Consider the following 57,671-nt stretch of genomic DNA (forward strand, 5'->3'; position numbering starts at 1 on the left):
AGCCGGTGCCATCCACCGCGTCGCCTGCTTCGCGGGTGAACCCGCTCCCACAGGGACCCCACCAGCTGAAGGAATGCGCCGTACCTGTGGGAGCGGGCGCGCCCGCGAACACCGGCGCAGCCGGTGCCATCCACCGCGTCGCCTGCTTCGCGGGCATGCCCGCTCCCACAGGGACCCCACCAGCTGAAGGAATGCGCTGTACCTGTGGGAGCGGGTTTACCCGCGAACACCGGCGAAGCCGGTGCCATCCACCGCGTCGCCTGCTTCGCGGGCATGCCCGCTCCCACAGGGACCCCACCAGCTGAAGGAATGCCTCATATCTGTGGGAAAGGGTTTACCCACATGCACGGATCACATCAGGGCCTCAGGAAATCAGCTCATCGAGCTCTTCCATGCTCAGGCTATCGAGCAGCGCCAGGGATCTGGCCAACTGGTCCTGGGTGGAATCGACCATGGGCGCCCTGGTCTCCAGCTGGCGACTGAAGTCAGCCAGCACCGGGAACTCGAAGAGTTCTTTCAATTCGGCCACTACCCCCGCTTGCTCCCGGATGCGCACGATCACCGAGGTGGCCAGCAAGGAGTGCCCGCCAAGCTGGAAGAAGTTGTCACCCAGGCCAACCCTCTCCAGCTGCAGCACATCGGCCCAGATCGCCGCGATCTGCTGCTCCAGATCACTCTGCGGCGCGATGTACTCGCCCTGCAACTGGCTGGCATCCGGCTGCGGCAGGGCCTTGCGGTCCAGCTTGCCGTTCGGCGTCACCGGCAGCTTGCCGAGCAGCAGCAGGTGCGCCGGCACCATGTAATCCGGCAAACCGGCCTTGAGCGCCTCGCGCAGGCTGTCGCGCAATGCGCCTTCGTCTTGCGTGCTGTCGACGGGCACCACATAGCCCACCAGCTGCTTGCCGCTTGGCCCGTCCTGGGCCAGCACCACGGCTTCCTGCACACTCGGCAGCTCCAGCAAGCGCGCCTCGATCTCGCCCAGTTCGATGCGCAGGCCGCGGATCTTCACCTGGTGGTCGATGCGCCCGGCGTAGTCGATCACGCCATCGGCGCGGTAGCGCGCAAGGTCGCCGGTGCGGTACAGGCGCCCGCCGGTGCCGCTGAATGGGTCTGGCACGAAGCGTTCGGCGGTCAGCGCCGGGCGCTGGTGGTAACCACGGGCCAGGCCGACGCCGCCAAGGTACAGCTCGCCGGCACTGCCGCGCACCGCCGGTTGCAGGCTGCCTTCGAGGATGTGGGTCTTGAGGTTGTCGATCGGCTGGCCGATCGGCACGCTGATGCTTTCGTCCGGCTGGCAGGTCCAGTGGGTGACGTCGATCGCCGCTTCGGTCGGGCCGTACAGGTTGTACAGGCCCGCCGCCGGCAGGCGTTGCAGGGTCTGGCGGGCCAGTTCGGCCGGCAACGCTTCACCACTGCACACCACGCGCTTGAGGCTGATGCAGCTTTCGACCGCTTCGTGGGTCATGAACGCCTGCAGCATCGACGGCACGAAGTGCAGCGTGCTGATACCGTGGTGGTTGATGGTTTCGACCAGCAGCTGCGGGTCGCGGTGCGCGCCCGGCTGGGCCATGACCAAGCGCGCACCGGTCATCAGCGGCCAGAAGAACTCCCACACCGACACGTCGAAGCTGAACGGGGTTTTCTGCAACACGCTGTCGCTGGCGTCCAGGCCGTAGGCCTTCTGCATCCAGCACAGGCGGTTGACCAGCGCCTGATGGCTGTTGCCAGCGCCCTTCGGGCGACCGGTGGAACCGGAGGTGTAGATCACGTAGGCGAGGTTCAGCGGGGCCACGTCGACATTCGGGTTGGCATCGCTGTAGCCGCCGAGGTTCTCGGTGTCCAGGTCCAGGCTGCGCAGGCCGGCCGGGATCGGCAGGGTCTCGCGCAAGTGCGACTGGGTCAGCAGCAAGGCGATGCCGCTGTCCTGGAACATGTAGCTCAGACGGTCCTGGGGATATTCCGGGTCCAGCGGCACATACGCGCCACCGGCCTTCACGATACCCAGCAGGCCGACGACCATCTCCAGGCTGCGCTCCATGGCGATGCCCACCAGCACGTCCGGGCCCACGCCCTGCTCGCGCAGCTTGTGCGCCAGCTGGTTGCTACGGCGGTTGAGCTCGGCATAGCTCAGGGTCTGCTCGCCAAAGACCAGTGCCGGGGCATCCGGGGTGGCAAGTACCTGCGCCTCGATCAGCTGGTGAATGCTGCGCTCGTCCGGGTACGTCGCCTGGGTTTCGTTCCAGCCTTCGACCATCTGTCGCTGTTCTGGCAGGCCCAGCATTGGCAGCTCGCCAATCACCGCGTCAGCATTCTCCGTCAGCGCCTGCAGCAGGTTGGCAAAGTAGCCAGCCAGGCGGCCAATGCTCTCGTCGCTCCACAGCGCACGGTCATGGCTGTACTGCATCGACAGCGTGGTGCCCAGTTCCACCACCAGGGTCAGCGGGTAGTTGGTCTGCTCCTGCACGGCCACGTCGCCGAAGCGCAGACCACCGGGCGCGCCCTGTTGCAGCGCCTCGGCCACCGGGTAGTTCTCGAACACCAGGATGCTGTCGAACAAGGCGTCACCGCCCTGCCCCGCCCAGCGCTGAACATCGTACAGCGGGGTGTGCTCGAACTCGCGCACGGCCAGGTTGCCGGCCTGCACCAGGCCGATCCACTCGGCCACGGTCTGCTCGGCACGCGGGGCACCGATCACCGGCAAGGTGTTGATGAACAGGCCGATCTGTTCCTCTACCCCCGGCAGGTCTGCCGGGCGGCCGGCGACAGTGGCACCGAAGCACACGCTGGCCTGGCCGGTGCAGCGCTGCAGCAGCAGCAGCCAAGCCGATTGCACCAGGGTGTTGACCGTGACCCGGTTGGCCCGGGCGAAGGCTTCGATGCGTGCGGTCTGCTCAGGGTCGAAGGCCAGGCGGTGGTCGCCATGACCGCTACCGCTTGTGCCTGCACTGCCGGCGATGGCCTGGGCCAGGCGGATCGGCTCGTCCAGGGCGGCAAGCTGGGCTCTCCAGAAGGCTTCGGCAACGGCCGCGTCCTGGCCCTGCAGCCAGGCGATGTAGTCGCGGTAGTGCGTGGCCTGGGCCTGCGGCGCCAGGCCGGCATAGCGCTGCAGCACTTCGCCCAACAGGCGCGAGGTGCTCCAGCCGTCCATCAGGATGTGGTGGTTGGTGTAGATCAGGTGGTGGCGGGTATCGCCCGTGCGTACCAGTACCAGGCGCAGCAGCGGCGCGGCAGCAAGGTCGAAACCGCGCTGGCGCTCACCCTCGGCCAGAGCCTGCAATGCCTGCTCCAACGCCGGCTGGCCACGCCAGTCATGCTCGCTGCATGGCAGTTCGACGGCCTTGCGAACCACCTGTACGGCTTGCTCCAGTTCGCCTTGCAGGATGAAACCGCTGCGCAGGATGTCGTGGGCATCGAGCGTGGCCTGCCACGCCTGGTTGAAACGCTGCACATCCAGCCCATCCACATCCACGCGCAGCTGGTTGATGTAGTTGCCGGCCTGCTGGTCGTAAAGGGTGTGGAACAACATGCCCTGCTGCATGGGTGACAGCGGGTACACATCGGCGATCTGCCCGGCCTCCAGCGGCAAGCTGTCCAGTTGGTGCTGGGTCAGCGCGGCCAGCGGGAAGTCCGACGGCGTCACGCCCTGGTGCCGCGCATCGCAGCAGTGCTCGACCAGCTCTGCCAAGGCCTGCCCGTAGGCCTGGGCCAGCTTCTCGATGGTGGCCGGGTGATGAACGTCGGCGCTGTAGGTCCACTCCAGGAACAGCTCGCCGCCGTACACCTGGCCGGTGATGCTCAGCCAGTTGCCCAGTTGAGCACCGGCACATTGGGTACGGCCTGCGCTTTCCCCGCTCGGAGTGAACAGGGCGCCGGCCTCGGCATCGAAGCTGGCATCGAACTGGCCCAGGTAGTTGAAGGTGACACGAGCCTGGGCGGCACGCTCGAGCTGGTCACGCACTTCAGCATCGCCGAAGTAACGCAGCAGGCCGTAGCCGAGGCCTTTGTCCGGCACGCCGCGCAGTTGCTCCTTGATTGCCTTGATCGACTGGCCAAGGTCCTGGCCGGGTGTGAGGCGCACCGGGAACAGGCTGGTGAACCAGCCCACGGTGCGGCTGAGGTCGAGGTCGTCGAACAGGTCTTCCCGGCCATGGCCCTCCAGCAGTACCTGCACGTTGTCCTGTGCGCTCCACTGGCACAGGGTGCGCGCCAGCGCGGTCAGCAGCAGGTCGTTGATCTGCGTGCGGTAGGCCGCCGGGGCCTGTTTCAGCAGCTTGGCGGTGCGCTCGGCATCCAGCCGTGTGGCAGCGGTACGGGCATGGGTGTTGGCCAGGCTGCCCAGCGGGTTGTCACGCGGCAGTTCGGCGTGGTCGCCGGCCAGCGCCTGCAGCCAGTAGTCGCGCTGTGCTTGCAATGCGGGGCTGCCGGCATGGCTGGCCAGGCGCTCGGCCCAGGTCTTCACCGAGGTGGTCTTGGCGGGCAGGCTCACGGCCTGGCCGTTCAGCAATTGCCGGTAGGCCGCTTGCAGGTCTTCCAGCAACACCCGCCACGACACGCCGTCGACCACCAGGTGATGAACCACCAGCAGCAGGCGCTGCTGGCCATCGGCGAAGTCGAACAGTTCGGCACGCAGCAGCGGCCCGTGCTGCAGGTCCAGGCTGACCTGCACCTGGTTGCCGGCGGCGTCCAGTTCACTTAGTGCTGCCAGGTTGCGCTGGTGCAGCAGTGGCGCATTGTCCAGCGGCTGGAAGCGCGCCTGCCACTGGCTTTCGCCACGGCTGAAGCGCAGGCGCAGGGCATCATGCTGCTCGACCACGGCGCGCAGGGCTGCCTCCAGGTGTTGCACCTGCACCGAGCCGGCCGGCTTGAGCAGCACCGACTGATTCCAATGCGCCGGCTGGGCGATCTCCATCTCGAAGAAACGCGCCTGGGCCGGCAGCAATGCCACCTCGCCGCTGGTGGCAGTGTCCACGGCTGCGGCCGCAACCGCTTGCTTGGCCTCGATGCGCTTGGCTACCTGGGCCAGCTGGGCGATGGTTTGTTGTTCGAACAGCTGCTTGGGGGTGATCCGGATGCCCTGGCGTTTGGCCCGGGCGATGATCTGCAGGCTGAGGATCGAGTCGCCGCCCAGTTCGAAGAAGTTGTCGGTGCTGCCGACCTGCTCCAGCTTGAGCACATCGGCCCACACTGCAGCCAGCTTCTCCTCGATATCGCCTTGCGGCGCCACATAGCCACGGCTGACCGCGCCCGGTGCCAGCAAGGCGCGCTTGTCGAGCTTGCCATTGGCGGTCAGTGGCAGGCGCTCCAGCAGCAGTATGTGCGCCGGCACCATGTAGTCCGGCAGGCGTGCCTGCAATTGCGCCTGCAGTTGCTGCACGGTCACGCCTGCATCGGCCACCCCGTAGGCCACCAGCTGCAAGCGCTCGGCATCGCCCTCCAATGGCAAGGCCAGTACCACGGCCTCGTTGACACCAGGCAGGCCGGCCAGCACCCGGCCGACTTCACCTGGCTCCACGCGATAGCCGCGGATCTTCACCTGGTCGTCGGCACGGCCGATGAACTTGACCAGGCCATCGGCAGTCAGCCGCGCGCGGTCGCCGGTGCGGTACAGGCGGGCACCACCCTCGGTCGGCACGAAGCGTTCGGCGGTCAATGCGGGCTGGCCCAGGTAGCCCTGAGCGACACCCTGCCCGCCCAGGTAAAGCTCACCGGGCACCTGCGCCGCCAACGGGTTGAGGTAGCCATCCAGCACCTGGGCGCAGGCGTTGCCCAGCGGGCGCCCGACCGGCACCGTGCGGCAACCTGGCAGCGGCTGCCCCGGCTCGAAGGTGAGCACGCCGACAGTGGTTTCGGTCGGGCCGTAGTGGTTGATGACCCGGCAGGCCGGGCGCAGTTCGCGGATTTTTTCCAACAGGCCCCAGCTGCATGCCTCACCACCCAGGATCAATGCCTCGGCGGGCAGCACATCGGCGGCGCGGGCCGCTTGCAGCAAACCTTGCAGGTGGCTCGGCACCAGCTTGAGCACGCCAACCTGGTGCTGCGCCATGTAGCTGGCGAAGCCATCCGGGTCGAACGCCAGTTCCTGTGGCAACAAGTGCAGCAGGCGGCCCGAGGCCAAGGCACCGAACAGCACGGTGTGGCCCAGGTCGGCCGCGGTGGTGGACACCATCGCCATGCTCGCCGCGGCCGGCAGTTGCAGGCGCTCCAGCACCGCCTGGGTGTAGCTGGCCAGCGCCCCGTGGCTGACCACCACGCCTTTCGGCTGGCCGGTCGAGCCCGAGGTGTAGATCAGATAGGCCGGTTGCTCGGCGGCAATGGCCACCTCGACCGGGCTGTCGCTGCAGGTTGCCCAGGCGGTGTGATCGCAGGCAATCCGCTGCACGCCGTCCAGGCCGGCGAAGCGCTGGTCGGCCGGCTCATGCAGCAGTACGGCGGCGCCACTGTCGGCAATCAGTTGTTGCAGGCGCTCCTGCGGCTGCTGGGTGTCCAGCGGCAGGTAGGCGGCGCCGGTCTTGAGCACTGCGAGCAAGGCGCCGACCCACTCGATGGAGCGCGGCAGGCACAGGGCAACGATGCTGCCAGCACCGACGCCGTGCTGGCGCAGGTAGTCGGCCAGGCGGTTGGACGCCGCCTCCAGCCCGGCCTGGGTCATGAACCGGTCACCGGCACGCACACCGCCGTGGGCCTGGCCTTGCGCCATTGCCTGGCGCCACAAGGCGAGGAAGTCGCCGTGCGGGTAGGCCTGCGTGGCCGCCGGCAGCAGCGTCGCCAATTGCGGGCTGTCGACGATCGCCTGCTGCGGGTCACGGATCAGCGCATCCAGCACCTGGCGCAGCGAAGCGGCCATGCGTTCGATAGTGGCCTGCTCGAACAGGTCGGTGGCGTAGGTGAAATAGCCTTCGATGCCGTCGGCCTTGTCGGAGAAGTCGAACGCCAGGTCGAAGCGGGCATCGCCGCCGTCACGGGCAAAGCCTTCCACCTCCAGCGCGCCCAGGCGCTTGCGCCCTGCATCGCTGGCGGCCACGTGCTGGTTGATCTTGAACTGGAACAGCGGGTTGTGGGCCAGGTTGCGCTCGGGCAGCAAGGCATCGACCAGGTGCTCGAACGGCAGCTCCTGGTGCGACTGGGCGCCGCCGATCACGTCTTTGACCTGCTCCAGCAGTGCGGCGAAGGTGGCGCGCTCGTCCACCTGCACGCGCAGCACCTGGGTGTTGATGAAGAAGCCGATCAGGCCTTCCAGCTCCTTGCGGTTGCGCCCGGCGTTCGGGGCGCCGATGCGGATGTCGGCCTGGCCGCTGTAGCGCGACAGCACCACCGCCATGGCCGCCAGTACCAACACGAACAACGTGTGGCCACCCTTGCGCGCCTGGCTGCGCAGGGCCTCGGCCTGTTCGGCGCCGATGTCCACACGCACCACCGCGCCACGCTGGCTGGGCGTGGCCGGGCGCTCGAAGTCCAGCGGCAGGCTCAGCACCGGCTGCTCGCCGCCCAACTGGGCCTGCCAGTAGGCCAGTTGGCGCTGCGCTTCACCTGCCTCGAGCCAGGCGCGCTGCCAGATGGCGTAGTCGGCGTACTGGATCGGCAAGGCCGGCAACTCGGCCTGCCGGCCTTCGGCCAGGGCGCTGTACAGCTGGATGAATTCCTGCACCAGCACATCGCTGGACCAGCCGTCCGAGATGATGTGGTGCATGCTCAGCGCCAGCACGTGGTGATCGGCGGCCACGCGCAGCAGGGTCACCCGCAGCAGCGGGCCGCTCAGCAGGTCGAAGGGCTGCTTGAGGGCGGCGTCCACGGCCACGCTCAGCGCTGTCTCATCGACGGCACCGTCGAGCATCAGCAATTCCAGCGCCAGCGGGCAGTGCTCGAGGATTTCCTGGTAGAACTCGCCCTCCTCCGAGGCAAAGCGCGTGCGCAGCGATTCGTGGCGTTGCACCAGCGCATCCAGCGCCTGCTGCAGCACTGCCTGGTCCAGCGCGCCCTTCAGGCGTACCGCCATCGGCACGTTGTAGGCTGGGCTGTCGGGCTCCAGCTGCCAGAGAAACAGCAGGCGTTGCTGGGCGTACGACAGCGGAATACGCGCCAGGCCCTGGCGCGCGGGCACGATAGGCAGCAGGCGGAAGCTCTGGCCGGTGGCCTGCATCTTTTCCAGGATCTGCTGGCGTTGCTCCACAGGGAGGCCAACGAAACGTTGGGCGATACGTTGTGCGGCAGTGAGTTCCATGTCAGGCCTCTGTGAATGCATTCATCATGTGTTCGATATCGCTCAGGCCATCGTCGGAGAGCGACAGGCCCTGCTCGTCCAGTGCCTGGGCGAACGCGCGTAGTTCGGGGTGGCTGAAGATCAGCCGCAGGGGTATGTCCAGCCCAAGCTCGACGTTGATCCGCGACACTGCCTGGGCCGCCAGCAAGGAGTGGCCGCCCAGCTCGAAGAAGTTGTCGCTCAGGCCGACCCGGGCAACGTTAAGCAACTGCGCCCAGATGTTCGCGAGCTGCTGCTGCCGCTCGGTCTGCGGCGCCTGGTAGTCATGCTGTGGCTGGTTCGGGTCGGGCAGCGGCAGCGCCTTGCGGTCGAGTTTGCCGCTGGGGGTCAGCGGCATGCTCGGCAGGGTCACCAGGTAGGCCGGGATCATGTAGTCCGGCAGGCTGGCCTTCAGGTACTGCTTCAGGGCCTGGCGCAGATCGCCGCGGTAGCCTTCGGCCGGCACCGCATAGGCGCATAGCTGCTTGCCACCGGGCAGGTCGATGGCCAGCACGGTGGCTTCGCGAACGTCCGGGTGCGCCTGCAGGTACTGCTCGATCTCGCCCAGCTCAATACGGAAGCCGCGCACCTTCACCTGATGGTCGACCCGGCCGCGATAGGCCAGCTGGCCGTTTTCGTCGTAGCAGCCGAGGTCGCCGGTGCGGTACAGGCGGCCACCGCCAACCGGGTCGAACGGGTCGGGGATGAAACGCTCGGCGGTGAGTGACGGCCGCTGGTGATAACCGCGCGCCAGGCAACCTGCCCCGCCGATGAACAGCTCGCCGGGCACGCCCACCGGCGTCGGCGCCAGGCCATCGTCCAGAGCATGCAGGGTACGCCCCGGCAAGGCACGGCCGATCGGTACGCCGCCCAGGCTGATCTGCTCCACGGTCATCTGCGAACAATCGTAGGTGGTGGCGACCACGGTGGCTTCGGTCGGGCCGTAGGTGTTCAGCAGGCGCACTGCTGGCGGGCCATCGGCCAGCCAGGCGCGCAGGGCATCTTCCGGCACCGCCTCTCCCCCCACGTGAATCTGCTTCAGCCGGCCATAGGCCGCGGGGGCTCGGCGCTCCAGCGCCAGCAGGCGCCAGTAGGCCGCCGGCAGGTCGGCCACGGTCACGCCGTGGCGGTTGATCTCGTCCAGCAGGGTGGCGGTGTCCCACAGCCGCAGGTCGCGCAGGACCACACAGGCGCCCTGGGCCAGCGGCGGGAAGAACTGCTCGATGAAGCCATCGAAGCTGATGGTGGCGAACTGCAGCACGCGATCGCTCGGGGTGAGGCGCGAATAGTCGCCGGCCACCTGGCAGAACAGCGACAGGGCCTGGTGGTCGATGGCCACGCCCTTGGGCATGCCGGTGGAGCCGGAGGTGTAGATGACGTAGGCGAGGTTGTGCGGTGCCGCCAGGTTGGCCAGCGGTTCGGCGGGCCAGGCTTGCAGCCACTCGGTGCCCGGCTCCAGTACCACGCAGGGCAGTTGCTTGCCCAATTGCAGGCGCTCACGCGAGGGCGCATCGGCCAGCAGCAGGCCGATATTGCTGTCCTCGACCATGTAGGCCAGGCGTTCTTGCGGGTAGTCCGGGTCCAGCGGCACATAGGCGCCACCCGCCTTGTGAATGGCGATCAGCGCCAGGGCCATGCCCAGGCCGCGCTCGACAGCCACGCCAACCAGGCAGTCCGGCCCCACACCCAGCGCCCGAAGGCGGTGAGCCAGCTGGTTGCTGCTGCGGTCCAGTTCGGCGTAGGTCATCTGCTGGTCGTCGAAGATCAGCGCCAGCGCATCCGGCCGCTCGTGGGCCTGTCGCGCCAGCAGCTGGTGCGCACACAAGCCGCTGCCAGCCTGGGGCGCCGGGTTCCAGCCGTGGGTCAGCTGCTGGCGTTCGCAACTGCCAAGGAAGTCCAGCTCGGCAATGCAGCATTGTGGTTCGGCGCAGATGGCTTCCAGCAGTGCTTGCCAATGCCCGGCCATGCGCTCGATACGCGCGGCATCGAACAGGTCGGTGCAATAGTTGAACGAGGCCGTCACGCCATCGGAGCGCTCCAGGGTGTTGAGCGATATGTCGTACTGCGCGCCCGGCTCCAACAGGTCCACTTCCTTGACCTGCAGGCCGTGCAGGGCATCGCTGGACACCTGCTCGCCGAGGTCGCGCAGGTGGTTGTACAGCACCTGGAAGATCGGGTTCACACCCTGGTCACGCTCCGGATACAGCGCCTCGGCTACTTCGAGGAACGGCACATCCTTGTTGGCCTGGGCCTGCAGGGTGGTCTCCTTGATCGCCGCCAGCAGCTGCGAGAACGGCTGGCTGCCATCGACACGGATACGAGCCACGACCACGTTGATGAAGAAGCCGATCAGCCCCTCAAGCTCCAGGCGGTTGCGGTTGGTGACCGGCACGCCAATGTTGAGCGTGCCCTTGCGGCTGTAGCGCGACAGCACGATGGCATAGGCCGCCAGGAACACATGGAACAATGTGGCGTTGGATGCCACCGCCAGTGCCCGCAGGCGCTCGGTGAGGGCCTGTGGCAGGCGCACGTCGAAGCGGCTGCCCTGGTAGCTTTTGACCTGCGGGCGAATGCGGTCGGCAGGCAGTTCCAGCACTTCGAAGTCGTCTTCCAGGCGGGCCTTCCAGTAGTCGATCTGCGCCTGCATCTGCCCCTCGGCCAGCCACTTGCGCTGCCAGGCGGCGAAGTCGGCGTACTGCACCGGCAGCGGCTCGACGGCTTGCGCCTGGCCCGTGGCGGCGGCGTTGTAGGCGGCGGCGAACTCGCGCACCAGCAGGCTCATCGACCAGCCATCGGAGACGATATGGTGCAAGGTCAGCGACAGCAGGTGCTCCTGCGCATGCACCCTGAACAAGCGTGCGCGCAGCAGCGGGCCGTGCTCCAGGTCGAACGGGACGAAGGCTTCAGCTTCCAGCTTGCGCATCTGCGCGGCGTGGTCCTGGCCGCTGAGGTCTTCGAAACCGATCGGTACCGTGGCAGCCGGCAGGATGCGCTGCCAAGGCAGGCCGTCGGCCTCGACGAACACCGTGCGCAACGATTCGTGGCGGGCCACCAAGGCATCCAGCGCTGCCTCCACGGCGCAGTGGTCGAGGTGGCCCTGCATGCGCACGGCCATCGGCGTGTTGTAGGCCAGGCTTTCGGGGTTGAGCTTCCAGAACAGCCACTGGCGGTTCTGCGAGGGGGACACTGGCAGCGGTTGCTGGCGATCGAGGATTTCGATGTCCAGGCCTGCGCCCTGCTCGCCTTCGGCCACGGCCTGGGCGAAGGCCTGCAGGTCGACGGTGTCGAACAGGCTGCGCAGCGGAATATCCACGCCCAATTGCTTGCGTATCCGCGATACCGCCTGGGTGGCCAGCAGCGAATGGCCGCCAAGGGCAAAGAAGTTGTCGCCCAGGCCTACCTGCGGTACTTGCAGGACTTGCGCCCAAATCTGTGCCAATTGCGTTTGCAGCGGGGTCTGCGGCGCTTGATAGGCCACCTGGGTGGCGGCGGGTTCCGGCAGTGCCTTGACATCGACCTTACCGTTGACCGTGACCGGCAGGTGCTCCAGCACCATCAGGTGGGTCGGCACCATGTGCTCGGGCAGCAGGCTCTTGAGGCTGGCGCGGATCGATTCCTGCCAGGCCAGGCTGTCGGCCGGCATCTGAACGGGCACCAGCCAGGCAGCCAGTTGCAGTTGCGGCCCTTGGCCATGCACGCGCACCAGGGCATTGGCGACACCGCCCAGGGCACGCAGCTGGTTTTCGATTTCGGCCAGTTCCACGCGATAGCCACGGACCTTGACCTGGCCATCCATGCGACCGGCGAACTGCAGGTCGCTGCCTTGGCGAACCCAGTCACCGCTGCGGTACAGGCGCTGGCCGTGGCCGTTCGGGTCGGGAACGAAGCGCTCGGCGGTGAGTGCCGGGCGGTTCAGGTAGCCACGGGCCAGGCCGGCGCCACCGATGTACAGCTCGCCCTTGGCTTTGGCCGGCAGGGGTTGCAGGCAGCGGTCGAGCACCGCGACGCGGGTGTTGGCCAGTGGCTGGCCGAGGCTGGCCTGCCCGTTCAGTTCGGCGACCAGCACACCGACGGTGGTCTCGGTCGGGCCGTAGTGGTTGAACACCTTGAGCGCCGGGGCCAGGTTGCGGACGTTGCCCAGCAGGCTCGGGCTGATGGCCTCGCCGCCGAGCACCAGGCACTGGGCCGGCAGCGCCGAGCGGCCGGCCACCAACATGGCCTCCAGGTGCGACGGTACGATCTTCAGCGCGTCTACCTGGTGTTCGATCAGGTAGGCGGCGAAGCCTTCGGCATCCAGCACCTGCTCGCGTAGCAGTAAATGCAGGGTGTGGCCGCCGCACAAGGCGCCGAACAGCATGGTGTGGCCAAGGTCGGCAGCCGGGGTCGAGACCTGGGCCATGCTGCGGATACGCTCGAGCGGCAAACGTGCGGCGATGCCTTCGACGTAGTTGGCCAGGGCGCCGTGGCTGATCGCCACGCCCTTGGGCTGGCCGGTGGTGCCGGAGGTGTAGATCACGTAGGCCAGGTTGGCCGGCGTCGGGGCGATACGGGCGGCGCTGCCGTTGCCGGTTTGCGCCCAGTCCAGGCGCTGCACGCCCTCGGGCAGTTCGGCCTGCCAGTTACCGGGCGCCAGTACCAGGCGCGTACCGCTGTCGGCAAGCATGTAGGCCAAGCGTTCGGCCGGCTGCTCGGGCTCCAGTGGCAGGTAGGCGCCACCGGCCTTGAGCACGCCGAGGATGCTGGCGAGCATGCCGACACTGCGGTCGGCCAGCACGCCGACCAGTGTGTCCGGCCCTGCTCCGGCTTCCACCAGCCGGCCTGCAATGGCCTCGGCGCGGGCATCGAGTTCGGCGAAGCTGGCCTGCTCGTCCGCAGCCATCACCGCCGTGCGCTTGGGGTGGCGGCTGGCGGCGGCGGCAAAGCGCTGGTGAACCAGCAGCGTTGCGTCAGCCTGCGCAGGCGCGCCAATGGCAGGGGCCAGGCCTGGCAATGGCAACTCGCCAACTGCGCCACCCGCTTCGTCGGCCAATGCCTGCACCAGGGCTAGCCACTGCTCGCCAAGGGCTTCGACGGTGGCCGTATCGAACACGTCGGTCGCATAGGTGAACGCTGCATGCAACTGCCCCGCTCGCTCATGGGTATCCAGCGCCAGGTCGAAGCGGGCGCTGTGCTTTGCCAGCACGACTGGCGCCAGGCTCAGGCCGGAGCGGGTCTCGATGGCTTGCACATCCGCCACCTGCGCCTGGTGGTTGAACAGCACGCGGAACAGCGGGCTCTCGCTGCTGCGCGGCAGGTCCAGGGCTTCGACCAGTTGCTCGAACGGCAGGTCCTGGTGGCTTTGCGCGCCTAGGGCGGTTTCGCGCACGCGCTGGAGCAGGCCGGTGATATCCAGCAGCGGGTCGATTTCGGTGTGCAGTACCTGGGTATTGATGAAGCAGCCGATCAGCCCTTGGCTTTCGGCGCGGTTGCGGTTGGCGATGGGCACGCCGACACGGATCGCCGACTGGCCGCTGTAGCGCTGCAGTAGCAGCTTGAAGGCGGCCAGCAGGGCCATGAACAGGGTGACGTTATGCTTGCGTGCCAGGCCGCGCAGCCGTTCGACGACATCTGCGGCGATGGGGAACTCGTGACGCGCGCCACGATAGCTGGGGCGGCCCTGGCGGCTGCGGTCCAATGGCAGCTCCAGCGGCGAATGGTCATCGCCCAGGCGCGCCTGCCAGTAGGCCAGCTGGCGCTCCTGCTCACCGGCCTGGAGCCAGCTGCGCTGCCACAGGGCGTAGTCGCGGTACTGGATCGGCAGCGGTTCCAGGCGGGCTTCGCTGCCGGCCACGGCGGCGTCGTACAGGTGCAGGAATTCGTCGATCAGCACGTTCATCGACCAGCCGTCGGCGACGATGTGGTGCAGGGTGAGCAGCAGGATGTGCTCCTCTGCCGCCAGTTGCAGCAGGCGCACACGCAGCAGCGGGCCGCTGGCCAGGTCGAAGGGGGCCAAGGCTTCGGCTTCGGCGATGGTTTCGACGGCGGCCTGACGGGCGCCCTCGTCCAGGCCGGCCAGGGCATCCTGGTGCAGCTGCAACGGGGCGGCGCTGGCCTCGACCTGCTGGCGCACGTCATCGCCGTCGGCGACGAAGCGGGTGCGCAGGGTTTCGTGGCGGGCCACCAGGGCATCGAAGGCGTGCTGCAGGGCGGCCAGGTTCAGCGGGCCATTCAGGCGCACGGCCATGGGCAGGTTGTACGCCGCGCCTTGCGGGTCGAGCTGCCAGAGGAACCACATGCGCCGCTGGGCGTACGACAGCTGGTCACGCTCGGCCACCTCCACCCCGGGCGCAATCGGCAGCACGGAAAAATCCATGCCCTCGCCCTGCAGCGCCTTGAGGAACAGGCGGCGCTTGTCGGGGCTGAGTTCGATGAAGCGGCGGGCGAGCTTGAGCGTTTGGTCGGCATTCATGTCGAGCGGTGTCCTGGCAGTCGAGCGGTAACTGTCAGACGAAGGTGTGGGGGGTTGATTTAGGGGCGCCAACCTAAGGCCCAGCACCATCCCTGTGGGAGCGAGCGTGCCCGCGAATCAGGCGACGCGGTGTATGGCACCGGCTGCGCCGGTGATCGCCGGCAAGCCAGCCCCACACCGACCGCGCAGGGAGATTGCCCAGCCCTTCGGGTTGCGCAGTCGCATAGAGAACAAGGTTCGAGAGGGTGTCACATTCCCGGTGGGAGCGGGCATGCCCGCGAAACAGGCGACGCGGTGGCTGGCACCGGCTCCGCCGGTGTTCGCGGGCACGCCCGCTCCCACAGGAGTTGTGCACAGCCTGAGGCATTCAGCATAACCTGAGGCATGCACAATCCCTGTAGGAGCGGCTTTAGCCGCGAAAGGGCCAGCCCAGTCAATACAAGGATCAGCGCAGCAAACCCAACTCGGCATCATCCAGCAGCGCCTTGGCCATGGCTGCAAAGTAATGCGAAGCCCAGAGCATCTGCTGATCGCCATCCATCAAACCGGTCAGTGACAAGTCGCGTGCATAGCCCATCAGCTCCGAGGCTTGCTCCCGGGCGCTGCGGCAGGGGATGCCCTCAGCGATACGGAACAGCGGATGGGTTTGGCCTTCGCCTTGGTAGAAGTAGGTAACGCCGGGGGTGGTTTTGGTTTCGTCGGTCATTGGTTTTCCTGAATGCTCGGTGACCGCCTCTTCCGTTTCCACAGGAAGGGTGGCGGCTGTACACGGGGTGGAAACCCGAGTGCATTCAAGGAAAACTCGGTAGGCACGAGGCCTCCCGGGTACAGCCGCCATGAACGACATAACCTGAAATGCTTGCTGCAGGTTTCCACACCCGATCGCTGAACCGTCAGCGACAGGCAAAGCCTAGAGTGCGGGATTTGCAGGAACAATCAGACGCGTGTCGACAGAGGTTGTAGGGTATTTCGCAGGGGGTGGAGTTGCCAGTCCCGAGGCGTAGGAAGAGTCTGGAATATTTGTAGGCTGCAGGAGGCATGTCTGGGGAATGCATCTGGGCTGACAGGTGTTCGCCACAACCCTTTCAGTGCCTGTGAGATCGAGCGCCGCCCGCGCGGCGCTTCGCGGGACAAGCCCGCTCCCACATTTGTTGCAACGTGCCGAACCTGTCAGGCCATGGTTGCCAGCCTTGGTGGGTTGACTGGATTTCTGAGTTGGCATTGCTGCCGCATCACCTGTCTCAAGCCATGCACCTAGGCTGACAACGCCTCTCCCACAGGCATGGCCACGTTGCAACAAATGTGGGAGCGGGCTTGTCCCGCGAAGCGCCGCGCGGGCGGCGCTCGATCTCACAGACCCCACACCTCTCAAGGCAGGCACATGGCAAGCGCCACGCCTCTCAAGGCAGGCACATGGCAGCCCTCACTCCCGAATCAGCCCAACACCTCGCTATACCCCTGCGCCATCGCCACCACCACCTTGCGCTTGCCGGTAAACGGCGACCGCGCATGCGCCGCGAGCATGTTATCCAGCATCAGCACATCGTTCTCCAGCCAAGGGAAGCTAATGGTGCATTCATCCAGCACCCCGCGCACTTCCTCGAGCAGCGAATCCTCGATGGTCGTACCGTCGCCGTAGTACACGTTACGCGGCAGGTCCTCTTCCTCGACGATGTCCATCAACGACTCGCGCACTTCTGGCTGCAGGTTCGACACATGGAACAGGTGCGCCTGGTTGAACCACACATCCTCCCCGGTCACCGGGTGGCGCGCCACCACCTGGCAGCGCTGGCGGGTGCGCAATTCGCCGTCATCCTTCCAGATGCACTCGATGGCATGCGCCCGGCAATAGGCCTCGACCTGGCGCGGATCTTCAGTGTTGAACACCTGCGACCATTCCACATCAAGGTCGTTGCCGTAGTTACGCACGTACATCAGCCCCTTCTCCACCAGCCGCTCACGAATGCGCGCCGGCATGCGCCGGTACACCTCGCGGCTGTCGGCAATCGGCGTCTCGCCACCGGTCTCGGCGGGGATCACGCTGTAGAACCAGATCTTCATCGGCCATTCCAGGGTATAGGCCTGCTCGTTGTGCAGGGGGATGCTCTGGTGCGCCGGGTACTCGGTGGAGGTGTACACGCCCTTGGTCACGTTGCTGCGCGGGGTGGAGCCAAACTCGTAGTTGAGCAGCGGGTGACCGAAAGAAGCAGCGAACTGGCGGAAAGCTTCGGCACCACCCACCTCGAAGCCGCGAAACAGGATGCCGCCAGCCTGCAGCAGGTGCCGGTCCACCAGCGGCTGCAACTCGGCAAAGGCTTCCAGCAGGTCGATGCCCGGCTCCGGCGCGCGCACCAGCAGTGGCAGGTTGCCGCGTGCAGCGTCCAGGGGTTCGATCGCAAAGCTCAGCAGTTCACTCATGTCCGGTCACCTCAGGCCAGGGCCGCATAGGCGGCGAAATCGGGATGTGCGCCATGTCGGCACCTGACTGAATGAACGAGCGGGCGATGGGGAAATTCACCTGGGCCGCACACACAGGTAAAGCCGGCGCGCGCCGGTTCGTCTGAACGATGTGCACCCTTCTATCGCCCAGGAACCGTACATGACTCGCCAGCTTCTGCTCCTCGCCCTGCTCGCCGTGGCCCCTGCCGCCTGGTCGGCGCAGCCATGCGCCGTGGAAATCCATGGCACCGACCAGATGACCTTCGACAAGGCCGCCATCACCGTGCCCAAGGCCTGCGCCGTGTTCACCGTCACGCTCACCCACCCTGGCGACATGCCGAAGAACGTGATGGGCCACAACTGGGTGCTGAGTACCCAGGCCGACATGCAAGGCGTGCTCGACGACGGCCAGAAAGCCGGCGAGGCACTGGACTACGTGAAGCCCGGCGACACCCGGGTGATCGCCCACACCCGCCTGATCGGCGGCGGTGAAACAGACAGCGTCAGCCTCGACACCCGATCACTGAAAGCAGGTACCGCGTACAGCTTCTACTGCTCGTTCCCGTTCCACGGCACCTTGATGAAAGGCTCCCTGACCCTCGGCAGCTGACCCCGCCCCCACCTCACCAGCGAGATCACGCTTCATGAAAACCTCCTCCCCCGGGGCCATCCGCGAATTGCTGGGCCTGCTGAAACCCTACCGCCCGGCGGTAATCGTCTCGGTGCTGCTGGGCATGCTCGGCGGACTGGCCGTGACCGCCCTGCTGGCCACCGTCAACCAGGGCCTGCATGCCGCTGGCGGCATGAGCCAGGGCGTGATCCTGGCCTTCGCCGGCCTGTGCGTGCTGGCCCTGGTCAGCAGCGTGGCGGCCGACAGCGGCACCAACTACGTTGGGCAGAAAGTCATCGCCAGGCTGCGCAAGGACCTCGGCGCCAAGGTGCTGTCGGCGCCGATCGAGCAGATCGAGCGCTACCGCACCCACCGCCTGATCCCGGTGCTGACCCGCGACGTCGACACCATCAGCGACTTTGCCTTCGCCTTCGCCCCGCTGGCCATCTCGCTCACCACCGTGACAGGCTGCATGGCCTACCTGGCCTGGCTGTCGTGGCCGATATTCCTCATCACCCTGGCAGCCATCGGCATCGGCAGTGGCATTCAGTACGTGGCCAGGCAAAAAGGGGTGGCCGGCTTCAACGCCGCCCGCGATGCCGAAGACAACCTGCAGAAGCACTACTCGGCCATCGCCGAGGGCGCCAAGGAGCTGCGCATCGACCGCCGCCGCCGCCATGCCATGCTGACCCGCAACATCCAGGGCACCGCCGACTTCATCGCCAACACCCATATCCGTTCCATCAACATCTTCGTCGCGGCCAAGAGCCTGGGGTCGATGCTGTTCTTCGTGGTCATCGGCCTGACCCTGGCCCTGCAATCGCTATGGCCGAGCAACGACCCGGCGGTGATGAGCGGCTTCGTGCTGGTGCTGCTGTACATGAAAGGCCCGCTGGAAACCTTGATCGGCAACCTGCCTATCCTCGGCCGCGCCCAGGTGGCGTTCCGGCGCATTGCCGACCTGTCCGAGCGCTTCTCCTCGCCCGAGCCGCACCTGCTGCTGGAGCCGCCGGTCAAGCGCGCCGCCCCGGCCAGCGCGCATCTGGAGCTGCACAACGTCGAGTACGCCTACCCGCCGGTGGACGGCAACGAGCCGTTCCGCGTGGGGCCGGTGAACCTGAGCATCGAACCGGGCGAGATCCTGTTCATCGTCGGTGAGAACGGCTGCGGCAAGACTTCGCTGATCAAGCTGCTGCTGGGCCTGTACACCCCGCAACGCGGCGAAGTGCGCCTGAACGGCAAGGCCGTCGGCCCGGAGGGGCTGGATGACTATCGCCAGCTGTTCACCACGGTGTTCGCCGACTACTACCTGTTCGACGACCTGCCCGAGCATGAACACAGCCTGCCCAGTGATGCCACGCGCTACCTCGAGCGGCTGGAAATCGCCCACAAGGTGAGCGTGCGCGATGGTGCCTTTACCACCACCGACCTGTCGACCGGCCAGCGCAAGCGCCTGGCACTGGTCAATGCCTGGCTGGACGGGCGGCCGGTGCTGGTGTTCGACGAATGGGCGGCGGACCAGGACCCGACCTTCCGCCGGGTGTTCTACACCGAGCTGCTGCCGGACCTGAAGCGTTTGGGCAAGACCATCATCGTGATTTCGCATGATGACCGGTATTTCGATACGGCGGACAAGGTGGTGCACCTTAGCCGGGGGAAAGTGGTGGAGGCGTTGGAGCCGGCTTGAAGCAGCAAAGGGGGGCTGCGCGCCCCCTCATCAAACACGACCTATAATCGCTCTATAGTCTGTCTATAATTCCCTATAAACACCGCCCCTGTCAGATCTATAATGCCTCTATAATCAATCTATAATCGACTATAAATTGAAACGGAGGGGCCGAGATGCCTGAAACTGTCTATCACCGTCCGGCGCTTGCGTCCCGCCTGTCGAAATTGATCCTGCAAGTCGCCGTGGGCAGCGCAGCAAGCTCTGGTGTGTTTCTCGCTGCGCCACGACGTACCGGGAAATCCACCTTTGCCCGCGAAGACCTGCGCCCGGCCCTCGAAACAGCCGGGGCCATTGTGCTGTATGCCGATCTGTGGAAAGACCTGACCAAAGATCCCGGGCAAGTCATCGTAGAAGCGGTGCGTGATGCGGTCGGGCGTAACGAAGGCTTCATCACGCGGCTGGCAAAGTCATCTGGCATGGAGAAGGTCACTGTCGGCGGCCTGAATTTCAGCGTGGACAAGATCGGGCTGGGGCAAGATGTCGACCTGACCACCGCCCTGGCGGCGCTCTCCGATGAGTCCCGCAAGATCATCGTGCTGATCATCGACGAAGCACAGCATGCAATCACGACCGAGCAAGGAATAGCGGCGCTGTTCGCCCTCAAGGCAGCCAGAGACGAACTCAACAGTTCGAAGCACCATGGCTTGCGCATCGTCTGCACCGGTTCAAACCGGGACAAGCTGGCCATGCTGCGCAACAGCAAGGACCAGGCGTTCTTCGGCGCCTCCATGGTGCAGTTCCCGACCCTGGACCAAGACTTCATCGACTGGCTGTGCGCCAATATTGACCTGCCATGCGCACTCGATTCAACGGAGGTGTTTCAGCTCTTCAAGGAAAGCGGCTATCGCCCAGAGCTATTGGGTGCGGCCGCGGATGAAATCCGCTTCGACTTCGGCATTGAACCCGAGGCCATTCCGGCACGCTTCAGAGAGCTTGTTCAGGCACAAGCCAATGACTTGAACGCAAACCTGAAAAAGGTGATCCACAGCCTCACGCCTATCCAGGCTGCGGTTCTACGTGTCATGTGCGCAAAGGGGAACGACTACGCGCCGTTCGAGGCCCCGACCCTGGCACTGTACGCCAAAGCGATGGAACAGGCTGGCGTGGATGCGAGCGAAGTGAAGGCCGAGGTACCGGGGGTGCAGCAAGCGCTCATCGCCTTGCAGGACAAGAACCTGGTGTGGAAAGCATCGCGGGGGGTGTACGCGGTAGATGAACAGGTGATAGTCGATATCGTGCGAGCGGACGGTTTGCTGGAAGGTCTTGCCTGAGTGGTTTTCTGAGAGGACGCCGGGGGCGCTTTGCGCCCCTATCGCGACACAAGGCCGCTCCTACAGGAGTACTCGATCACCTGTAGGAGCGGCCTTGTGTCGCGATGGGCTGCAAGGCAGCCCCAACAGGCAGAAATCAGAACAGCCAGTGATACAACAGGTACACCACCACCGCCGCCAGCACCGGCCGCAGCACGCGGTAGGCCTTGGGGTTGGCGCGCTTGAACTGCTTGACCTGGCTACTGATCCGGTTGCTGAAGCGCTTGCTCCAGGCGTAGGCCTGGTTGATCCCGCCAACGCGCTCGTCATCAGTGTTCTGCGGCGCGGTGGCACGGCCGAGGAAGGCGCTGACCTTGCGGTTGATGCGAGTCATCAGCGGGCTGCTCAGCGGGCGTTCGATGTCGCAGAACAGGATCACCCGGGTAACGTCGGTCTCGTTCTTGACCCAGTGCACGTAGGTTTCATCGAACATCACATCCTCACCGTCACGCCAGGCATATTCCTCGCCATCGACGTAGATGCGGCAAGCATCGGAGTTGGGGGTGGACAGGCCCAGGTGGTAGCGCAGGGAGCCGGCGAACGGGTCGCGGTGCGGGTTCAGGTGGCTGCCGCCGGGCAGCAGGGCGAACATCGCACCCTTGACGTTGGGGATGCTGCTGACCAGCTCGACGGTGCGCGGGCACAGGGTTTCGGCAGAAGGCAACGGTTTGTCGTACCACTTCAGGTAAAAGCGCTTCCAGCCTTTCTTGAAGAACGAACCGAAGCCGGCGTCGTTATCCTTCTCCGCGGCGCGGATGTAACCCTCGTCGAACAGGCGCATGGCCTCTTCGCGGATTTCCTGCCAGTTGTCCTTCAGCACGTCCAGTTCGGGGAAGCGCTGACGGTCCAGGTAGGGTTTGGACGGTACGCCGGAAAACAGGTACATCAGGCTGTTATAAGGGGCGAACAGCGCCGAATGGTTGACGAACTGGCGCAACACCGGCAAGCGAGCCTTGCCGCGCAGGTGCACGAACAGCACGCTGCCAAAAAACACCAGCAAGACACCCGCCTTGGCTGCAAAGGAAAAGGTCATGCTTTCACTCCTTGAGGAAGAAACAGGGCCATTCGCCCTGCTCTCCGATAAATCATCCTGCCATCATAAACCGATGCCGCCGGGGTAAAAACAGCCTGGGCGGCAACTCAATCATGAAGATTTTGCAATAAACCAAGCCGCCAAACGTTGCGCCGGATCAGCGGCAAGGCCATTACTGCTGGTTTTCCTGCTCGCTGAACATGTCGCTGAACAGCATGCTCGACAGGTAGCGCTCGCCGGAGTCCGGCAAAATTACGACGATGGTCTTACCCTGCATTTCCGGCTTTTCGGCCAGGCGCACGGCCGCCGCCATCGCCGCACCACAGGAAATGCCACAGAGGATGCCCTCTTCCTGCATCAGGCGGATGGCCATGGCCTTGGACTCTTCGTCGGTCACCGTTTCCACCTGGTCGACGATCGACAGGTCGAGGTTTTTCGGTACGAAGCCGGCGCCGATGCCCTGGATCTTGTGCGGGCTGGGCTTGAGCTCTTCGCCGGCCAGGGTCTGGCTGATCAGCGGCGAGGCCACTGGCTCCACCGCCACCGACAGGATCGCCTTGCCCTGCGTATGCTTGATGTAGCGCGAAACACCGGTGATGGTACCGCCGGTGCCGACCCCTGCCACCAGCACGTCGACCGCGCCGTCGGTGTCGTTCCAGATTTCCGGGCCGGTGGTTTTTTCGTGGATCGCCGGGTTGGCCGGGTTTTCGAACTGGCCCGGCAGGAAGTACTGGGCCGGGTCGGAGGCGACGATTTCATTGGCCTTCTCGATGGCGCCCTTCATGCCCTTGGCCGGGTCGGTCAGCACCAGCTCGGCGCCCAGAGCCTTCAGCACCTTGCGGCGCTCCAGGCTCATGGATGCGGGCATGGTCAGCATCAGTTTGTAGCCACGGGCTGCGGCGACGAAGGCCAGGCCGATGCCGGTGTTGCCCGAGGTCGGTTCGACGATGGTCATGCCCGGCTTGAGCTTGCCGCTGCTTTCGGCGTCCCAGACCATGTTCGCGCCGATGCGGCATTTGACCGAATAGCCCGGGTTACGCCCTTCGATCTTGGCCAGGATGGTCACGCCGCGCGGGGCAATGCGGTTGATCTGCACCAGCGGCGTGTTACCGATGGAGTGGGCGTTGTCTGCAAAGATACGGCTCATGGCAGGGGTCCTTGGCATGAAAAAAAGCAGGGAAAGACCTCAAGGGTAAGCCCGCACCGGTGGCCCGTAAAGCCTGTTCGAACTCACGCGGACTCGTTGCGGTCAACCGCATATCCTGCGTTGGAGACACTTCGATGAGAGCCCGTTATCGCTGGCCGTTGATCGGCCTGGCCAGCCTGATCGTGCTGTTGCTGGCGCTGCACCTGGCCCTGCCCTATCTGGTGCGCGACTACCTCAATGACAAACTGGCCGACATGGGCGACTACCGTGGCCAGGTGGCCGATGTGGACCTGGCCTGGTGGCGCGGTGCATACCAGATCAACGGGCTGAAGATCGTCAAGACCACCGGCAAGGTGCCGGTACCGTTTCTCGATGCACCGCTGATCGACCTGTCGGTGAGCTGGCACGCCCTTTGGTACGACCGCGCAGTGGTTGCCGAAGTAATATTCGACCGGCCGGAACTCAACTTCGTCGATGGCGGCAACAAACAGAACTCGCAGACCGGTCAGGGCACCGACTGGCGCCAGCAACTGGAAAAACTGCTGCCGATCACCCTGAACGAGGTTCGCATCGACAACGGCGTGCTGACTTTCCGCAACTTCAACTCCAAACCACCAGTCAACCTCAAGGCCACTCAGCTCGATGCCAGTATTCGCAACCTCACCAACATTCGTGACGAAAAGGGCCGACGTGATGCCAGCTTCGATGGCACGGCGCTGATCGTAGGCGATGCCAAGGTGGAAAGTCGCGCCACCTTCGACCCGTTCAGCGATTTCGACGACTTCGAGTTCCGCCTGCGCGCCACGGGTATCGAGCTGCGCAAGCTCAATGACTTCGCCAGCGCCTACGGCAAGTTCGATTTCAATGCCGGGCACGGCGATGTGGTGATAGAGGCCGAGGCGACCAACGGGCGATTGAACGGGTATATCAAGCCACTGTTGCGGGATGTGGATGTGTTCGACTGGCAGCAGGATGTGCAGGAGAAGGACAAAGGCTTCTTCCGCTCGGTCTGGGAAGCGCTGGTAGGTGCAACCGAGACAGTATTGAAGAACCAGCCGAAGAACCAGTTCGCGACCCGGGTAGAGCTCAGCGGCAGCGTGCACAAACAGGATATCAGCGCCTTCGAGGCGTTTCTGCAGATACTGCGCAACGGGTTCATCGAGGCGTTCAATGCGCGGTATGAGCGTGATGCGCCGGATTCCGACTAGGATCGAGTGACGGGGCATTCAGGGACTGAATACCTGGTCTGCGTTTCCAGTCGGCGAACCCCGCGTTATAGTCGGTGACAAATCAAAATATGTGCTGCCTGTTCCGGCCCTATCGCCGGCAAGCCAGCTCCCACAGGATCCCCACAGTTCTCAAGACCTGTGCTGTACCTGTGGGAGCTGGCTTGCCGGCGATAGGGCCAGAGCAAGCTACCCTCAGAGGACAGACCCATGAAGTTCGAAGGCACCCGCGACTACGTCGCCACAGACGACCTGAAACTGGCGGTAAACGCGGCCATCACCCTCGAACGCCCCTTGCTGGTCAAGGGCGAACCCGGCACCGGCAAGACCATGCTTGCCGAGCAGTTGGCGGCCTCGTTCGGTGCGCGCCTGATCACCTGGCACATCAAGTCCACCACCAAGGCCCACCAGGGCCTCTACGAGTACGACGCGGTCAGCCGCCTGCGTGACTCGCAGCTGGGCGTGGACAAGGTCCACGATGTGCGCAATTACCTGAAAAAGGGCAAGCTGTGGGAGGCCTTCGAGGCCGAGGAACGGGTCATTCTGCTGATCGACGAAATCGACAAGGCCGACATCGAGTTCCCCAACGACCTGCTGCAAGAACTCGACAAGATGGAGTTCTACGTCTACGAAATCGACGAGACCATCAAGGCCAGACAGCGCCCGATCATCATCATCACCTCCAACAACGAAAAGGAACTGCCGGACGCATTCCTGCGCCGCTGCTTCTTCCACTACATCGCCTTCCCCGACCGCGCCACCCTGCAGCAGATCGTCGACGTGCACTACCCGAACATCAGCCAGTCGCTGGTCAGCGAGGCGCTGGACGTGTTCTTCGACGTGCGCAAGGTACCAGGCCTGAAGAAAAAGCCGTCCACCTCCGAACTGGTCGATTGGCTCAAGCTGCTGATGGCCGACAACATCGGTGAAGCGGTGCTGCGCGAACGCGACCCGACCAAGGCCATTCCACCGCTGGCCGGCGCGCTGGTGAAGAACGAGCAGGACGTACAACTGCTCGAGCGCCTGGCCTTCATGAGCCGGCGCGGCAACCGCTGACGGGAGCCGGGCCATGCTGCTCAACCTGTTCAATGAAATGCGCGCGGCCAAGGTGCCGGTGTCGGTACGCGAACTGCTCGACCTGCACCAGGCCCTGCAAAAGCGCGTGGTGTTCGCCGACATGGACGAGTTCTACTACCTCGCCCGCGCCATCCTGGTGAAGGACGAGCGCCACTTCGACAAGTTCGACCGCGCCTTCGCCGCCTACTTCAAGGGCCTGGAGAACCTCGACCGGCACATCGAAGCGTTGATCCCTGAAGACTGGCTGCGCAAGGAATTCGAGCGTTCGCTGACCGACGAGGAACGCGCGCAGATCCAGTCGCTGGGTGGCCTGGACAAGCTGATCGAGGAGTTCAAGAAGCGCCTCGAAGAGCAGAAGGAGCGTCACGCCGGCGGCAACAAGTGGATCGGCACCGGCGGCACCAGCCCGTTCGGCTCCGGTGGCTTCAACCCCGAGGGCATCCGCGTGGGCGAGGCCGGCAAGCGCCAGGGCAAGGCGGTGAAGGTGTGGGACCAGCGCGAATACAAGAACCTGGACGACCAGGTGGAGCTGGGCACGCGCAACATCAAGCTGGCCTTGCGCCGGCTGCGCAAGTTCGCCCGTGAAGGCGCGGCCGAAGAGCTGGACATCGACGGCACCATCGACCACACCGCGCGGGATGCCGGGCTGCTGAACATCCAGATGCGCCCCGAGCGGCGCAACGCGGTGAAGCTGCTGTTGCTGTTCGACATCGGTGGCTCGATGGACGCCCACGTCAAGGTCTGCGAAGAACTGTTCTCGGCGTGCAAGACCGAGTTCAAGCACCTGGAGTACTACTACTTCCACAACTTCGTGTACGAGTCGGTGTGGAAAAACAACCTGCGCCGCACCTCGGAGCGCTATTCCACCTTCGACCTGCTGCACAAGTACGGCGATGACTACAAGGTTGTGTTCGTTGGCGATGCGGCCATGGCGCCCTACGAGATTACCCAGCCGGGTGGCAGCGTGGAGCACTGGAACGAAGAAGCCGGTTATGTGTGGATGCAGCGTTTCATGGAGAAATTCAGGAAGATCATCTGGATCAACCCGTACCCGAAGCAGGCCTGGGACTACACCGCATCGACCCACCTGGTGCGGGACTTGATCGAAGACAAGATGTACCCGCTGACCTTGCAGGGGTTGGAGGAAGGGATGCGTTACCTGTCCAAGTGATTTTGCCAGTGCCGGCTCTTTCGCGGGTAAACCCGCGAAGAGGCCGGCTGCCTTATCGCCAACGGTCCAGGTAAGCCTGCTGCTCCCGCCACGCCTCATCCTGCACCACCGCCCGGAACCGCACCACCGCCCCCGGCATGCACTGCGCCAGTTGCGCCAGCGCCAACGGCGTCAATGCCCCCAGCCGCGGATAGCCGCCAATGGTCTGCCGGTCATTGAGCAACACGATCGGCTGCCCATCCGGCGGTACCTGTACCGCCCCGAGCGGAATCCCCTCGGAAATCATCGGCGCGCCCTGGTAGACCAGCTGCGGCCCCAGCAGGCGGATGCCCATGCGGTCGGCACGGCTGTCCAGCGTCCACTCGCGGTTGAACGCCTCGAACAGGCTGGTACCGCTGAAGTCACCGATCTGTGCGCCGATCACCAGGTCAAGTACAGGCTTTTGTGGGTACTGTGGCCGCAGCGCTTCGGGTACCTCACGCAGGGTCGGCGAAGTGCCTGAGAATGCCAGAACCTGGCCTTTGCCAAGCGCAGAACCCTGACCATCGATACCGCCAAGTTCTTCCCGCACAACGGTGGCACAACTGCCCAGCACATCCTCGCCGAGGAACCCGCCAGGCGCCGCCAGATACGCTCGCACGCCCTGCTTCGGCTGCTTCAGGGTCAACCGCTGGCCCTTGACCAACGCAAAGCTGCGCCAGGGCGCCAGCGGCTGATCATCGACACGCGCATCCAGGTCGGCACCGGCCAGGGCCAGCACACAATCCTGCTCGGCGACCACACAGAAACCACCTAGCGCCACCTCGACCACCGGCGCCGCCAACGGGTTGCCCAGCAGCCAGTTGGCCCAGTGCATCGCCACCCAGTCCAGCGCCCCGCCCTGGGTCACGCCCAAATGGCGTACGCCAAAACGCCCAGCATCCTGTAATTGGCACAGCGGAGTACTGGCCTCGATCTTCAACTGCTTCATGCTTGTGCCTCCACATCACCGCCCAACGCCACGAAGTCGCTGCGCGAAACCGGCACGAAGCGCACCCGGTCACCGGGTTGCAACAGGCTGTAGCCCTGGCGTTCATGGTCGAACAGGCGCACCGGGGTACGCCCGATCAGGTTCCAGCCACCCGGCGATACCGCTGGATAGGCCGCCGTCTGGCGCTCGGCAATGCCGACGCTGCCGGCCGCCACGCGCTTGCGCGGGGTGCTAAGGCGCGGGCTGGCCAGGCGTTCGTCCACCAGGCCCATGAAGCCGAAACCGGGGGCGAAACCCAGGGCGAACACCGGGTACTCGCGCTCGCTGTGCAAGCGGACCACCTCTGCTTCACTCAAGCCACTGCGGGCCGCCAACACCGGCAGCTCCGGGCCGACGCTGGCGTCGTACCACACCGGGATCTCATGGCGGCGGCCACCGCTGCCCGTGTCTGGCTGCAAGCCCTCCAGCGCACGGATGATCAGTGCCCTCGCCTCACCCGGTGGCAGGTCGAACTGCACCATCAGCGTGGTGTAGGACGGCACCAGGTCCAGCAAGTGCTTGCCGAACGTCGCGTGCAAGCGCTGGCTGGCGGCAAGCATCCACGGCATGTTGCCCTCGTCGATACCATCGAACAGGCGCACCATCAGGCTGTCGATGGCCACGACTTCAATACGGGGTTTCATCGCGACTCCAGGGCATCGAGAGCCTGGCGAATCTGCCGCACAGCCGCCACCGAGCTGTCGTTGTCACCGTGTACGCACAGGGTACTGGCTGCAAGCCTCAGTGCACTGCCATCGTCCGCGACGAGCGTATCGCCGCGGGCCAGGCGCACGGCCTGCTCCACCACCAGCGCCGGGTCGTGGTGCACCGCGCCGGGCAGGCGACGCGACACCAGATGGCCGCTGGCGGTGTAGGCGCGATCGGCGAATACTTCGAACCACAGCGGCACGCCAATCTCATCTCCCAGGGCCTGGGCGGCGCGGTTGTCGGCGGTGGCCATCAGCATCAGCGGCAGGTCTGCGCCATAGGCCGCCACAGCCTCCAGTACGGTGCGCAGCTTGAGCGGGTCGGCCATCATGTCGTTGTACAGCGCACCATGGGGTTTCACGTAGGCCACGCGGCCGCCCAACACTTTGCAGATGCCGTCCAGCGCACCGATCTGGTAATGCAGCAGGTCGCGGATTTCCTCCGGGCTGCAGGCCATGGAGCGGCGGCCGAAGCCGACCAGGTCCGGGTAGGCCGGGTGCGCGCCGATGGTCACGCCGTGCTCCAGCGCCAGGGCCACGGTGCGGCGCATGATGCCGGGGTCGCCGGCGTGGTAGCCGCAGGCGATGTTGGCGCAATCGATGTAAGGCATGACTTCGGCATCCAGGCCCATGCGCCAGCTGCCGAAACTCTCGCCCATGTCGCAATTGAGTAGCAGGCGTTCCACTGCACGGCCTCCGTTGTCGTTGTTCATATGCCTACCTTAACGCGCCTGCAGCTGTTTGCCGCGGGTTTCCGGCAGGCTCAGCGCCGCCACGATCACCACCCCGTAGGACACGGCGGAGAACACGCCGATACCCAGGCCCAGCGGTACTTTCTGGCCGAGCACGCCGATCAGCAGCGGGAACAGTGCCGCGATGACCTTGCCGATGTTGTAGCAGAAGCCCTGCCCCGAACCACGGATACGCGTGGGGAACAGTTCGGTGAGAAACGCGCCCATGCCGCTGAAGATACCCGAGGCGAAGAAGCCCAGCGGGAAGCCCAGCCACAGCATCACGCCGTCGCTGACCTGCATTTGCGTGTACAGCAGTACGATGACGAACGAGCCCACGGCGAACAGGATGAAGTTTTTCTTGCGCCCCAGCAGGTCGGACAGGTACGCACTGACCACATAGCCGACATAGGAGCCGACGATCACCATGGCCAGATAGCCACCGGTACCCAGCACGCTCAGGCCGCGCTCGTTCTTGAGGAAGGTCGGCAGCCACGAGGTAATGGCGTAGTAGCCGCCCAGTGCGCCGGTGGTCAGCAGGGAAGCCCGCACGGTGGTCCAGAGCATGCCTGGGGCAAAGATTTCGTAGAACTGCGCAGGTGCCTCGGCATTTTCCACCGCCTTGGCCTCGCGATATACCTCGGGGTCCTTGACCAGGCGGCGGACGAAGATCACGAAGATCGCCGGTACCAGGCCCAGCAGGAACAGCGCGCGCCAGGCCTGCTCTGCCGGCAGCCAGGAGAACAGCAGCGCGTAGAGGATGGCGGTGAGGCCCCAGCCAAGGGCCCAGCCGGACTGCACCATGCCCACTGCCTTGCCACGGTCCTGGGCGCGGATCACCTCGCCGATCAGCACCGCGCCGGCGGTCCACTCACCGCCAAAGCCGAAGCCCATCAGGGTACGGGCGATCAGCAGTTGTTCGTAGTTCTGGGCGAAGCCGCAGAGGAAGGTGAAGAAGGCAAACCACAGCACCGTCAGTTGCAGGGTGCGCACGCGGCCAATACGGTCGGAGAGAATGCCGGCCACCCAGCCACCCACAGCCGAGGCGATCAAGGTGCTGGTGTGGATCAACCCGGCTTCGGTGGTGGTGATGCCCCACAGCATGATCAGCGTGGGGATGACGAAGCTGAGCATCTGCGTGTCCATGCCGTCCAGGCCATAGCCGATCTTGCAGCTCCAGAAGGTGCGGCGCTGCTGTGAGTCGATGTCGCGATACCAGGCGAAAGGCCCGGACGAAGATGGGGAACTGACCTGCTGCTGCACGCCGGTGGGGTTCATGCTTGCCTCGGCTTGTTGGTATTGTTTTATGGGCGACAATGAGTCGCGGCCTGGCTGCCATTGTTCAGAGGCCGCGCCATTTGCGTCCAACGAGAAAAACCGCCGGTCTGGAACAAGAAAAACTGATCATGAACCTTCGCTTCCTCGAAACCTTCGTCTGGGTCGCCCGGCTCAAGAGCTTCCGCCTGACCGCGGAAAAGCTGTTCACCACCCAGGCCTCGGTTTCCAGCCGCATCGCCGCGTTGGAGGCCGACCTGGGCGTGAAGCTGCTGCTGCGCGACTCACGTGGCGTCAGCCTGACCCCGGAAGGCGGCAAGGTGCTGGAATATGCCGAGCGCATGCTGGAAAACGCCAAGGCCATGAAGCAGTCGCTGGACAGCGACCGGGCCAAGGTCGGACGCATCCGTATCGGGGTGATGGACACGGTGATCCACACCTGGATGAGCGCACTGGTGGCGGAGCTGACCGAGCGTTACCCGCAGGTGGAGATCGAACTGGTGGCCGACACTGCGCTGAACCTTCGCGAGCAATTGCAGAAGGGCTTTCTCGACGTGATCCTGCAGACCGACCTGCTGCGCGAGCAATCGATCCGCAGCCTGGACCTGGCGCGCTACCCCATGGGTTGGGTGGTGGCCGCCGGCTCGCACCAGCACCGCGACTATGCCTCGCTGGCCGAGCTTGGGCGGGAACGCATCATTACCTTCTCGAAGAACTCGCGGCCGCACCAGGAAGTGCTGAGCCTGCTGCAGGGCGCGGGGGCCGAAACGCCACGGCTGAACTGCGTGAACTCGGTGGCGGCGATTACCCGGCTGTTGCGTGACGGTTTTGGCATTGGTGCGTTGCCGCCGGCGCTGGTGGATGCCGAGTTGAGCCGGGGTGAGCTGGTATTGCTGCAGGGGCTGCAACCGCCGCCTAGCCTGGAGCTGGTAGTGGCCTGGCAGACCGGGGTGGCGTTGGTGGATGAAGTGGTCGGGGTTTGCCGGCAGGTGCTGGAGCGGTATGCGCGGGATGTGGGTGGGCAGCGGATTGTGTTGGTCTGACAGATTTGCAGTGCCTGTGCTGGCCTCTTCGCGGGTAAACCCGCTCCCACAGAGTCACCACAGGTCTTGAGGGCTGCGCAGTACCTGTGGGAGCGGGTTCACCCGCGAAAGGGCCGGCACAGGCACTGCAAAAATCAGCGCCAGCTCTCTTTCACCGCCCCACGCCGCCCGCCCAGGATCACCCAGCCAATCGCCAGCAACAGGCTCTCGATCACGAAGGCCAGCACAAACCCTGCACCAAGGCCCCAGCCAACCGCCTCGGGCACCAGCAGGATCTGGTAGCTGTAGCCATTGAGGGTTTCTTCACGCAACTGCGGGTCGGCCTGCACCAGCACGTGCCAGGTACGTTGCGCCCATGGCGCTTGCAGCGCCTGCCATTCGTTTTCCAGCAGTTCGTTGCGGATCATCAGGCTTTCGATGCTGTTGGCATCACTGTTGAACACTGGGTCGTCGCTGCTGCGGTAATGTCGCAGCAGCGCCTGCAGGTCACCATTGAAGAAGCGTTCGGCGGTCTGCCGGAAGCCGTCGAGCGCCTCGCGTGATTCGAACAGGTGCGCCTCGACCCGCTGGCTGTAGTCCTTCACCAGCCCCGGGACCTGGATACCGGCCAGCAGGCCGAAGGTGAACAGCAGCAACCGCAGGTAACTTCTGAACATGCCGCGTCCTTAGCTCTGGCCGTGCGCCACGCACTCGCCGTGCCGCCACAGGGCCCACTGACCCGGCTCGTAGCGCTGCCAGGTCTCGTTCTCGGTCAAGGCCTCGGTGGCGATCACCGTGACCACGTCGTTTGGGGTGGTTTCGGTGTGAAAATCGACGATCAGGTCGACATCCTTCAACCGTGCCGCACCAAAGGGTGCACGCCGGGTAATGTGCACCAGCTTGGTCGAACAGAAGCAGAACAGCCAGTCGCCGTCGCTGAGCATGCAGTTGAACACGCCCTGGCCGCGGTAGCCGGCACAGGCTTCGACCAGCACCGGCAGCAGCTGTTCCACCGGAACGGGCTCGGGGAAGGCGCTGCGGATGCGGTTGAGCAGGTCGCAGAAGGCCGCCTCGCTGTCGGTGTCGCCCACCGGCCGGTAGAAACTGGCCTGGCCCTTGAAGTCGCCCAGCTGGCCATTGTGCGCGAAGCACCAGTTGCGGCCCCACATCTCTCGCACGAACGGGTGGGTGTTGGACAGGCATACCTTGCCGACGTTGGCCTGGCGTATGTGGCCAATGACCACTTCGCTCTTGATCGGGTAACGCTGCACCAGGTTGGCCACTTCCGACTCGCTGCTGGCAGCCGGGTCCTGGAAAAGGCGCAGGCCACGGCCTTCGTAGAAGCCGATGCCCCAGCCGTCACGGTGCGGGCCGGTACGACCGCCGCGCTGCATCAGGCCGGTGAAGCTGAAGACGATATCGGTGGGGACGTTGGCACTCATGCCCAGCAGTTCGCACATAGGCGTGTCTCCGCTTACAGACGGGGCTCGACCCGGCCGCTGCCGCGGGAGACGGCTGGGGCGACAGGGGGTGGCGCATCACGGTAACGGTCGCGGCGCTCTGCTGCCAGCGGGGCCTGGGCGCCGAGCTGGTCATCTTCGGCAGCCTGGCGCTGGGCAGCGGCCTCGGCCTGCGCGCGGCGCTCGCGGGCGCGTTTCTCCAGCGGAAAGCGCAGCAGCACGAAGAGGAAATACAGGGAAAACGCGCCCATGCCGTACATGGCGAAGTCGGAAACCGCGCGCCAGGCGTTGTTGCCGACCTTGAAGGCGACGTCGAGGGCGGTGATGGCAATCGCCGGGGCGAAGCTGTCCTTGACCGGGTCGACGATGGTCGGGGTCAGCAGCAGCACCGCCAGCACCACCCGCAGCGGTTCGCGCAGCCAGCGCCACATCCAGCCGGTGAGCTTGAAGCCCACCATCAGGCAGCCCAGGGCGGCAACGGCGTAAAGGCCCCAGGCGAGGGTGTAGTCGTTCTCGGTCATGGTGTTCGTGCAAGCCAGGCAAAGAGATGCCTATGATAAACACTTTTCCGGGCGCAGACAGTGTTTGCCTGTACCGGCCTCTTCGCGGGCTGCCCGCGAAGAGGCCGGTACAGGCACCCCCAATCAAGAGATCCTCAATGCCAACCAAGCCCCAACCCCCGATTGCCCGCCAGGCCCAGGCCGCCGACCCGTACGCCTGGCTGCAACAGCGTGACACCCCCGAGGTGCTTGCCTACCTGCAAGCCGAGAACGCCTACCAGGAAGCCTGCCTGGCCGACCAGGCGCCGCTGCGCGAACAACTGTTCGAAGAGATCAAGGGCCGCATCCTGGAAACCGACCTGTCGCTGCCAGCGCCCTGGGGCCCCTACCTGTACTACACCCGCACCACCGCGGGCGACGAGTACCCGCGTCACTACCGCTGCCCGCGCCCGGCCGACGACTCCAACACGGTCGATGAAAGCCAGGAGCAACTGCTGCTCGACCCCAACGCCCTGGCCAATGGCGGTTTCCTGTCCCTCGGCGCGTTCAACGTCAGCCCCGACCACCGCCTGCTGGCCTACAGCCTGGACACCAGTGGCGACGAAATCTTCACCCTGTACGTGAAGGACCTGGCCAGTGGCAGCGTCACTACCCTGCCCTTCGACGACTGCGACGGCAGCCTGACCTGGGCCAACGACAGCCAGACGCTGTTCTTCGCCGAACTGGACGACACCCACCGCCCGTGGCGCCTGCGTCGCCACACCCTGGGCAACGACGGCGCGCAGACCGTGTTCGAGGAGCCCGACGGGCGCTTCTTCCTGCACTGCTACCGCACCAGCTCCGAACGCCAGCTGGTGCTGCTGCTCAACAGCAAGACCACCAGCGAAGCCTGGGTGCTGGATGCAGAGACACCGCAGGCTCCGTTCACCTGCCTGGCGCCACGGGTCGAAGGCCACGAGTACTTCCCCGACCACGGCCAGCTCGACGGCCAGTGGCGCTGGTTCATCCGCACCAACCAGGACGGCATCAACTTCGCCCTGTACCACGCCCCGGTCGCACCAGTGCCCAGCCGTGAGCAATGGCAGGTACTGGTAGCGCACCGCGACGCGATCATGCTCGAAGGCCTCAGCCTGAATGCCGGCGGGCTGACCCTGAGCCTGCGCGAAGGCGGCCTGCCGATCATCGAGGTACGCCCGCAGGGCCTGGCCCCCTACCGCGTCGAACTGCCCGACGCGGCCTACAGCCTGTACGTGCAGGACAGCCTGGAATTCGCCAGCCCACGCTTGCGCCTGCGCTACGAAGCACTCAACCGCCCGGCCCAGGTACGCCAGCTGGAGCTGGCCAGCGGTGCCCAGGCGGTGCTCAAGCAAACCCCGGTGCTGGGGCCGTTCGATGCCGACGACTATGTCAGCGAGCGCCTTTGGGCTACCGCAGCGGACGGCACCCGGGTGCCGATCAGCCTGGTGCGCCGCCGCCAGGACCTGGGCCGGACCGTGCCGCTGTACCTGTATGGCTACGGCGCCTATGGCGAAAGCCTCGACCCGTGGTTCTCGCACGCGCGCCTGAGCCTGCTGGAGCGCGGCGTGGCCTTTGCCATCGCCCATGTGCGTGGTGGTGGCGAACTGGGCGAAGCCTGGTACCGCGCCGGCAAGCAGGAGCACAAGCACAACACCTTCAGCGACTTCATCGCCTGTGCCGAGCACCTGATCGCCGAGGGTGTTACGGCTGCCGACCGCCTGGCCATCAGTGGCGGCAGCGCCGGTGGCCTGCTGATGGGCGCGGTGCTCAACCTGCGCCCCGAGCTGTTCCGCTGTGCGATTGCCGAAGTGCCGTTCGTCGACGTGCTCAACACCATGCTCGACCCCGAGCTGCCGCTGACCGTGACCGAGTACGACGAATGGGGCAACCCTGAGGAGCCGGAGGTGTATGAGCGGATCAAGGCCTATGCACCGTACGAGAACGTGAAGGAACAGGCCTACCCGGCGATGCTGGTGGTGGCGGGCTACAACGACAGCCGCGTGCAGTACTGGGAAGCGGCCAAGTGGGTGGCGCGGCTGCGCACGCGCAAGACCGACGACAACCTGCTGCTGCTCAAGACCGAGATGGGGGCTGGGCATGGCGGGATGAGCGGGCGGTATCAGGGGCTCAAGGATGTGGCCCTAGAGTACGCGTTCGTGTTCGGCGAGCTAGGTATCGTTTGAGAAAGCTGGGGGCGCTTTGCGCCCCTTTCGCGACACAAGGCCGCTCCCACAGGGATCGCGCATGCCCTGAATCCTGCGCGATCCCTGTGGGAGCGGCCTTGTGTCGCGATGGGCTGCAAAGCAGCCCCAGGATCGCACAGCCAACACACCCCTCTCAGTCAATCATCCTGCACCGCCGGCTTCGGCGGGTCTTGGCGCAACCCCGGCAATGGCTGGTCCTTCGGTGGCCCGGGCACCGGCATCGGCGGTAACAGTGGCGCCCCCGGCTGGCTGTCATAGGCCTTGGGCGGCGTACTCGGGGTAATCTGCGGATATGGCGTAGGCGTAGGCGTACCCGGTGCACCGGGCACCGGCGTGCTCAACCGGGGTGGCGTGCTGGCAGCTTCGGCCATGGGCAGGCCGGCCAACAACAGCACAACGAGGATCGCGCGAAACATCAGCAACCTCCTGTCGGGAACCTTCCTACAGGCTACGCCTAAATCAAAGCTTTCGCCTGTCCGCCTGCCCCGCAAGCGCGCTAGACTCAGTGCATAACCGTCATTTGCCTGATCAGAACAAAGGAAACACCATGAGCTCCACCTCTTCCGCCGCCGCCACCGCGCGCCTGGACCGCATCCTGGCCGATGCCAAGCGCGACAAGGAAATGGGCTACCGCGACAAGGCCCTGAAAATGTACCCGCACGTCTGCGGCCGCTGCGCCCGCGAGTTCTCCGGCAAGCGCCTGAGCGAGCTGACCGTGCACCACCGCGACCACAACCACGACAACAACCCGCAGGACGGCTCCAACTGGGAGTTGCTGTGCCTGTACTGCCACGACAACGAGCACTCGCGCTATACCGACCAGCAGTACTTCAGCGAAGGCTCCACCAGCACCCCGAGCATCGCCAAGGCCACCCACAACCCGTTCGCCGGGCTGGCGGGCATGCTGAAGAAAGACTGACCATCGATTCACCACCCCGCTGCTACCGGGCAGCCCGTATAATCGCGCTTTTTTTCGCGAAGGGCCCCGGTACGTGGCAAACAAACGATACAGCTGCATTGGCCTGTTCAACCCCAAGTCGGCAGAAAACGTCGGCTCGGTGATGCGCGCCGCGGGTTGCTACGGTGTCAATTCGGTGTTCTACACCGGCAAACGCTACGAGCGTGCGCGTGACTTCGTCACCGACACCAAGCGCGTGCACTACGACATCCCGCTGATCGGCATCGATGACCTGCAGCGCATCATCCCGCTGGGCTGCACGCCGGTGGCCGTGGAGTTGGTGGAGGGCGCGCGGCCATTGCCGGAATACACCCACCCGGACCGGGCCATCTACATCTTCGGGCCGGAAGACGGCAGCCTCAGTGCCGATGTGCGGGCATGGTGCGAAGAGACCATCTACATTCCGACCGAGGGCTGCATGAACCTCGCAGCGACGGTGAATGTGGTCCTGTATGACCGCATGGCCAAGGGGCTGAATACCCGTTCGGGGCCCAGGTTCAAATAGCCGACTGAACGATGGCGGCGGCCAACAGGTCACCTGCATACACTTCAGACGGAGACCTTGCCATGCTTGATATCCATTCGGCAGCGACATCGCAAGACAAGAACGTTCATGGCCTGGAGCGCGCCAGCTCGCTGGCTGGCGGCGCGTTGATGGTCAGCAAGGGGCTGCGCCACGGCGGCCTGGTCGGGTTGTTGCAGATCGCAGTTGGCGGCCTGGCACTGGCTCGGGGCTTCAGCGGGCATTGTGCGACCAAGGCCTGGTGGCAGCGGCATCGGCAGGAGTATCACCGCTTGCGTTCGGACATCGAGCGCAGTGCTGCGGAACTGGAGGCGTTGAAGGCCAGTGCCGAGGCGGCGACGCGGGGGGTGACGATAACCGGGAAGGATCCGTTGGCCAGTTGATTTTGCACTGCCTGTACCGGCCCTTTCGCGGGCACGCCCGCTCCCACAGGGACCTCATGGCTGTCGGAACATCACTGGCCTGTGCCGACCTCTTCGAAACTTGCGCGGCACCTGTGGGAGCGGGCGTGCCCGCGAAAGGGTCAGCACTGGCAATAGAGAGGCCTAGCGCAACGCCTTGCTCTGCAACACCTCTGAGCGCCGCCCCAGCACGTTCTCGCTGATCTGCACGAAGTCTTCGGTGCTGACGCTGGGCAGGCGCATCAACCCGCGTGCCACATCGTCCAGCGAGCGTTTGGCCTGAGTGTGGATGCGGATTTCCTTGTCCAGCGCTTGCAACAGCATCACCCCGCGCGCCACCTGCGCCGGGGTGGCATGCTCGCCCTTGAGCCGGGTGACCTTGGCGCCCTGCTTACTCAGGCGCGCCTGCCAAGCCTCGTAACGGTCGTCACTCACCCCGCCCGAGCGGCGCAGCAACTCGCTGGCATAGTAGTCGTTCAGGCTTTCCACCAGCCAGTCACTGCCATCACGCCCATGGATCTGCGCAAACAGTTGCACCACTTCGCGCAGCAACGGGCTGCTGCCATTCTCGCTGACCATCGGCCGGGCACTGTGCAGGTACAAAGAGCCCTGCGCGGCGGTCGCCCCACGCCACATGCCGTCGCGAGCGCCGACCAACAGCAGCTTCGGCGGGTTGCGCGGGAAAACCGCCTGCAATTGCGGCCAGACAAAGGTCAGCATGGTCAGGTTGTCCATGCGCCGCATACCCTGCCCCACCGGTGCGGCCACGGTGACCTCGGTTTCGCCCAGGCGGGCGCGGCGGCTGCCCAGGTCGCCGGCGAGCATCCAGCCTGTGGGGCGGTCGAACAGGCGCGAAACGTTGTCGATGCGGAACTTGTCCTTGCCGATGCGCGGCCAGGAGGTCTCAATGCTCTTCCAGCCCTCCGGCAGGTCGAACGCCAGCCGCGCCACCAGTTCGGTGCCATCCTGCTGGTCGAGGCGCGCAGGCGGCACCAGTTGGTCGCCGAGGAACAGCGCCCAATGCGGGGTGATGCGCGACGAATAGGCGCCGCTGCCGCGTTTCTGGTCCAGCTGCACGCGGTAGCTGAGGCTGGTCTTGCCGGCCGCCGGTTGCCACACGCCGCGCTGGCCCTGCAACTGCCATTGGCCATCAGCCTGGAAGCCGCTGTAGGCCCCAGCCTTGCCCAGGTCGAAATCCAGACTGCGCACGGCACTGCCTTCGGCCAAGGTTAGGCGGACCTCCGCCTGGCCGCTGGCTGGTAACAGGCGCACCTGATAGTCGAGGTCGACCTTTTTCGCCCAGGCCGGCGAACTGGCCATCAGGCCAAACAGCAACAACAGCTGGCAACGCATACAGAAACTCCTTGTTTCCCCGTGGCAGCGGGCCGCGCCGGTGGTCAGCTGGCGCGGAAGATCAGGTGGTCTTCCCAGTCGTCTTCGTGCACATCGTGTTCACTGAGCATGCGCCCCGACTGGGAAATGCGCTGTTCATGGACCTGCTGGCGATCACCGCAGACCAGGTGGTGCCAGGCCGGCAGGTCCTTGCCCTCACTGACCAGGCGGTAGCCGCAGGTACTCGGCAGCCACTTGAACTGGTCGGCCTTGCCCGGGGTGAGCTGGATGCAGTCAGGTACCTGGGCGAAGCGGTTGGGGTAATCGCTGCACTGACAGGTGTGAAGATCCAGCAGTTTGCAGGCGATACGCGTGTAATAGACGCTGTTGTCGTCCTCGTCCTCGAGCTTTTGCAGGCAGCACAGGCCGCAACCATCACACAGCGACTCCCATTCTTGCGGGCTGAGTTGCTCGAGGGTCTTGCGCTGCCAGAACGGCGCGTTTTCAGCGATCATGACACGGGTTTCCTGCATTCATCTTGGGGCCACGGCGCGCGGCGGCGCCAGTCTAGAGCCTGGCCTTCGGCAAAGCCAGACCGCTTGTCAGTCGCGACGCGACGCAGTAGCGTGCGCGTTTACCGCCCTTTTGCAGGAGCCGCCATGAGCGCCAACCCCCGCATTGCCGATTACGCCATCAACGAGCAGTTCATCAACCGCTGGTCGCCACGTGCCTTCACCGCCGAGCCGATCAGCGAAGAAACCTTGCTGAGCTTCCTCGAAGCTGCACGCTGGGCGCCGTCGGCGAACAACTCGCAACCTTGGCGCTTCCTCTATGCCCGCCGTGACACGCCGAACTGGGAGCGTTACCTGAACCTGCTGGTGCCGGCCAACCGCAGCTGGGCGCAACAGGCATCGGCGCTGGTGCTGGTGATTTCCAAGACCACCTACGCCGCCCCGGGCGCCACGGAAGAAAGACCGGCGCTGTGGCACACCTTCGACACCGGCTCCGCCTGGGGGCACCTGGCCCTGCAAGCCAGCATCAGCGGCTGGCATACCCATGGCATGGCCGGTTTCGACCAGGAACTGGCGCGGCAGGAGCTTAAGGTTCCTGAAGGCTACGTGCTGCATGCCATGGTGGCGATCGGCAAGCTGGGCGACAAGGCCAGCCTGAACGAAGCGCTGCAGGCGCGTGAAGTCCCGAGCCCGCGCAAGCCACTGAGCGAGCTGGCTGCCGAGGGTGATTTCAGCCTGTAAGCCTTGCATTGGCTGTACCGGCCCTTTCGCAGCACAAGGCTGCTCCTACAGCACAGTGAAAAAAACCTGTAGGAGCAGCCTTGTGCTGCGAAGAGGCCGGTACAGGCACTACAAAATCAATAGCCCCGGGCGAAGTCCACTTCTCCTCGCAACCCCTGCCCTGCCGTGAACGCCCGCACATTCTCGACAAACAACCGCACCATCGCCGTCGGCGAGGTGGGTGCCGAGCTGTGCCCGGTCAGCAGCAAGCCCCACGCCGTCCAGAACGGGTGTTGCCTGGGCAACGGCTCCTGCCGGCAGACATCGATCACCGCCCCCGCCAGGTGCCCTTCCTTCAGTGCCTCGACCAGGTCAGCGTCGACCACCGCAGCGCCGCGCCCGGCATTGATGAACAGCGCCGTGGGCTGGAAGCACTTGAACAGTGCCGCATCATACAGGTCGTGGGTTGCCGGGGTATCCGGCAGCAGGTTGAGTACGTAGTCGACCTGACCCACCATGCGCGGCAGGTCGGCCAGCGCCGCTACCTCGACGAACGGCGCCTGCTCGCGGGCGCTGCTGGCAACGCCATACAGCACCACGCCAAACGCCTGCAGGAACTCGGCCACCCGCTGGCCAATGTCGCCAGTGCCGACGATCAGCACCTTGCGCCCTTCCAGGGTCCGCCCCGGGCGGTCGTCCCAACGACGCTCGACCTGGCTGACCAGCCGCGACAGCACCTCGCGCTCATGGCCGAGCATGTAGGTGAGCATGTACTCGGCCATCACCTGGCCAAAGATGCCCACGGCGCGGGTCAGGCGATAGTCGCGCGGCAGGCCCTCGGCCAGCAGCGGGGTGATACCGGCCCAGGTGGACTGCATCCAGCCCGGCTTGTGGCCTTGGCGCAACAGGCTTGCCAGCAGGTCCGGCTGGCCCAGCCACACCGGGCACTGTGGCGCCTGGCGTGCCAGTTCGGCGGAGTCGCCGCTGGTCAGGACTTCCAGCTCAGGCGCGGCTGCACGCAAAATCTCGGCGTATCGAGCATGATCATGCTCAGCAATCAGTACTCGCATGATCAGGCAGGGTCGTTACGGCGCAGCAACTCTTCGGGCAGGTGCTCGATGTAGTCGTCTTCCGGCGGCGGCATCTGCAGGTGATAACCCTGGTTGTCGAGGTTTTCCAGCACCTTGGCGATGTCCTCGCGGGCCAGCTTGCGCTCGGGAGTCAGCACCAGATCGAAGGCGTGCACGGGGGTGCCGAAGAACGGCAGCAGGCCTTCGGGCACGCGCTCCAGGCCGTCGGCCTTGAGCACGTACAGGTACATTTCGTTCTTGCGGGGGCTCTTGTAGATAGAGCAAATGCGTTTCATCGGGTCTCTCCGGCGCCTGCGAGGCTGTCCAGCAGGGCCTGGCCCATGCGCTCACGGCGCCAGCCGCGCAGCGAATCGGGCAATTGATAGGGGCCATTGGGGTAGCCGCTCTTGAGCAGCGCTTCCAGGGCTTTTTTGCGCAGCATCAGCTCGGGGGCAATGCCCAGGCGCTCACCTTCGGCCTGGCCGATGGCACGCAGCTGCTTGAGGATACCTGCGGCCTCGATCGGCAAAGGCTCGGGCAAGGCCTGTGGCCATTGCTCGGCTGGCAGGCTGGCGGCACGCTTGATCAGCTGGATGAGGAACTCACCGTCCTGACGAATGGTGCGCGGATGCATCTCGTCGATCTTGGCCAGCGCCGACAGGTTGCTCGGCTGGCTCTTGGCCATGGGCCACAGCGAGTGCTCCTTGAGGATGCGATTGCGCGGTACGTCGCGGTTGCGCGCTTCACGCTCGCGCCAGGCACACAGCTCACGCAGCACTGCCAGTTGCTGGGGGGCCAGCTTCCAGGCCAGCTTGACGTCGCGGTACAGGCTTTCGGGCTCGACCTCGCGGCGCAATGCGGCCACCAGCTCGGCCCCGTCCTCCAGCACCCAGGCGTACTTGTCGTCACTCAGGCGCGGGCGCAACACGGTGAACAGCTCGGCCAAGTGCACGGCATCCTCGGCGGCATAGCTGACCTGGGTTTCCGAGAGCGGGCGCTGCAGCCAGTCGGAGCGGGTTTCGCCCTTGGGCAGGTCGATACCCAGCACATCCTGCACCAGGCGCGAATAGCCCATGGAGAAGCCCAGGTTCAGGTAGCCGGCGGCCAATTGGGTGTCGAACAGCGGCTGTGGCAGCTTGCCGGTCAGGCGCAACAGCACTTCGAGGTCTTCGCTGCAGGCGTGCAGCACCTTGACCACACCGCTGTCATCCAGCAGTTCGGCCAGGGGTTGCCAGTTGCCGATCAGCAACGGGTCGATCAGGAAGGCACGCTGGCCATCGCCGATCTGGATCAGCCCGGCTTTCGGGTAGAAGGTGTCGACCCGCATGAATTCGGTATCGACGGCGACAAAGGGCAGCTGGTGCCAGTCGCGGCAGTGTTCGGCCAGGCTCTGGTCGTCACGGATCCAGTGTATTTCGATGGCCACGAGGCTCTCCCACTAACATTGGCGCGCAGTATATACGGCGCGGGCACTGCTGGTGAAACCTGCGCCATCCCTGGAATAGATAAACGGTGCTGCACCGGCGCCTTTTTGTAGGAGCAGCCTTGTGCTGCGAAAGAGCCGGTGCACTGATCATGGTGCTGTATTGGCTGTACCGGCCCCTTCGCAGCACAAGGCTGCTCCTACAGTGCCCGTGTGCAGTCAGACTCAGCGCTTGGCCGCCAGCCACGGCCGGCAGCTGGCGAACATGTCCAGCGATTGCTGGTAGACCTCGGTACGCACCTGCAACAGGCCGAGCATCGAGTGGAACAGGTTGTCCTGCGACAGCGGCGCATCGCTGAGCTTGGCCAGGCAGTCGGTGTCGACGCCGAAGTCCTCCTTGTAGCTGTCGGAGAACCAGGTCAGCAACGGCACGTGCTTCTGCTGCTCGGGGGCGATGGCGTAAGGCGTGCCGTGCAGGAACAGGTTGTACTCACCCAGCGACTCGCCATGGTCGGACAGGTAGATCATCGCCGTGTCGACCTTGTCCTGCTTGCTGCGCAGGGTGTCGATCAGCGAGGCCAGCACCTTGTCGGTATAGGCCAGGGTGTTGTCGTAGCCGTTGACGATTTCCTGCTCGCTGCACTGGTCCAGCGCGTTGCTCTGGCACACCGGGGCAAAGCGCTGGTCGGCGCCGGGGTAGCGCTTGAAGTATTCAGGCCCGTGGCTGCCCATCTGGTGCAGCACCAGCACGGTGTCCTTGTCGAGGTTGTCGATCAGCTCACCCAGGCCCTGCAGCAGGATCTGGTCATGGCATTCACCATCAGCGCACAACTGCGGGTCCTGGAGCTTGCTGACATCGATGAACTGCACGCGGTCGCAGGTACCCTTGCAGCCCGACTGGTTGTCACGCCACTGCACCGCCAGGCCGGTACGCTGGAGGATGTCCAGCAACCCTTCGCGGTTCTTCGCCACGCGGGCATCGTAGTCCTTGCGCTTCATGCCAGAGAACATGCACGGCACCGAAACGGCGGTTTCCGTGCCGCAGGAGTGCACATCGGAGAACGCCAGCAGGCCCTGTTCCCTGGCAAGGTTCGGTGTGGTATCGCGGTTGTAGCCGAGCACGCCGAAGTGGTCTGCCCGCGCACTTTCGCCCACCACCAGCACGGTCAGCGACTTGCGTTCGTGCTTTTGCCAGGCGGCATCACGCCTGGCATCTTCGCCATAATGCTGGAAGGGCCGCGATGCGGTACCGACACGCTCGCTGACATAACCAATGGAGGCACCCACGATGTTGCTGGGGGTGAGCATCAGGCGCAGTTCGTGGTGGTTGCGAAACAGCGACGACAGGCCCTGGTAGTTGACCAGTGCCACCGAGCCCAGGGCCACCACGCAGGCACCGCCAACCACCAGCTTGCCGAGCAGTTCACGGTGCCAGGCGCGATAGGCGATCGGCGCCTTCCACAACAGCACCGAAGGCACTACACCGAGGCCCAGGATATACAAGGCAAACTTCAACGAAAGCAGGTCACGCACTTCCGCCACGTTGGTTTCCGCGATATTGCGGAACATGCCCGCATCAATAAGTACGCCGTACTGGTTCATGAAGTAAGCCACACCCGCGCCACTCATGAACAACACGACAAGTATTGGCTTCAATACATAACGGAAGGCGAACAACGTGAGGATCAGGTTGAACGCGAACAGCATCAGCACGGCAAACGCCAGGCTCAGCCAAAGCCCCGGCAAACCGGGCGGCACGACCTGTTCAAGATGCTGCCAAAGGAAGACATTGAAGCCGATCAGCAGGTAAAGGCTGGCCAGCAGCGTGACCCATTCAGTCCGCAGGGATTTGAAGTTGAGCATCAGTGTTCGCAATCAAGAGTGATTATCAGCCCGAGGGCCTGCGCGGCACCGGGAAACTTGGCTGAACTCTAGAAAGCGTGCCATCAATATTTTGTGAAAAAGACGCCAACAAATTCGTGAGCAGGCGCCTTTTCTACATTAAAAGAAGTTCACTCAGCGCTTGTTCAGCTTGGCAGGCGTTCCTTGGCATACGGCTCGCGGTCGATGTCCAGCACTTCCACGCACAGCTGGATGTCCAGCCCCGGTTGCTCGGGGATGGCCTCTCGCAGCACATCCAGCAGGCTGGCGGACAATTGCGTCTTCACCTCGGGCGAGCGCCCGCTGAGGATGGCCAGGCGCACATGGGCAAAGGCACGCTCGCCGGGCGCGGTGCCCACGCGAAACTGGCCGAAGGCCTGGGCGCGGCTCTTGATGTCGGCCTCGTCGGCGAACTGGCCACTGCCGACCAGGGCATGGTTCAGGCGCAGCAGCAGGGTATCGACATTCAGCTCGCGCAGGTTGTCGCTGTATTCCAGGTTCAGGTGAGGCATGGCGCAGGTTCCGGGTCACGGGGAGATGCGACAGCCTACCCCAGTCCCCTACCTGCGCAAAGACGACTATCCTCAAAGGTCAGAACCATCCGCCAACCCCCGACAGAGGTGAAGAAATGCCAGTTCCGCATGATCTGCTCGCTGACCTGCACGTTACCGCTGATGCATTCCAGGCGCTCATGGACAAGGACCAGACGCTGCACTCACTGCACAAGGAATACAACGCCAAAGACAAAGAGGTGGTCGCCGCCGAAGGCAACGGCACCAACGACGAAGCCGTCAACCGCCTGCGCAAGGAGCGGTTGCTGATCAAGGACAAGATCGAACGGATCATTCATCCGCCCAAATCCTGACAGGAATTCATTGAATCCACCGGCCTCTTCGCGGGTGAACCCGCTCCCACAGGTACAGCGCCAGACCTGAAGGCAGCGGAGCCCCTGTGGGAGCGGGTTTACCCGCGAAGAGGCCAGCAGCCCTCACATACCAGCCGCAGCCTTCAACGCCCCATCCAGGTCCTCGACCAGGTCGCGGTAATCCTCGATCCCCACCGACAACCGCAGCAGGTTCTCGCTGATCCCCATCACGCCCTTCTGCTCCGGGCTCAGCGAGCAGTGCGACATGCTCCAGGAGTGGTTGATCATGCTTTCCACCCCGCCCAGCGAGTCGGCCAGCACGAAGATCTGCAGCGCCTCCACCAGGCGGTTGAGCGCGGCGCGGTCGCCCTTGACCTTCATCGCCACCACCGCCCCGCCACTGCGCATCTGCCGTTTGCACAGCTCATGCTGCGGGTGGCTCTCCAGCCCCGGGTAATACACCTGCTCGATCTGCGCGTGGCTTTCGAGGAAGCGCGCCACCTGCAGGGCATTGGCACACTGGCGCTCCATGCGCACATCCAGGGTCTTCAGACCGCGCAGGGCCAGGTAGCAGTCGAACGGCCCCTGCACCGCGCCAATCGCCATGCTGATGCGGCGCAGGCGCGCCAACAGCGCATCATTGGCAGCTACCACCACGCCACCGGTGAGGTCGGAGTGGCCGCCGATGTACTTGCTGGCCGAGTGCATCACCAGGTCCACGCCCAGAGTGATCGGGCGCTGGTTCCACGGCGAGCAGAAGGTGTTGTCGATGCAGGTGAGGATGCCCCGCGACTTGGCCAGGTCGCACACCGCCTTGATGTCGACCAGGTGCAGCAACGGGTTGGTCGGCGATTCGATCCAGATCAGCTGGGTTTCCGGCTTGATGGCGGCGGCCACCGCCTCGAGGTCGTTCAGGTCGACGTAGGTGGTGGTCAGGCCCGAGGTGCGGCTGCGGTAGTCTTCCATGATGCGGAAGGTGCCGCCGTACACGCCGTTCATCACCACCACGTGGGCATCCTTGGGCAGCAACTCCAGCACGGTGGCGGTGGCGTTCACACCCGAGGCGCAGGCGACCGCGCCAACGCCCTCTTCCAGGGCGGCGACACAGGTTTCATAGGCATGCCGGGTGGGGTTGCCGACACGGCTGTAGGAGTATTCCGGCTTGTCGTCGAGGCTGCGCTTGGTGAACGAGCTGGCGGTGACGATCGCCGGGAAAATAGCGTTATCGGCGACGCTGAACTGCTCACCGGCGTGAATGGTACGGGTGGCGAAATTGCGCGGCTTGTCGGACATGGTCAGGCCCATTGGCAGAGTGAAAGCTGCAACTATCGCACAACCCAAATCTTCTGGCCTTGGGGTAATCTGTGAAATATTTTTCTCCACGGCCCACGCGCGATATGGACAGCTTCGACCAGCACATTCTCACCCTGCTTCAGCGCGACGCCTCGATCTCGCTCAAGGACCTGGCCGAGGCCGTAAACCTGTCTAGCACGCCGTGCTGGAAGCGGGTCAAGCGCCTGGAGGAAGACGGCTACATTGTCGGCCGTGTCGCCCTGCTAGACCCGGAACGGCTGGGGTTGGGGCTGACGGTGTTCGTCCAGCTCAAGACCCAGCGCCACGACAGCGCCTGGCTGGAGCAGTTTGCCGCGACCGTGACCGGGTTCGAGGAAGTGATGGAGTTCTACCGCATGTCGGGGGACTGGGATTACATGCTGCGGGTGGTGGTGGGAGATATTGCGGCGTATGACCGGTTTTATAAAAAGCTGATCACCAGTACTGATGGGCTGTCGAACATCACTTCCAGTTTTGCCATGGAGCAGATGAAGTACACCACGGCTTACCCGGTGAACCGTTCCTGATTCCTGTATGGCAGTACCGGCCCTATCGCCGGCAAGCCAGCTCCCACAGGTACGTCACAGGTTCTGAAATCTGTGCGGTCCCTGTGGGAGCTGGCTTGCCGGCGATAGGGCCCTTGCAGGCTACCTGTCAATCCGCGGCCAGCACCGCCGCAATCCGGTTCCCGGCCTTGGCTTTCTCGACCTTGATCGCCACGAACTTCGAGGTCGGGGTATAGGTCCCCTCGCCATAGCTTTCCAGCGGCACCAGCGGGTTGGTCTCTGGGTAATAGGCCGCCGCCTGCCCCTCGGGCACGTCATAAGCCACCAGGCGAAAGCCCGAGACCCGCCGCTCCACGCCATCTTCCCACAGCGACACCAGGTCCACATGCTCGCCCGGCTCGAAGCCCATACGGCGGATGTCCGCCTCGTTGACGAACACCACTTCACGCAGGCCGAACACCCCGCGATAACGGTCGTCCAGGCCATACAGGGTGGTGTTGTACTGATCATGCGAACGCAGGGTCTGCAAGATCAGGTCGGGCTTGTCACCGCGCGCCAGCACCTTGGCATTCACCAGTTGCTCCGGCAGCCGGTGCGGGCTGAAGCGCGCCTTGCCTGTGGCCGTGCGCCAGGTACGGTCGGCGGCATTGTTGCCCAGGTGGAAGCCGCCCGGGTGCTGCAGGCGCTCGTTGAAAGCGGCAAAGCCGGGGATCACATCGGCAATCATGCTGCGGATGCGGCCGTAGTCGGCAACAGCGTATTCCCAGTCGATCGGCTGCTTGCCCAGGGTCGCCTGGGCCATGCCGGCGATGATCCACGGCTCCGAGCGCAGGTGCGGCGAGCGCGGGCGCAGCTGGCCGTGGGAGATGTGCACCATGCTGAAGGTGTCCTCCACGGTCACGCCTTGCGGCCCGCTGGCCTGCATGTCGATTTCGGTACGGCCCAGGCACGGCAGGATCAACGCATCGCGGCCGGTGACCAGGTGCGAGCGGTTGAGCTTGGTGGAAATCTGCACGGTCAGCGCGCAATTACGCATGGCCGCATGGGTGCGCGGCGTATCCGGCGTGGCCTGGGCAAAGTTGCCACCCAGGCCGATGAACACCTTGGCCCGCCCCTCTTCCATGGCCTTGATCGCCAGCACCGCGTTGTGCCCGTGGGCACGCGGCACGCGGAACTGGAAGCGTTTTTCGATGGCATCGAGCAGCGCCGACCCGGGCTTCTCGTCGATGCCCATGGTGCGGTCGCCCTGCACGTTGCTGTGGCCACGCACCGGTGACAGGCCGGCGCCGGGCTTGCCGACGTTGCCGCGCAGCAGCTGCAGGTTGACGATTTCCTGAACGGTCGGCACCGAGTGGCGGTGCTGGGTGACGCCCATGGCCCAGCACATGATCACCCGTTCGGCCTTGCGGTACATGCGCGCGGCCAGTTCGATCTCGGCCTGGGTCAGGCCCGATTGCTCGACGATGTGCGCCCAGGGCGTGGCATCCACGGTTTCCAGGTATGCGTCGATGCCACTGGTGTGCTCGGCGATGAAGGCATGGTCGAACACTGCCGGTTCGCCATTGGCCTGGGCTTCGCGCTCCCACTGCAGCAGGTACTTGGCAATGCCGCGCATCACTGCCATGTCGCCGCCCAAGGCCGGGCGGAAGTAGGCCGTGTTGGTTGGTTCGGAGCCATTGCTGAGCATCTCGAACGGGTGCTGCGGGTGCTGGAAGCGCTCCAGGCCGCGCTCCTTGAGCGGGTTGAAGCAGACCACCTGGGCACCACGCTTCACCGCTTCACGCAGCGGTTCGAGCATGCGCGGGTGGTTGGTGCCGGGGTTCTGGCCGATGACGAAGATGGCATCGGCCAGTTCCAGATCGTGGAACACCACGGTGCCCTTGCCCACGCCGAGGGTTTCCGACATGCCCACGCCGCTGGCTTCATGGCACATGTTCGAGCAGTCGGGGAAGTTGTTGGTGCCGTAGGCGCGGACGAACAGCTGGTAGAGGAACGCCGCCTCGTTGCTGGCCCGGCCCGAGGTGTAGAACTCGGCCTGGTCAGGCGATTCGAGTGCGCGCAAGTGTTGGGCAACCAGCGCAAAGGCTTCTTCCCAGCTGGTTTCCACATAGTGGTCGGTGGCCGCGTCGTAGCGCATCGGGTGGGTCAGGCGGCCCTGGTACTCCAGCCAGTAGTCGGTCTGCTCGGCCAGCGCACTGACGCTGTACCTGGCGAAGAACGCCGGGTCCACCGAGCGGCCGGTAGCTTCCCAGTTGACTGCCTTGGCGCCGTTCTCGCAGAACTTGACCATGTCGTTTTCCGGCGACTCGCCCCAGGCGCAGCCGGGGCAGTCGAAGCCGCCGTTCTGGTTGGTCTTGAGCATGGCCCGCAGGTTCTTGAAGGCATTGTCGCTGCCCAGCCAGCTCTTGGTCACGCTCTTGAGCGCCCCCCAGCCGGCGGCGGCGCCTTTGTAGTCCCTGATATGTTGGTCCTGGCTCATGCGGTGAATCCTCACGCTTCGATGCTTTTTTTCAGCCTATGGAGCGTGGGGTAGAGCCGTCCAATCGAAAGATCTTACGGGGTGATAGGCGGTTTCGATCATGGGTATTTTCTGGAGATGTGTTGGGGCTGCCAGGTGCTTGCCACAGAATCTTCAGCGCCTATGAGATCGAGCGCCGCCCGCGCGGCGCTTCGCGGCACAAGGCCGCTCCCACATTTGTTTCGGGCCAGTTATTCCTGTGACAGGTGGGTTGCAGCTTTGGTGCATGGCTGGAGATTGATGGGGTGCAGTGGCGTACCGTTCGATATCGAATGGAACAAACAAGGCGGACAGAGGTGAAACCACAGGAGTGACTGGCCCGAAACAAATGTGGGAGCGGCCTTGTGCCGCGAAGCGCCGCGCGGGCGGCGCTCGATCTCATAGACGCTGAAGATGCTGCGCCAAGTGATAGAGGCCATCGATCAATCGGTCGGACAAAGCAATTTGACGGCCCTGCGCCCAAGTTATAGCTTGGATTGAGTCCCTACCCATTCGAGCGCGAACGTGGAACAGAACAGCCGGGCCCTGATCGACGGCTTCAACCGGAAAATCGACTACCTGCGGATGTCGGTCACCGACCGCTGCGACTTCCGTTGCGTGTACTGCATGGCCGAGGACATGCAGTTCCTGCCGCGCCAACAAATCCTCAGCCTCGAGGAACTGCTCCAGGTGGCCGAGCGCTTCGTCGCCCTTGGCACCCGCAAGATCCGCCTGACCGGCGGCGAGCCGCTGGTGCGCCAGGGCATCGTCGACCTGTGCGGGCGCATCGCCGCCCTGCCCGGCCTGCGCGAGTTGTGCCTGACCAGCAACGGCTCGCAACTCGGGCGCCTGGCCCAGCCGCTGTTCGACGCAGGTGTCACGCGCCTGAACATCAGCCTCGACAGCCTGGACGCCGAGCGCTTCAAGCAACTGACCCGCACCGGCGACCTGCACCAGGTGATCGCCGGCATCGACGCCGCCCGCCAGGCCGGTTTCAAGCGCACCAAGCTCAACTGCGTAGTCCTCAAAGGCCGCAACGACCACGAACTGGTCGACCTGGTGCGCTTTGCCATCGACCGCGAACTGGACATCACCTTCATCGAAGAAATGCCCTTGGGCGTGATCAGCGAACATGAACGCGGCGAGTCGTTCTGCTCCAGTGACGAAGTACGTGCGCTGCTGGCCGAGCAGTTCACATTGGTCGAATCGACCGAGTCGTCCCAGGGCCCCGCCCGCTACTGGCGCCTGGCCGAAGCCGCCAATACTCGGGTCGGCTTCATTTCGCCACACAGCCACAACTTCTGCGCCACCTGCAACCGCGTGCGACTCACCGTCGAAGGCCGCCTGCTGCTGTGCCTGGGCAATGAACACTCGGTGGACCTGAAGCAGGTTCTGCGCGCCCACCCCGGCAACCCCGAACGCCTGGAAAAGGCCATTCGTGATTCCTTGCACCTCAAGCCCTACCGCCATCATTTCGAAGTCGGTGGCGACGTGCAGATCCTGCGTTTCATGAACATGACCGGCGGCTAGGCAGCCGTCTCTGGATTTCCATGATCGTCCACCCCACCCCCGATGTGCTGCGTGTGCTGTTCACCCTCAAGGGTTCGATCGTCAAGCGCATCGCCCTGCGTTGCCTGACGATCACCCTGCTGGCCGCGCTGATCGTGTTGGTCGAGCGGCATTTCCCGGCGTTTTTCTACCCGGTCAGCGCCACCCCGTTCACCTTGCTGGGCCTGTCACTGTCGATTTTCATGAGTTTTCGCAACAACGCCTGCTATGACCGCTGGTGGGAGGGGCGCAAGGCCTGGGGCAAGCTGATCATCGAAACCCGTTCGTTCGTGCGCGAAAGCCTGGTGATTACCGACGAAACCCTGCGTGCCGAACTGTTGCGCAGCCTGTGCGGCTTTGCCCATGCGCTGAATGCTCGGCTGCGCAGCGAGGACGAACTGGCCGCCGCCCGGCCCTGGCTGGCCCGGCCCGATGCGATCAGCCCGCACAACGTGTGCGACGCCATCCTGCGCGAAATCGGCGGGCACTGCTCGCGGCTGGCAACACAGCAGCAGATCAGTGACTGGCGCTACAGCCTGCTGGAGCAGCGGCTGGTGGGGCTGACCGAAGTGCAGGCTACCTGCGAGCGGATCAAGGGCACGCCGTTGCCGTTCCCCTACACGCTGTTGCTGCACCGCACCATCTACATCTTCTGCCTGTTGCTGCCGTTTGCCCTGGCCGAGCCGCTGGGCTGGCTGGCGCCGCTGTTCACCACCATCGTGGGGTACACGTTCTTCGGGCTGGATGCGATTGGCAACGAACTGGAAGACCCGTTCGGGCGCGATGAGAACGACCTGCCGACCGATGCCATGGTGCGGACCGTGGAGCGCGATGTGCTGGCGGGGTTGGGGGAACAACAGCTACCGCCGGCGTTGTTGCCTGTGGACCATGTATTGAGCTGACTGAATGCAGTGGCCTGTGCCGGCCCTTTCGCGGGTAAACCCGCTCCTACAGGGCCCCACAGGTTTCGAACCCTGCGCGATACCTGTGGGAGCGGGTTTACCCGCGAAGAGGCCAGGACAGACGAAAGATCAGCCCCGGCTTGCACAGGCCTCGATCGGCTTCAGGTGCTTGACGAAGTTGCACGGCCGGTGCCGCGCATCCAGCTGCTCCGCCAGGATGCCCTCCCACGCCGTACGGCAGGCCCCGGTGGAGCCCGGCAGGCAGCACACCAACGTGCGGTTGGACAGCCCGGCCAGCGCCCGGCTCTGCACGGTCGAGGTGCCGATATCGAGAATCGACAGGGCCCGGAACAGTTCGCCAAAGCCATCGATGCGCTTGTCCAGCAGGCACTCGACCGCTTCCGGCGTGCTGTCACGCCCGGTAAAACCGGTACCGCCGGTGATCAGCACCACCTGCACCTGTTCGTCGGCAATCCAGGTGGCGACCTGGGCGCGGATCTTGTAAAGGTCGTCCTTGAGCAACGCCCGCGCCACCAGGCGGTGGCCGATCTCCACCGAGCGGCTGGCCAGCAGCTCACCGGAAGTGTCGTTGTCGTAGGTACGGGTATCGCTGACTGTCAGCACGGCGATGTTGAGCGGTACGAAGACCGCATCGGGTTGGACGCGCACGGTGGGGCTCCTCGAGTGGCATTGCCGCCACGCTAGAGGCATGGCCCGGGGGCGTCCAATCGATATGGCGTACCGACTCATCAATGACATCTATCGCAGACGTGGGTTAAGGTCTGCATAACCCGATACCAGGCACCTCCATGGACATCAAGCAGCTCAAATTCCTCATCGCCCTCGACCAGACCCGCCACTTCGGCCAGGCGGCGGCGCTGTGCCATATCACCCAGCCGACGCTGTCCATGCGCCTGCGCAACCTGGAGGACGAGCTGGACCTGGTACTGGTCAAGCGCGGCCAGCGCTTCGAAGGTTTCACCGAAGCGGGCGAGCGAATCCTGGCCTGGGCCCGTACCCTGCTCGCCGCGCACGATGGCTTGCAGGCCGAAGCCGCCAGTTGCCGCGGCCAGGTGGTCGGCAGCCTGCGCCTGGGCACGGTGCCGCTGGCCAGCTTCAACCCCATGCACCTGCTGCTGCCGCTGCGTGAAAAATACCCCGAACTGCACTTCCAGATCAGCTCGCTCAGCTCGGAACAGGTGATCGACGGGCTCAGCCGCAACCAGCTCGACCTGGGCATCTGCTACCTGGACCAGGTCAACACCAGCTTCTTCGAAGTGATCGAACTGGGCACCACCACCATGGGCCTGCTGCACGATACCCGGCACTACCAGTTCGCCAGCGACACCCTGCGCTGGGACGAGCTGGGCGACATTCCGCTGGGCCTGCTGAGCAAAGGCATGCACTACCGCCAGTCGCTGGACCTGAGTTTTCGCAGCCGTGGCCTGGAGCCGAATGCGGTACTGGAAAGCGACTCGAGCTTCCAGCTGATCCAAGCCATCAACACCGGCATGTGCTGTGCGGTCATGCCGCTGGACTGCGGCCTGGAAGACCTGAGCGAGCACCTGCGCATCCTGCCGGTGGCCGACGCCGCCATCCACAGCCCGGTCGGCCTACTGCTGCGCCGCAGCGAACCGCGTTCGGCAATTGCCGAGCAGTGCTTCGATGAGGCGCGGGCGCTGTTTCAGGCCAACTGAGCGCTGGTTGCCTGGCGGTACTGGCGCGGGGTGAAGCCGGTCAGTTGCTTGAACTGGCGGCTGAAGGCGCTGTGGTCGGTATAGCCGCAGCACATCGCCACTTCAGTGATCGGCAGTTCCGAATGCAGCAAACGGTGGGCGTGCTCCAGGCGTGCCTTGTGGATCATCTGCCGTGGCGTGAGGTGGAACACACGCTTGCAGTAGCGCTCCAGCTGGGCCACGGAAATGCCAGCGATACGGGTCAGCTCGCCCATGCTGATCGGCTGGTGGAAATGCCGCCGGATATGCTCGTCCACCGCCGCCAGGCGCTGGTAGGCGGGGTGGCTGTCGGCGGCTGACTGCAAGTCGACCGAGATGCCGACCAGGCCGATGATCTCGCCGGCCTGGTTGTACAGCGGGCGCTTGTGGGTCAGGCACCAGCCAGGCTCGCGGCTGCCGTACAGGTGCAGCTCCAGCTGGTCTTCCAGCACCAGGCCTTCCTTGAGAACGCGACAGTCCTGCTCGGTGTAGCCGGGGCCCAGCTGTGCCGGGAACACTTCGGCGCTGGTCTTGCCCAGCAGCGGTTGCAGGCGCTTGAGGCCACAGCGCTGGACCAGGGTGTTGTTGGCCAGCACATAGCGGGCGGCCGGGTCCTTGATGAAGATCGCGGCGTTGGGGATGGCGTCGAGGATCGGCAGCAGCAGGGACACACCAGCGAGCAGGGCCTCGAGGTTGGCGGGGCGGTGCTGGTCGAGGGACTGGTACAGGGTTGCCAGGGGGGTGTCGATCATCTGTCGGTTCTCTGTTGGCTGTGCCTGCCTCTTCGCAGCGCAAGGCTGCTCCTACAAGGGGCGCGATGCCTTCGAGACTTGTGCGGACTCTGTAGGAGCAGCCTTGTGCTGCGAAGAGCCAGGCACCAGCACTGCATCTCTCAAACCCTTGCCCAGTATGGCCTAGAGCGTATTCCACCCCCCTGCACCTAGCTACTGCTTTTTTGCAACTGTGCCGATTTCGTCATCCCCCCTGCAGAAAACCATCAAGAACCGCCGCCCCGATCGGTCCACTCTATGCCCCACGCAAGCCGCCCCAAGTCCTACAAGAGCGCGGCCCAAAAAGCCGCATCTCGTGACATCAGACCTGCCTATCCAATAACCAACAAAAAGGCGAACCCATGTCAGGCAAATTCAAAAAACAGTTGTCATTGCTGGACCTCACCTTCATCGGCCTAGGTGCCATCTTCGGCTCCGGCTGGCTGTTCGCCGCCAGCCACGTCTCGGCCATCGCCGGCCCGGCCGGCATCCTGTCCTGGTTCCTTGGCGGCTTCGCCGTGCTGTTGCTGGGCATCGTCTATTGCGAACTGGGTGCTGCCCTGCCGCGCGCCGGGGGCGTGGTGCGCTACCCGGTTTACTCCCATGGCCCGCTGCTGGGCTACTTGATGGGCTTCATCACCCTGATCGCCTTTTCCAGCCTGATCGCCATCGAAGTGGTCGCCTCGCGCCAATACGCCGCCGCCTGGTTCCCCGGGCTGACCAAGGCCGGCTCCAGCGACCCGACCGTGCTTGGCTGGCTGGTGCAGTTCGCCCTGCTGGGGCTGTTTTTCTTCCTTAACTACCGCAGCGTTAAAACCTTCGCCAAGGCCAACAACCTGGTCAGCGTGTTCAAGTTCATCGTGCCGCTGCTGGTCATCGGCGTGCTGTTCACCTTCTTCAAGCCGGAAAACTTCGAGGTCCAGGGCTTTGCCCCGTTCGGTCTGTCCGGCGTTGAAATGGCGGTATCGGCCGGTGGCATCATCTTCGCCTACCTGGGCCTGACGCCGATCATTTCGGTGGCCAGCGAGGTGAAGAACCCGCAACGCACCATCCCCATCGCGCTGATCCTCTCGGTACTGCTGTCCACCGCGATCTACGCCCTGCTGCAACTGGCCTTCCTCGGCAGCGTGCCGACCGAAATGCTGAGCAACGGCTGGGCCGCGGTGACCAAGGAACTGGCCCTGCCCTATCGCGACATCGCCCTGGCCCTGGGTGTGGGCTGGCTGGCCTATCTGGTGGTGGCCGACGCGGTGATCTCGCCCAGCGGCTGCGGCAACATCTACATGAACGCTACCCCGCGCGTGGTCTATGGCTGGGCGCAGACCGGCACCTTCTTCAAGTACTTCACCCGTATCGACGCCGAGTCCGGCATCCCGCGCCCGGCGCTTTGGCTGACCTTTGGCCTGTCGGTGTTCTGGACCCTGCCGTTCCCGTCCTGGGAAGCGCTGATCAACGTGGTTTCCGCCGCCCTGGTACTGAGCTACGCCGTGGCCCCGGTCACCGTCGCCGCCCTGCGCCGCAACGCCCCCGACATGCCGCGCCCGTTCCGGGTCAAGGGCATGGGCGTGCTCGGCCCGCTGTCATTCATCATCGCCGCGCTGATCGTGTACTGGTCGGGCTGGAAGACCGTGTCGTGGCTGCTGGCCCTGCAGATCGTGATGTTCGTGCTGTACCTGCTGTGCGGCCGCTTCGTGCCGACCCAGCACCTGTCGCTGGCCCAGCAAGTGCGCTCGTCGGCGTGGCTGATCGGCTTCTACGCGGTGACCATCCTGTTGTCGTGGCTGGGCAGCTTCGGCGGCCTGGGAGTGCTCGGCCACCCGTTCGACACCCTGGTCGTGGCCGCTTGTGCGCTGGGCATCTACTACTGGGGCGCTGCCACCGGCGTGCCTGCCCACCTGGTGCGCCTGGAAGGTGAGGATGAAAGCGAAGCCTCCTCCGAAAGCTACCCAGGCCAGTGCCCTGCCGCCGTCGCCTCCTGACCCACTCTCGAATGGATATGCCCATGAAACACGTTCACGTCATCGACTCGCACACCGGCGGGGAACCGACCCGCCTGGTGATGAAAGGCTTCCCGCAACTGCATGGCCGCAGCATGGCCGAGCAGCGCGATGAACTGCGAGAGCTGCACGACCAGTGGCGCCGCGCCTGCCTGCTGGAGCCTCGCGGCAACGATGTGCTGGTCGGTGCGCTGTACTGCCCACCGGTATCGGCCGACGCCACGTGCGGGGTGATCTTCTTCAACAACGCTGGCTACCTGAACATGTGCGGGCACGGCACCATCGGTCTGGTCGCCTCGCTGCAGCACCTGGGCCTGATCGCACCGGGCGTACACAAGATCGATACCCCGGTCGGCCAGGTCAGCGCCACCCTGCATGAAGACGGCGCCATAACCGTCGGCAACGTGCCGTCCTACCGCTACCGCCAGCAGGTGCTGGTGGACGTGCCCGGCCATGGTCCGGTGCGCGGCGACATCGCCTGGGGTGGCAACTGGTTTTTCCTCGTCTCCGAACACGGCCAGCGCATCGAGCTGGGCAACCGCGAGGCGCTGACCGAATACACCTGGGCGATGCTCAAGGCCCTCGAAGCCCAGGGCATCACAGGTGAAAACGGTGCCCCCATCGACCACGTCGAACTGTTCGCCGACGACGCCAACGCCGACAGCCGCAACTTCGTGATGTGCCCGGGCAAGGCCTACGACCGCTCGCCCTGCGGCACGGGCACCAGCGCCAAGCTGGCCTGCCTGGCCGCCGACGGCAAGCTCGACGAAGGCCTGACCTGGGTACAGGCCAGTATCACCGGCAGCCAGTTCCAGGGCCGCTACGAGCGCGACGGCGAACGCATTCGCCCGTTCATCACCGGCCGCGCCTACATCACCGCCGACAGCACCCTGCTGATCGACGAACAGGACCCGTTCGCCTGGGGCATCTGACCCCGGCTATTTCCAAAAAAACGAATATCGCGAGGAGTGACAACAATGACCAACAACATCTTCACCGGCACCATGCCCGCCCTGATGACCCCCTGCACCGCCGAGCGCAAGCCGGACTTCGACGCCTTGGTACGCAAGGGCCGCGAACTGATCGAGGCCGGTATGAGCGCCGTGGTGTACTGCGGCTCGATGGGCGACTGGCCGCTGCTGACCGAAGCAGAGCGCCAGGAAGGCGTGGCGCGCCTGGTGGCCGCCGGCATCCCGACCATCGTCGGTACCGGCGCGGTGAACACCCGTGAAGCAGTATCTCACGCCGCCCACGCGGCCAAGGTTGGTGCCGCCGGCCTCATGGTCATCCCCCGCGTGCTCAGCCGCGGCGCCTCGCTGATTGCCCAGAAGCACCACTTCTCGGCCATCCTGGCAGCCGCGCCGAAG

The 57,671-nt window shown here is 64.8% G+C and carries 45 protein-coding genes (1 of these 45 running past the window's edge); 20 read left to right on the forward strand and 25 right to left on the reverse strand.

Going from position 1 to position 57,671, the window contains the following annotated elements; genetic code table 11:
- Positions 1-364: 364 nt before the first annotated feature.
- From CAG18_RS21530 to CAG18_RS21550, 4 genes are all read right to left on the reverse strand, one after another.
- Positions 365-8,218 (reverse strand): non-ribosomal peptide synthetase, encoded by a 7,854-nt coding sequence (locus CAG18_RS21530; RefSeq protein WP_085721503.1) that lies wholly within the window; start codon positions 8,216-8,218, stop codon positions 365-367.
- Between the two features lies 1 nt (position 8,219).
- The gene (locus tag CAG18_RS21535; protein WP_085721504.1) at positions 8,220-14,684 is read right to left on the reverse strand and encodes a non-ribosomal peptide synthetase; all 6,465 of its coding nucleotides are present in this window, start codon (positions 14,682-14,684) and stop codon (positions 8,220-8,222) included.
- Positions 14,685-15,129: 445 nt separating this feature from the next.
- Positions 15,130-15,390, reverse strand: a complete 261-nt coding sequence (locus CAG18_RS21545; protein ID WP_015271332.1) for a DUF3077 domain-containing protein — start codon at positions 15,388-15,390, stop codon at positions 15,130-15,132.
- Positions 15,391-16,118: 728 nt separating this feature from the next.
- Positions 16,119-17,102 carry a TauD/TfdA family dioxygenase gene (locus tag CAG18_RS21550; protein WP_085721506.1) on the reverse strand — a complete coding sequence of 328 codons (984 nt, stop codon included), beginning with the start codon at positions 17,100-17,102 and terminating at the stop codon, positions 16,119-16,121.
- A 181-nt stretch (positions 17,103-17,283) separates the two neighbouring features.
- Here CAG18_RS21550 and azu point away from each other — a divergent pair, with 181 nt between their 5' ends.
- The 3 genes from azu (at position 17,284) to CAG18_RS21565 (ending at position 20,733) form a co-directional block, all read left to right on the forward strand.
- Entirely contained in the window at positions 17,284-17,733 is a 450-nt protein-coding gene (gene azu / locus CAG18_RS21555; protein WP_085721507.1) for an azurin, read from the forward strand.
- Positions 17,734-17,767: 34 nt separating this feature from the next.
- Positions 17,768-19,420: a cyclic peptide export ABC transporter gene (locus CAG18_RS21560; protein WP_085721508.1), complete on the forward strand. Its 1,653-nt coding sequence runs from the start codon at positions 17,768-17,770 to the stop codon at positions 19,418-19,420.
- A gap of 155 nt (positions 19,421-19,575) precedes the next feature.
- Positions 19,576-20,733: an ATPase gene (locus CAG18_RS21565; protein WP_085721509.1), complete on the forward strand. Its 1,158-nt coding sequence runs from the start codon at positions 19,576-19,578 to the stop codon at positions 20,731-20,733.
- 136 nt (positions 20,734-20,869) lie between these two features.
- On the opposite strand, the gene CAG18_RS21570 is transcribed toward CAG18_RS21565, so the two are convergent.
- On the reverse strand, positions 20,870-21,805 hold the full coding sequence (locus CAG18_RS21570; protein WP_013973745.1) for an aspartyl/asparaginyl beta-hydroxylase domain-containing protein: 936 nt from the start codon (positions 21,803-21,805) through the stop codon (positions 20,870-20,872).
- Between the two features lie 172 nt (positions 21,806-21,977).
- On the reverse strand, positions 21,978-22,952 hold the full coding sequence (cysK, locus tag CAG18_RS21575; RefSeq protein ID WP_013973746.1) for a cysteine synthase A: 975 nt from the start codon (positions 22,950-22,952) through the stop codon (positions 21,978-21,980).
- A gap of 134 nt (positions 22,953-23,086) precedes the next feature.
- On the opposite strand from cysK, the gene CAG18_RS21580 reads away from it, so the two are divergent.
- From CAG18_RS21580 to CAG18_RS21590, 3 genes are all read left to right on the forward strand, one after another.
- Complete coding sequence (locus CAG18_RS21580) at positions 23,087-24,160, forward strand: DUF748 domain-containing protein (protein WP_013973747.1); 1,074 nt, start codon at positions 23,087-23,089, stop codon at positions 24,158-24,160.
- 228 nt (positions 24,161-24,388) lie between these two features.
- A complete protein-coding gene (locus CAG18_RS21585; protein WP_015271339.1) occupies positions 24,389-25,234 on the forward strand; it encodes a MoxR family ATPase in 846 nt (281 codons plus the stop codon).
- A gap of 13 nt (positions 25,235-25,247) precedes the next feature.
- Positions 25,248-26,426 (forward strand): VWA domain-containing protein, encoded by a 1,179-nt coding sequence (locus CAG18_RS21590; protein ID WP_085721510.1) that lies wholly within the window; start codon positions 25,248-25,250, stop codon positions 26,424-26,426.
- Positions 26,427-26,478: 52 nt separating this feature from the next.
- Here CAG18_RS21590 and CAG18_RS21595 read toward each other — a convergent pair whose 3' ends face one another.
- The 4 genes from CAG18_RS21595 to CAG18_RS21610 are packed head-to-tail and all read right to left on the reverse strand — an operon-like array spanning position 26,479 to position 30,151.
- Entirely contained in the window at positions 26,479-27,396 is a 918-nt protein-coding gene (locus CAG18_RS21595; protein ID WP_054573771.1) for a biotin-dependent carboxyltransferase family protein, read from the reverse strand.
- A complete protein-coding gene (gene pxpB / locus CAG18_RS21600; protein WP_085721511.1) occupies positions 27,393-28,079 on the reverse strand; it encodes a 5-oxoprolinase subunit PxpB in 687 nt (228 codons plus the stop codon). The genes CAG18_RS21595 and pxpB overlap by 4 nt, the downstream gene beginning before the upstream one ends.
- On the reverse strand, positions 28,076-28,855 hold the full coding sequence (locus tag CAG18_RS21605) for a 5-oxoprolinase subunit PxpA (RefSeq protein WP_061304940.1): 780 nt from the start codon (positions 28,853-28,855) through the stop codon (positions 28,076-28,078). Before CAG18_RS21605 ends, pxpB begins: the two co-directional genes overlap by 4 nt.
- Positions 28,856-28,864: 9 nt before the next feature.
- The gene (locus tag CAG18_RS21610; RefSeq protein WP_013973753.1) at positions 28,865-30,151 is read right to left on the reverse strand and encodes an MFS transporter; all 1,287 of its coding nucleotides are present in this window, start codon (positions 30,149-30,151) and stop codon (positions 28,865-28,867) included.
- Positions 30,152-30,279: 128 nt separating this feature from the next.
- On the opposite strand from CAG18_RS21610, the gene CAG18_RS21615 reads away from it, so the two are divergent.
- On the forward strand, positions 30,280-31,191 hold the full coding sequence (locus CAG18_RS21615) for a LysR family transcriptional regulator (protein ID WP_085721512.1): 912 nt from the start codon (positions 30,280-30,282) through the stop codon (positions 31,189-31,191).
- Positions 31,192-31,325: 134 nt separating this feature from the next.
- On the opposite strand, the gene CAG18_RS21620 is transcribed toward CAG18_RS21615, so the two are convergent.
- From CAG18_RS21620 to CAG18_RS21630, 3 genes are read right to left on the reverse strand one after another with little or no spacing between them, the layout of a single operon-like run.
- Positions 31,326-31,847 carry a DUF2937 family protein gene (locus CAG18_RS21620; RefSeq protein ID WP_023661383.1) on the reverse strand — a complete coding sequence of 174 codons (522 nt, stop codon included), beginning with the start codon at positions 31,845-31,847 and terminating at the stop codon, positions 31,326-31,328.
- Positions 31,848-31,856: 9 nt separating this feature from the next.
- On the reverse strand, positions 31,857-32,630 hold the full coding sequence (locus tag CAG18_RS21625; RefSeq protein WP_013973756.1) for a class II glutamine amidotransferase: 774 nt from the start codon (positions 32,628-32,630) through the stop codon (positions 31,857-31,859).
- Between the two features lie 14 nt (positions 32,631-32,644).
- On the reverse strand, positions 32,645-33,151 hold the full coding sequence (locus tag CAG18_RS21630) for a hypothetical protein (protein WP_015271345.1): 507 nt from the start codon (positions 33,149-33,151) through the stop codon (positions 32,645-32,647).
- Between the two features lie 137 nt (positions 33,152-33,288).
- On the opposite strand from CAG18_RS21630, the gene CAG18_RS21635 reads away from it, so the two are divergent.
- Positions 33,289-35,331 (forward strand): S9 family peptidase, encoded by a 2,043-nt coding sequence (locus CAG18_RS21635; RefSeq protein WP_085721513.1) that lies wholly within the window; start codon positions 33,289-33,291, stop codon positions 35,329-35,331.
- A 158-nt stretch (positions 35,332-35,489) separates the two neighbouring features.
- Here the strand turns inward: CAG18_RS21635 and CAG18_RS21640 are convergent, their stop codons facing one another.
- The gene (locus CAG18_RS21640) at positions 35,490-35,768 is read right to left on the reverse strand and encodes a hypothetical protein (RefSeq protein WP_015271347.1); all 279 of its coding nucleotides are present in this window, start codon (positions 35,766-35,768) and stop codon (positions 35,490-35,492) included.
- Positions 35,769-35,899: 131 nt separating this feature from the next.
- Here CAG18_RS21640 and CAG18_RS21645 point away from each other — a divergent pair, with 131 nt between their 5' ends.
- The 3 genes from CAG18_RS21645 (at position 35,900) to CAG18_RS21655 (ending at position 37,216) form a co-directional block, all read left to right on the forward strand.
- Positions 35,900-36,271 carry a YajD family HNH nuclease gene (locus CAG18_RS21645; RefSeq protein WP_003259546.1) on the forward strand — a complete coding sequence of 124 codons (372 nt, stop codon included), beginning with the start codon at positions 35,900-35,902 and terminating at the stop codon, positions 36,269-36,271.
- Positions 36,272-36,344: 73 nt separating this feature from the next.
- Positions 36,345-36,815, forward strand: coding sequence for an RNA methyltransferase (locus CAG18_RS21650; RefSeq protein ID WP_015271348.1), 471 nt, complete (start codon positions 36,345-36,347; stop codon positions 36,813-36,815).
- 62 nt (positions 36,816-36,877) lie between these two features.
- Positions 36,878-37,216, forward strand: a complete 339-nt coding sequence (locus tag CAG18_RS21655; protein WP_054573763.1) for a DUF2892 domain-containing protein — start codon at positions 36,878-36,880, stop codon at positions 37,214-37,216.
- 162 nt (positions 37,217-37,378) lie between these two features.
- On the opposite strand, the gene CAG18_RS21660 is transcribed toward CAG18_RS21655, so the two are convergent.
- Positions 37,379-38,587, reverse strand: a complete 1,209-nt coding sequence (locus CAG18_RS21660) for a hypothetical protein (protein WP_013973763.1) — start codon at positions 38,585-38,587, stop codon at positions 37,379-37,381.
- A 44-nt stretch (positions 38,588-38,631) separates the two neighbouring features.
- Positions 38,632-39,081 (reverse strand): YcgN family cysteine cluster protein, encoded by a 450-nt coding sequence (locus CAG18_RS21665; RefSeq protein WP_015271351.1) that lies wholly within the window; start codon positions 39,079-39,081, stop codon positions 38,632-38,634.
- A gap of 144 nt (positions 39,082-39,225) precedes the next feature.
- Between CAG18_RS21665 and CAG18_RS21670 the strand changes: the two genes are divergently transcribed.
- Positions 39,226-39,819, forward strand: coding sequence for a nitroreductase family protein (locus CAG18_RS21670; RefSeq protein ID WP_015271352.1), 594 nt, complete (start codon positions 39,226-39,228; stop codon positions 39,817-39,819).
- A gap of 116 nt (positions 39,820-39,935) precedes the next feature.
- Here CAG18_RS21670 and CAG18_RS21675 read toward each other — a convergent pair whose 3' ends face one another.
- The 5 genes from CAG18_RS21675 to CAG18_RS21695 form a co-directional block, all read right to left on the reverse strand.
- Entirely contained in the window at positions 39,936-40,868 is a 933-nt protein-coding gene (locus CAG18_RS21675) for a D-2-hydroxyacid dehydrogenase (protein ID WP_085721514.1), read from the reverse strand.
- A 2-nt stretch (positions 40,869-40,870) separates the two neighbouring features.
- Entirely contained in the window at positions 40,871-41,164 is a 294-nt protein-coding gene (locus tag CAG18_RS21680; RefSeq protein ID WP_015271354.1) for a YcgL domain-containing protein, read from the reverse strand.
- Positions 41,161-42,294, reverse strand: coding sequence for a ribonuclease D (rnd, locus tag CAG18_RS21685; protein ID WP_013973768.1), 1,134 nt, complete (start codon positions 42,292-42,294; stop codon positions 41,161-41,163). The genes CAG18_RS21680 and rnd overlap by 4 nt, the downstream gene beginning before the upstream one ends.
- 222 nt (positions 42,295-42,516) lie before the next feature.
- A complete protein-coding gene (locus CAG18_RS21690; protein ID WP_085721515.1) occupies positions 42,517-44,154 on the reverse strand; it encodes a phosphoethanolamine transferase in 1,638 nt (545 codons plus the stop codon).
- A 164-nt stretch (positions 44,155-44,318) separates the two neighbouring features.
- The gene (locus tag CAG18_RS21695; RefSeq protein WP_085721516.1) at positions 44,319-44,684 is read right to left on the reverse strand and encodes a 5-carboxymethyl-2-hydroxymuconate Delta-isomerase; all 366 of its coding nucleotides are present in this window, start codon (positions 44,682-44,684) and stop codon (positions 44,319-44,321) included.
- A 116-nt stretch (positions 44,685-44,800) separates the two neighbouring features.
- Between CAG18_RS21695 and CAG18_RS21700 the strand changes: the two genes are divergently transcribed.
- Entirely contained in the window at positions 44,801-45,037 is a 237-nt protein-coding gene (locus tag CAG18_RS21700) for a YdcH family protein (RefSeq protein ID WP_075046038.1), read from the forward strand.
- 123 nt (positions 45,038-45,160) lie between these two features.
- Here the strand turns inward: CAG18_RS21700 and CAG18_RS21705 are convergent, their stop codons facing one another.
- Positions 45,161-46,342: a PLP-dependent aspartate aminotransferase family protein gene (locus CAG18_RS21705; RefSeq protein WP_085721517.1), complete on the reverse strand. Its 1,182-nt coding sequence runs from the start codon at positions 46,340-46,342 to the stop codon at positions 45,161-45,163.
- A 92-nt stretch (positions 46,343-46,434) separates the two neighbouring features.
- On the opposite strand from CAG18_RS21705, the gene CAG18_RS21710 reads away from it, so the two are divergent.
- Positions 46,435-46,896 (forward strand): Lrp/AsnC family transcriptional regulator, encoded by a 462-nt coding sequence (locus CAG18_RS21710; RefSeq protein ID WP_085721518.1) that lies wholly within the window; start codon positions 46,435-46,437, stop codon positions 46,894-46,896.
- Between the two features lie 127 nt (positions 46,897-47,023).
- Here CAG18_RS21710 and CAG18_RS21715 read toward each other — a convergent pair whose 3' ends face one another.
- On the reverse strand, positions 47,024-49,354 hold the full coding sequence (locus CAG18_RS21715; protein ID WP_085721519.1) for an FdhF/YdeP family oxidoreductase: 2,331 nt from the start codon (positions 49,352-49,354) through the stop codon (positions 47,024-47,026).
- A gap of 543 nt (positions 49,355-49,897) precedes the next feature.
- On the opposite strand from CAG18_RS21715, the gene moaA reads away from it, so the two are divergent.
- Positions 49,898-50,902, forward strand: coding sequence for a GTP 3',8-cyclase MoaA (gene moaA, locus CAG18_RS21720; RefSeq protein WP_039613983.1), 1,005 nt, complete (start codon positions 49,898-49,900; stop codon positions 50,900-50,902).
- Between the two features lie 20 nt (positions 50,903-50,922).
- On the forward strand, positions 50,923-51,822 hold the full coding sequence (locus tag CAG18_RS21725) for a bestrophin family protein (protein ID WP_013973775.1): 900 nt from the start codon (positions 50,923-50,925) through the stop codon (positions 51,820-51,822).
- A gap of 129 nt (positions 51,823-51,951) precedes the next feature.
- Here the strand turns inward: CAG18_RS21725 and moaB are convergent, their stop codons facing one another.
- Positions 51,952-52,491, reverse strand: coding sequence for a molybdenum cofactor biosynthesis protein B (gene moaB, locus CAG18_RS21730; protein ID WP_003259533.1), 540 nt, complete (start codon positions 52,489-52,491; stop codon positions 51,952-51,954).
- A 140-nt stretch (positions 52,492-52,631) separates the two neighbouring features.
- Between moaB and CAG18_RS21735 the strand changes: the two genes are divergently transcribed.
- Complete coding sequence (locus tag CAG18_RS21735) at positions 52,632-53,519, forward strand: LysR family transcriptional regulator (protein WP_054573756.1); 888 nt, start codon at positions 52,632-52,634, stop codon at positions 53,517-53,519.
- Here the strand turns inward: CAG18_RS21735 and CAG18_RS21740 are convergent.
- On the reverse strand, positions 53,507-54,289 hold the full coding sequence (locus tag CAG18_RS21740; protein WP_085721520.1) for an AraC family transcriptional regulator: 783 nt from the start codon (positions 54,287-54,289) through the stop codon (positions 53,507-53,509). The two genes, CAG18_RS21735 and CAG18_RS21740, sit on opposite strands and share 13 nt — an antisense overlap.
- Positions 54,290-54,669: 380 nt before the next feature.
- Between CAG18_RS21740 and CAG18_RS21745 the strand changes: the two genes are divergently transcribed.
- The 3 genes in view from CAG18_RS21745 to CAG18_RS21755 are tightly spaced (at most 45 nt apart) and all read left to right on the forward strand, a layout consistent with a single transcriptional unit that may run on beyond the window.
- Positions 54,670-56,286 carry an APC family permease gene (locus tag CAG18_RS21745; protein WP_061552675.1) on the forward strand — a complete coding sequence of 539 codons (1,617 nt, stop codon included), beginning with the start codon at positions 54,670-54,672 and terminating at the stop codon, positions 56,284-56,286.
- Between the two features lie 23 nt (positions 56,287-56,309).
- Positions 56,310-57,236, forward strand: coding sequence for a 4-hydroxyproline epimerase (locus tag CAG18_RS21750; protein WP_085721521.1), 927 nt, complete (start codon positions 56,310-56,312; stop codon positions 57,234-57,236).
- 45 nt (positions 57,237-57,281) lie between these two features.
- A protein-coding gene (locus CAG18_RS21755; protein WP_013973780.1) for a dihydrodipicolinate synthase family protein crosses the window boundary here: on the forward strand, positions 57,282-57,671 show its start. Its footprint extends 558 nt past the window's final position; 390 of the gene's 948 nt are visible here — the first part of the coding sequence; its start codon is at positions 57,282-57,284; the stop codon falls past the right edge of the window.

The sequence above is a fragment of the Pseudomonas sp. B22(2017) genome (assembly GCF_002113105.1).
Taxonomy (GTDB): domain Bacteria; phylum Pseudomonadota; class Gammaproteobacteria; order Pseudomonadales; family Pseudomonadaceae; genus Aquipseudomonas; species Aquipseudomonas asiatica.

What these genes read in the sequence shown, in the direction of transcription:
- CAG18_RS21530 (WP_085721503.1), bottom strand. Translation starts at nt 8,218, where the DNA reads ATGGAACTCACTGCCGCACAACGTATCGCCCAACGTTTCGTTGGCCTC.
- CAG18_RS21535 (WP_085721504.1), bottom strand. Translation starts at nt 14,684, where the DNA reads ATGAATGCCGACCAAACGCTCAAGCTCGCCCGCCGCTTCATCGAACTC.
- CAG18_RS21545 (WP_015271332.1), bottom strand. Translation starts at nt 15,390, where the DNA reads ATGACCGACGAAACCAAAACCACCCCCGGCGTTACCTACTTCTACCAA.
- CAG18_RS21550 (WP_085721506.1), bottom strand. Translation starts at nt 17,102, where the DNA reads ATGAGTGAACTGCTGAGCTTTGCGATCGAACCCCTGGACGCTGCACGC.
- azu (WP_085721507.1), top strand. Translation starts at nt 17,284, where the DNA reads ATGACTCGCCAGCTTCTGCTCCTCGCCCTGCTCGCCGTGGCCCCTGCC.
- CAG18_RS21560 (WP_085721508.1), top strand. Translation starts at nt 17,768, where the DNA reads ATGAAAACCTCCTCCCCCGGGGCCATCCGCGAATTGCTGGGCCTGCTG.
- CAG18_RS21565 (WP_085721509.1), top strand. Translation starts at nt 19,576, where the DNA reads ATGCCTGAAACTGTCTATCACCGTCCGGCGCTTGCGTCCCGCCTGTCG.
- CAG18_RS21570 (WP_013973745.1), bottom strand. Translation starts at nt 21,805, where the DNA reads ATGACCTTTTCCTTTGCAGCCAAGGCGGGTGTCTTGCTGGTGTTTTTT.
- cysK (WP_013973746.1), bottom strand. Translation starts at nt 22,952, where the DNA reads ATGAGCCGTATCTTTGCAGACAACGCCCACTCCATCGGTAACACGCCG.
- CAG18_RS21580 (WP_013973747.1), top strand. Translation starts at nt 23,087, where the DNA reads ATGAGAGCCCGTTATCGCTGGCCGTTGATCGGCCTGGCCAGCCTGATC.
- CAG18_RS21585 (WP_015271339.1), top strand. Translation starts at nt 24,389, where the DNA reads ATGAAGTTCGAAGGCACCCGCGACTACGTCGCCACAGACGACCTGAAA.
- CAG18_RS21590 (WP_085721510.1), top strand. Translation starts at nt 25,248, where the DNA reads ATGCTGCTCAACCTGTTCAATGAAATGCGCGCGGCCAAGGTGCCGGTG.
- CAG18_RS21595 (WP_054573771.1), bottom strand. Translation starts at nt 27,396, where the DNA reads ATGAAGCAGTTGAAGATCGAGGCCAGTACTCCGCTGTGCCAATTACAG.
- pxpB (WP_085721511.1), bottom strand. Translation starts at nt 28,079, where the DNA reads ATGAAACCCCGTATTGAAGTCGTGGCCATCGACAGCCTGATGGTGCGC.
- CAG18_RS21605 (WP_061304940.1), bottom strand. Translation starts at nt 28,855, where the DNA reads ATGAACAACGACAACGGAGGCCGTGCAGTGGAACGCCTGCTACTCAAT.
- CAG18_RS21610 (WP_013973753.1), bottom strand. Translation starts at nt 30,151, where the DNA reads ATGAACCCCACCGGCGTGCAGCAGCAGGTCAGTTCCCCATCTTCGTCC.
- CAG18_RS21615 (WP_085721512.1), top strand. Translation starts at nt 30,280, where the DNA reads ATGAACCTTCGCTTCCTCGAAACCTTCGTCTGGGTCGCCCGGCTCAAG.
- CAG18_RS21620 (WP_023661383.1), bottom strand. Translation starts at nt 31,847, where the DNA reads ATGTTCAGAAGTTACCTGCGGTTGCTGCTGTTCACCTTCGGCCTGCTG.
- CAG18_RS21625 (WP_013973756.1), bottom strand. Translation starts at nt 32,630, where the DNA reads ATGTGCGAACTGCTGGGCATGAGTGCCAACGTCCCCACCGATATCGTC.
- CAG18_RS21630 (WP_015271345.1), bottom strand. Translation starts at nt 33,151, where the DNA reads ATGACCGAGAACGACTACACCCTCGCCTGGGGCCTTTACGCCGTTGCC.
- CAG18_RS21635 (WP_085721513.1), top strand. Translation starts at nt 33,289, where the DNA reads ATGCCAACCAAGCCCCAACCCCCGATTGCCCGCCAGGCCCAGGCCGCC.
- CAG18_RS21640 (WP_015271347.1), bottom strand. Translation starts at nt 35,768, where the DNA reads ATGTTTCGCGCGATCCTCGTTGTGCTGTTGTTGGCCGGCCTGCCCATG.
- CAG18_RS21645 (WP_003259546.1), top strand. Translation starts at nt 35,900, where the DNA reads ATGAGCTCCACCTCTTCCGCCGCCGCCACCGCGCGCCTGGACCGCATC.
- CAG18_RS21655 (WP_054573763.1), top strand. Translation starts at nt 36,878, where the DNA reads ATGCTTGATATCCATTCGGCAGCGACATCGCAAGACAAGAACGTTCAT.
- CAG18_RS21660 (WP_013973763.1), bottom strand. Translation starts at nt 38,587, where the DNA reads ATGCGTTGCCAGCTGTTGTTGCTGTTTGGCCTGATGGCCAGTTCGCCG.
- CAG18_RS21665 (WP_015271351.1), bottom strand. Translation starts at nt 39,081, where the DNA reads ATGATCGCTGAAAACGCGCCGTTCTGGCAGCGCAAGACCCTCGAGCAA.
- CAG18_RS21670 (WP_015271352.1), top strand. Translation starts at nt 39,226, where the DNA reads ATGAGCGCCAACCCCCGCATTGCCGATTACGCCATCAACGAGCAGTTC.
- CAG18_RS21675 (WP_085721514.1), bottom strand. Translation starts at nt 40,868, where the DNA reads ATGCGAGTACTGATTGCTGAGCATGATCATGCTCGATACGCCGAGATT.
- CAG18_RS21680 (WP_015271354.1), bottom strand. Translation starts at nt 41,164, where the DNA reads ATGAAACGCATTTGCTCTATCTACAAGAGCCCCCGCAAGAACGAAATG.
- CAG18_RS21690 (WP_085721515.1), bottom strand. Translation starts at nt 44,154, where the DNA reads ATGCTCAACTTCAAATCCCTGCGGACTGAATGGGTCACGCTGCTGGCC.
- CAG18_RS21695 (WP_085721516.1), bottom strand. Translation starts at nt 44,684, where the DNA reads ATGCCTCACCTGAACCTGGAATACAGCGACAACCTGCGCGAGCTGAAT.
- CAG18_RS21700 (WP_075046038.1), top strand. Translation starts at nt 44,801, where the DNA reads ATGCCAGTTCCGCATGATCTGCTCGCTGACCTGCACGTTACCGCTGAT.
- CAG18_RS21705 (WP_085721517.1), bottom strand. Translation starts at nt 46,342, where the DNA reads ATGGGCCTGACCATGTCCGACAAGCCGCGCAATTTCGCCACCCGTACC.
- CAG18_RS21710 (WP_085721518.1), top strand. Translation starts at nt 46,435, where the DNA reads ATGGACAGCTTCGACCAGCACATTCTCACCCTGCTTCAGCGCGACGCC.
- CAG18_RS21715 (WP_085721519.1), bottom strand. Translation starts at nt 49,354, where the DNA reads ATGAGCCAGGACCAACATATCAGGGACTACAAAGGCGCCGCCGCCGGC.
- CAG18_RS21725 (WP_013973775.1), top strand. Translation starts at nt 50,923, where the DNA reads ATGATCGTCCACCCCACCCCCGATGTGCTGCGTGTGCTGTTCACCCTC.
- CAG18_RS21735 (WP_054573756.1), top strand. Translation starts at nt 52,632, where the DNA reads ATGGACATCAAGCAGCTCAAATTCCTCATCGCCCTCGACCAGACCCGC.
- CAG18_RS21740 (WP_085721520.1), bottom strand. Translation starts at nt 54,289, where the DNA reads ATGATCGACACCCCCCTGGCAACCCTGTACCAGTCCCTCGACCAGCAC.
- CAG18_RS21745 (WP_061552675.1), top strand. Translation starts at nt 54,670, where the DNA reads ATGTCAGGCAAATTCAAAAAACAGTTGTCATTGCTGGACCTCACCTTC.
- CAG18_RS21750 (WP_085721521.1), top strand. Translation starts at nt 56,310, where the DNA reads ATGAAACACGTTCACGTCATCGACTCGCACACCGGCGGGGAACCGACC.